Source organism: Halomicrococcus gelatinilyticus, assembly GCA_024227995.1.
GTDB classification, from domain to species: domain Archaea; phylum Halobacteriota; class Halobacteria; order Halobacteriales; family Haladaptataceae; genus Halomicrococcus; species Halomicrococcus gelatinilyticus.
Map to the genome: position 1 here is coordinate 1,481,351 of CP100465.1, position 56,692 is coordinate 1,538,042.

The 56,692-nt window shown below is 69.6% G+C and carries 51 protein-coding genes and 1 tRNA gene (2 of these 52 cut by a window edge); 19 read left to right on the forward strand and 33 right to left on the reverse strand.

Going from position 1 to position 56,692, the window contains the following annotated elements:
• The 3 genes from NKT36_RS07900 to NKT36_RS07910 all read right to left on the reverse strand — a co-directional run.
• Window positions 1-274: the 5' portion of a DUF7091 family protein gene (locus NKT36_RS07900; protein WP_327050502.1), read on the reverse strand. 38 nt of this gene lie to the left of the window's left edge; the window shows 274 of its 312 coding nt (coding positions 1-274); the start codon lies at window positions 272-274; its stop codon lies beyond the left edge, outside the window.
• 45 nt (window positions 275-319) lie between these two features.
• Window positions 320-1,669: an MFS transporter gene (locus tag NKT36_RS07905; protein ID WP_327050503.1), complete on the reverse strand. Its 1,350-nt coding sequence runs from the start codon at window positions 1,667-1,669 to the stop codon at window positions 320-322.
• 81 nt (window positions 1,670-1,750) lie between these two features.
• Window positions 1,751-2,653, reverse strand: coding sequence for a winged helix-turn-helix domain-containing protein (locus NKT36_RS07910; protein ID WP_327050504.1), 903 nt, complete (start codon window positions 2,651-2,653; stop codon window positions 1,751-1,753).
• Between the two features lie 294 nt (window positions 2,654-2,947).
• Here NKT36_RS07910 and NKT36_RS07915 point away from each other — a divergent pair, with 294 nt between their 5' ends.
• On the forward strand, window positions 2,948-3,880 hold the full coding sequence (locus NKT36_RS07915) for a replication factor A (RefSeq protein ID WP_327050505.1): 933 nt from the start codon (window positions 2,948-2,950) through the stop codon (window positions 3,878-3,880).
• 1 nt (window position 3,881) lies between these two features.
• Window positions 3,882-4,496: an RPA family protein gene (locus NKT36_RS07920; RefSeq protein WP_327050506.1), complete on the forward strand. Its 615-nt coding sequence runs from the start codon at window positions 3,882-3,884 to the stop codon at window positions 4,494-4,496.
• Between the two features lie 632 nt (window positions 4,497-5,128).
• On the opposite strand, the gene hutH is transcribed toward NKT36_RS07920, so the two are convergent.
• Genes hutH through hutU form a run of 4 tightly spaced genes read right to left on the reverse strand, consistent with a single transcriptional unit; the run spans window position 5,129 to window position 10,654 of the window.
• Window positions 5,129-6,727 carry a histidine ammonia-lyase gene (gene hutH / locus NKT36_RS07925; RefSeq protein ID WP_327050507.1) on the reverse strand — a complete coding sequence of 533 codons (1,599 nt, stop codon included), beginning with the start codon at window positions 6,725-6,727 and terminating at the stop codon, window positions 5,129-5,131.
• Entirely contained in the window at window positions 6,724-7,980 is a 1,257-nt protein-coding gene (gene hutI / locus NKT36_RS07930; RefSeq protein ID WP_327050508.1) for an imidazolonepropionase, read from the reverse strand. The genes hutH and hutI overlap by 4 nt, the downstream gene beginning before the upstream one ends.
• Window positions 7,977-8,921 (reverse strand): formimidoylglutamase, encoded by a 945-nt coding sequence (hutG, locus tag NKT36_RS07935; protein WP_327050509.1) that lies wholly within the window; start codon window positions 8,919-8,921, stop codon window positions 7,977-7,979. Before hutG ends, hutI begins: the two co-directional genes overlap by 4 nt.
• Entirely contained in the window at window positions 8,918-10,654 is a 1,737-nt protein-coding gene (gene hutU / locus NKT36_RS07940) for a urocanate hydratase (RefSeq protein ID WP_327050510.1), read from the reverse strand. Before hutU ends, hutG begins: the two co-directional genes overlap by 4 nt.
• Before the next feature lie 90 nt (window positions 10,655-10,744).
• On the opposite strand from hutU, the gene NKT36_RS07945 reads away from it, so the two are divergent.
• The 3 genes from NKT36_RS07945 to NKT36_RS07955 all read left to right on the forward strand — a co-directional run bounded on the left by NKT36_RS07945 (window position 10,745) and on the right by NKT36_RS07955 (window position 13,089).
• Entirely contained in the window at window positions 10,745-11,389 is a 645-nt protein-coding gene (locus NKT36_RS07945; RefSeq protein WP_327050511.1) for a helix-turn-helix domain-containing protein, read from the forward strand.
• Window positions 11,390-11,629: 240 nt separating this feature from the next.
• A complete protein-coding gene (locus tag NKT36_RS07950; protein ID WP_327050512.1) occupies window positions 11,630-11,821 on the forward strand; it encodes a hypothetical protein in 192 nt (63 codons plus the stop codon).
• A 128-nt stretch (window positions 11,822-11,949) separates the two neighbouring features.
• Window positions 11,950-13,089 (forward strand): acyl-CoA dehydrogenase family protein, encoded by a 1,140-nt coding sequence (locus NKT36_RS07955; protein WP_327050513.1) that lies wholly within the window; start codon window positions 11,950-11,952, stop codon window positions 13,087-13,089.
• Between the two features lie 54 nt (window positions 13,090-13,143).
• On the opposite strand, the gene NKT36_RS07960 is transcribed toward NKT36_RS07955, so the two are convergent.
• From NKT36_RS07960 to NKT36_RS07980, 5 genes are all read right to left on the reverse strand, one after another.
• Window positions 13,144-13,518, reverse strand: coding sequence for a cupin domain-containing protein (locus tag NKT36_RS07960; protein WP_327050514.1), 375 nt, complete (start codon window positions 13,516-13,518; stop codon window positions 13,144-13,146).
• 24 nt (window positions 13,519-13,542) lie between these two features.
• Window positions 13,543-14,763 (reverse strand): RNA-guided endonuclease InsQ/TnpB family protein, encoded by a 1,221-nt coding sequence (locus NKT36_RS07965; RefSeq protein WP_327050515.1) that lies wholly within the window; start codon window positions 14,761-14,763, stop codon window positions 13,543-13,545.
• A 92-nt stretch (window positions 14,764-14,855) separates the two neighbouring features.
• The gene (locus tag NKT36_RS07970) at window positions 14,856-15,614 is read right to left on the reverse strand and encodes a ParA family protein (protein WP_327050516.1); all 759 of its coding nucleotides are present in this window, start codon (window positions 15,612-15,614) and stop codon (window positions 14,856-14,858) included.
• A 121-nt stretch (window positions 15,615-15,735) separates the two neighbouring features.
• Complete coding sequence (locus NKT36_RS07975; RefSeq protein ID WP_327050517.1) at window positions 15,736-16,158, reverse strand: HIT family protein; 423 nt, start codon at window positions 16,156-16,158, stop codon at window positions 15,736-15,738.
• Between the two features lie 116 nt (window positions 16,159-16,274).
• Window positions 16,275-16,670 (reverse strand): SHOCT domain-containing protein, encoded by a 396-nt coding sequence (locus NKT36_RS07980; RefSeq protein ID WP_327050518.1) that lies wholly within the window; start codon window positions 16,668-16,670, stop codon window positions 16,275-16,277.
• 109 nt (window positions 16,671-16,779) lie between these two features.
• Here NKT36_RS07980 and ileS point away from each other — a divergent pair, with 109 nt between their 5' ends.
• Entirely contained in the window at window positions 16,780-20,031 is a 3,252-nt protein-coding gene (gene ileS, locus NKT36_RS07985) for an isoleucine--tRNA ligase (protein WP_327050519.1), read from the forward strand.
• A gap of 42 nt (window positions 20,032-20,073) precedes the next feature.
• Here the strand turns inward: ileS and NKT36_RS07990 are convergent, their stop codons facing one another.
• The 4 genes from NKT36_RS07990 to NKT36_RS08005 form a co-directional block, all read right to left on the reverse strand.
• Window positions 20,074-20,352, reverse strand: a complete 279-nt coding sequence (locus tag NKT36_RS07990; protein ID WP_327050520.1) for a HalOD1 output domain-containing protein — start codon at window positions 20,350-20,352, stop codon at window positions 20,074-20,076.
• A gap of 166 nt (window positions 20,353-20,518) precedes the next feature.
• Entirely contained in the window at window positions 20,519-21,400 is an 882-nt protein-coding gene (gene prs, locus NKT36_RS07995) for a ribose-phosphate diphosphokinase (protein WP_327050521.1), read from the reverse strand.
• A gap of 223 nt (window positions 21,401-21,623) precedes the next feature.
• Window positions 21,624-22,418 carry an HVO_0234 family beta-propeller protein gene (locus NKT36_RS08000; RefSeq protein ID WP_327050522.1) on the reverse strand — a complete coding sequence of 265 codons (795 nt, stop codon included), beginning with the start codon at window positions 22,416-22,418 and terminating at the stop codon, window positions 21,624-21,626.
• A 174-nt stretch (window positions 22,419-22,592) separates the two neighbouring features.
• Window positions 22,593-23,471, reverse strand: a complete 879-nt coding sequence (locus NKT36_RS08005) for a DUF7351 domain-containing protein (protein ID WP_327050523.1) — start codon at window positions 23,469-23,471, stop codon at window positions 22,593-22,595.
• A gap of 134 nt (window positions 23,472-23,605) precedes the next feature.
• On the opposite strand from NKT36_RS08005, the gene NKT36_RS08010 reads away from it, so the two are divergent.
• Both NKT36_RS08010 and glmM read left to right on the forward strand, forming a co-directional pair.
• On the forward strand, window positions 23,606-24,829 hold the full coding sequence (locus tag NKT36_RS08010; RefSeq protein WP_327050524.1) for an MFS transporter: 1,224 nt from the start codon (window positions 23,606-23,608) through the stop codon (window positions 24,827-24,829).
• A 67-nt stretch (window positions 24,830-24,896) separates the two neighbouring features.
• Window positions 24,897-26,261, forward strand: coding sequence for a phosphoglucosamine mutase (gene glmM / locus NKT36_RS08015; RefSeq protein WP_327050525.1), 1,365 nt, complete (start codon window positions 24,897-24,899; stop codon window positions 26,259-26,261).
• A 30-nt stretch (window positions 26,262-26,291) separates the two neighbouring features.
• On the opposite strand, the gene NKT36_RS08020 is transcribed toward glmM, so the two are convergent.
• On the reverse strand, window positions 26,292-28,040 hold the full coding sequence (locus NKT36_RS08020) for a tryptophan--tRNA ligase (RefSeq protein WP_327050526.1): 1,749 nt from the start codon (window positions 28,038-28,040) through the stop codon (window positions 26,292-26,294).
• A gap of 104 nt (window positions 28,041-28,144) precedes the next feature.
• Entirely contained in the window at window positions 28,145-29,170 is a 1,026-nt protein-coding gene (endA, locus tag NKT36_RS08025) for a tRNA-intron lyase (RefSeq protein ID WP_327050527.1), read from the reverse strand.
• Between the two features lie 103 nt (window positions 29,171-29,273).
• Between endA and NKT36_RS08030 the strand changes: the two genes are divergently transcribed.
• The 3 genes from NKT36_RS08030 (at window position 29,274) to NKT36_RS08040 (ending at window position 31,567) form a co-directional block, all read left to right on the forward strand.
• The gene (locus tag NKT36_RS08030) at window positions 29,274-30,008 is read left to right on the forward strand and encodes a phosphatase PAP2 family protein (RefSeq protein ID WP_327050528.1); all 735 of its coding nucleotides are present in this window, start codon (window positions 29,274-29,276) and stop codon (window positions 30,006-30,008) included.
• A gap of 70 nt (window positions 30,009-30,078) precedes the next feature.
• Window positions 30,079-30,831: a topoisomerase DNA-binding C4 zinc finger domain-containing protein gene (locus NKT36_RS08035; RefSeq protein ID WP_327050529.1), complete on the forward strand. Its 753-nt coding sequence runs from the start codon at window positions 30,079-30,081 to the stop codon at window positions 30,829-30,831.
• A 103-nt stretch (window positions 30,832-30,934) separates the two neighbouring features.
• Entirely contained in the window at window positions 30,935-31,567 is a 633-nt protein-coding gene (locus tag NKT36_RS08040) for an HAD family hydrolase (RefSeq protein WP_407652211.1), read from the forward strand.
• Here NKT36_RS08040 and NKT36_RS08045 read toward each other — a convergent pair.
• Complete coding sequence (locus tag NKT36_RS08045) at window positions 31,536-33,923, reverse strand: DEAD/DEAH box helicase (RefSeq protein WP_327050531.1); 2,388 nt, start codon at window positions 33,921-33,923, stop codon at window positions 31,536-31,538. The genes NKT36_RS08040 and NKT36_RS08045 overlap by 32 nt on opposite strands.
• A gap of 171 nt (window positions 33,924-34,094) precedes the next feature.
• On the opposite strand from NKT36_RS08045, the gene ilvA reads away from it, so the two are divergent.
• From ilvA to NKT36_RS08065, 4 genes are all read left to right on the forward strand, one after another.
• A complete protein-coding gene (gene ilvA / locus NKT36_RS08050) occupies window positions 34,095-35,306 on the forward strand; it encodes a threonine ammonia-lyase (RefSeq protein ID WP_327050532.1) in 1,212 nt (403 codons plus the stop codon).
• 85 nt (window positions 35,307-35,391) lie between these two features.
• Entirely contained in the window at window positions 35,392-35,772 is a 381-nt protein-coding gene (locus tag NKT36_RS08055; protein WP_327050533.1) for a RidA family protein, read from the forward strand.
• A gap of 2 nt (window positions 35,773-35,774) precedes the next feature.
• Window positions 35,775-35,963: a hypothetical protein gene (locus tag NKT36_RS08060; RefSeq protein ID WP_327050534.1), complete on the forward strand. Its 189-nt coding sequence runs from the start codon at window positions 35,775-35,777 to the stop codon at window positions 35,961-35,963.
• 42 nt (window positions 35,964-36,005) lie between these two features.
• Window positions 36,006-36,087: transfer RNA gene (locus tag NKT36_RS08065), tRNA-Ser, on the forward strand.
• A gap of 31 nt (window positions 36,088-36,118) precedes the next feature.
• Here NKT36_RS08065 and NKT36_RS08070 read toward each other — a convergent pair.
• The 11 genes from NKT36_RS08070 to NKT36_RS08120 all read right to left on the reverse strand — a co-directional run bounded on the left by NKT36_RS08070 (window position 36,119) and on the right by NKT36_RS08120 (window position 47,507).
• Entirely contained in the window at window positions 36,119-36,268 is a 150-nt protein-coding gene (locus NKT36_RS08070) for a hypothetical protein (protein WP_327050535.1), read from the reverse strand.
• Window positions 36,269-36,310: 42 nt separating this feature from the next.
• Complete coding sequence (minD, locus tag NKT36_RS08075) at window positions 36,311-38,119, reverse strand: cell division ATPase MinD (RefSeq protein ID WP_327050536.1); 1,809 nt, start codon at window positions 38,117-38,119, stop codon at window positions 36,311-36,313.
• A 191-nt stretch (window positions 38,120-38,310) separates the two neighbouring features.
• Complete coding sequence (argF, locus tag NKT36_RS08080; RefSeq protein ID WP_407652159.1) at window positions 38,311-39,294, reverse strand: ornithine carbamoyltransferase; 984 nt, start codon at window positions 39,292-39,294, stop codon at window positions 38,311-38,313.
• Window positions 39,291-40,400, reverse strand: a complete 1,110-nt coding sequence (locus NKT36_RS08085) for a [LysW]-lysine hydrolase (protein WP_327050537.1) — start codon at window positions 40,398-40,400, stop codon at window positions 39,291-39,293. The genes argF and NKT36_RS08085 overlap by 4 nt, the downstream gene beginning before the upstream one ends.
• The gene (locus tag NKT36_RS08090; RefSeq protein WP_327050538.1) at window positions 40,397-41,530 is read right to left on the reverse strand and encodes an aspartate aminotransferase family protein; all 1,134 of its coding nucleotides are present in this window, start codon (window positions 41,528-41,530) and stop codon (window positions 40,397-40,399) included. The genes NKT36_RS08085 and NKT36_RS08090 overlap by 4 nt, the downstream gene beginning before the upstream one ends.
• On the reverse strand, window positions 41,527-42,591 hold the full coding sequence (locus tag NKT36_RS08095) for an acetylglutamate/acetylaminoadipate kinase (protein ID WP_407652160.1): 1,065 nt from the start codon (window positions 42,589-42,591) through the stop codon (window positions 41,527-41,529). Before NKT36_RS08095 ends, NKT36_RS08090 begins: the two co-directional genes overlap by 4 nt.
• A complete protein-coding gene (argC, locus tag NKT36_RS08100) occupies window positions 42,588-43,664 on the reverse strand; it encodes an N-acetyl-gamma-glutamyl-phosphate reductase (protein WP_327050539.1) in 1,077 nt (358 codons plus the stop codon). Before argC ends, NKT36_RS08095 begins: the two co-directional genes overlap by 4 nt.
• Window positions 43,664-44,524 (reverse strand): lysine biosynthesis protein LysX, encoded by an 861-nt coding sequence (gene lysX, locus NKT36_RS08105; RefSeq protein ID WP_327050540.1) that lies wholly within the window; start codon window positions 44,522-44,524, stop codon window positions 43,664-43,666. Before lysX ends, argC begins: the two co-directional genes overlap by 1 nt.
• Before the next feature lies 1 nt (window position 44,525).
• Window positions 44,526-44,690, reverse strand: coding sequence for a lysine biosynthesis protein LysW (gene lysW / locus NKT36_RS08110; RefSeq protein ID WP_327050541.1), 165 nt, complete (start codon window positions 44,688-44,690; stop codon window positions 44,526-44,528).
• A gap of 149 nt (window positions 44,691-44,839) precedes the next feature.
• Window positions 44,840-46,285: an argininosuccinate lyase gene (argH, locus tag NKT36_RS08115; RefSeq protein ID WP_327050542.1), complete on the reverse strand. Its 1,446-nt coding sequence runs from the start codon at window positions 46,283-46,285 to the stop codon at window positions 44,840-44,842.
• Complete coding sequence (locus NKT36_RS08120; RefSeq protein WP_327050543.1) at window positions 46,278-47,507, reverse strand: argininosuccinate synthase; 1,230 nt, start codon at window positions 47,505-47,507, stop codon at window positions 46,278-46,280. The genes argH and NKT36_RS08120 overlap by 8 nt, the downstream gene beginning before the upstream one ends.
• 391 nt (window positions 47,508-47,898) lie before the next feature.
• Between NKT36_RS08120 and NKT36_RS08125 the strand changes: the two genes are divergently transcribed.
• The gene (locus NKT36_RS08125; protein WP_327050544.1) at window positions 47,899-48,396 is read left to right on the forward strand and encodes a 2'-5' RNA ligase family protein; all 498 of its coding nucleotides are present in this window, start codon (window positions 47,899-47,901) and stop codon (window positions 48,394-48,396) included.
• A 15-nt stretch (window positions 48,397-48,411) separates the two neighbouring features.
• Here NKT36_RS08125 and NKT36_RS08130 read toward each other — a convergent pair whose 3' ends face one another.
• Together NKT36_RS08130 and NKT36_RS08135 are read right to left on the reverse strand one after the other, a co-directional pair.
• Window positions 48,412-50,571, reverse strand: a complete 2,160-nt coding sequence (locus NKT36_RS08130; protein WP_407652212.1) for an ATP-dependent DNA helicase — start codon at window positions 50,569-50,571, stop codon at window positions 48,412-48,414.
• Window positions 50,572-50,730: 159 nt separating this feature from the next.
• Window positions 50,731-51,699, reverse strand: coding sequence for a cation diffusion facilitator family transporter (locus NKT36_RS08135; RefSeq protein ID WP_327050545.1), 969 nt, complete (start codon window positions 51,697-51,699; stop codon window positions 50,731-50,733).
• 77 nt (window positions 51,700-51,776) lie between these two features.
• Here NKT36_RS08135 and NKT36_RS08140 point away from each other — a divergent pair, with 77 nt between their 5' ends.
• Window positions 51,777-52,286: a metallophosphoesterase gene (locus NKT36_RS08140; RefSeq protein ID WP_327050546.1), complete on the forward strand. Its 510-nt coding sequence runs from the start codon at window positions 51,777-51,779 to the stop codon at window positions 52,284-52,286.
• 352 nt (window positions 52,287-52,638) lie between these two features.
• On the opposite strand, the gene NKT36_RS08145 is transcribed toward NKT36_RS08140, so the two are convergent.
• Window positions 52,639-53,319: an ArsR/SmtB family transcription factor gene (locus tag NKT36_RS08145; protein WP_327050547.1), complete on the reverse strand. Its 681-nt coding sequence runs from the start codon at window positions 53,317-53,319 to the stop codon at window positions 52,639-52,641.
• Window positions 53,320-53,600: 281 nt separating this feature from the next.
• Between NKT36_RS08145 and NKT36_RS08150 the strand changes: the two genes are divergently transcribed.
• Together NKT36_RS08150 and NKT36_RS08155 are read left to right on the forward strand one after the other, a co-directional pair.
• Entirely contained in the window at window positions 53,601-55,697 is a 2,097-nt protein-coding gene (locus NKT36_RS08150; RefSeq protein WP_327050548.1) for a minichromosome maintenance protein MCM, read from the forward strand.
• Window positions 55,698-56,529: 832 nt separating this feature from the next.
• Window positions 56,530-56,692, forward strand: partial view of a hypothetical protein gene (locus NKT36_RS08155; protein WP_327050549.1) — the 5' portion only. Its footprint extends 20 nt past the window's final position; the window shows 163 of its 183 coding nt (coding positions 1-163); the start codon lies at window positions 56,530-56,532; its stop codon lies beyond the right edge, outside the window.

Consider the following 56,692-nt stretch of genomic DNA (forward strand, 5'->3'; position numbering starts at 1 on the left):
CGCACCCCTGACAGTCGGGGTGGTCGGCGTCGAAGCAGGCCGGTCGCCCCTCGGGGTCCAGGCGGGCGGCCCGGCGCTCGACGTACCGGCGACAGACGATCTTCGCGCGCCCCTCGTCGTCGGTCGGCAGGTCGACCAGCGCGGCGTCGCGGGCGTTCCGGTAGGCGTCCCTCGCCTCCGAGAGCTGGTCGGATGCCGCGTTGCGCTGCTCCTCGACCCGTTTGCCCGCCTCCCGGAGCGTCGAACGGAGGAAGCGTTCGAGTCGGTCGTCCATACGTCGGCATGGACCGGCAGGGTGAAAGTTCGAACGGTGCGCCGGCTACGAGTCGGACGCCGACGGCAGGCCGAGCGTGGTCTCGTCTGCCTCCGACACCGACGGCAGCGACCGGATGCGCGGGTGGACGAGGAAGTAGACCGCGAGCAGCAGCGTCGTCCCCGCCAGCAGGTACAGCACCGCTCCGGGAGCGATCGCCTCGCCAACGGCCCCGCCGATGAGGTTGCCGACCGGAATCATGACCGCGGTGAGACTCGACACGACGGCGCTGACCCGGCCGAGCAGCGCCTCGTCGACCGACGACTGGAGCATCGACGAGAACATCACGTTGAACGCCCCGATCGGTGTGAGTGAGACGGCTATCAGGATGGCGGTGCTCAGGGGACCGGGCGCGAACGGGACCGTAAAGAGGGCGACGCTGGAGAACGTGAATCCGACGATAGAGAACGGGCCGTACGGCGTGTCCTCGACCAGCGACGCGGCGGCCGCGCCGACCAGACTCCCGCCAGCGGTGGCGGCCATCAACAGGCCGTACGTCTCCGGACCGCCCAGCGTGTCGGCGAACGCGGGCAGGACGGCCATCATCGCGCCGCCGCCGACGTTCGAGACCATCGCGCCGAGCACCATGGACAGGACGACCGACCCGCGGAGGTAGTCGATGCCCTCCCGGAGGTCGGCAAGGTAGCCGTCGTCGGCGTCGGTCACGTCCTCCGCGCTATCTGCGGCGTCCGCATCTTCCGAGTCGGTCCCCCCGTCCGCCTCGCTGGCGGCGGTCGCATCGTTGGCGTCTTCCACCTCGTCGTCCACCGCGTCCTCTGCGTCCGCGGTGGGGATGGTCAGGCCGACGAACAGGAAGGCCGCGACGGCGAAGGTGACCGAGTCGACGACGAACAGGGTGGTCGCGCCGACGACCGCGAGGATCGCGCCGCCCGCGGCGTTGAACACCACGTCGGCGCCCTGGTAAGCGGTCGAGAACAGCGAGTTCGCGCGGACGAGGTTCTCGTCGTCGACGATGCGGGGGAGCACCGCGGTCTGGGCCGGGTAGACGAACTGGTTGATCAGCGAGAGGACCGGCATGACGACCAGCACGACCCACACCGAGAGGTGGCCCGTCGCCGCGGCGAGCGGCACCGCCAGGACGAAGACGCCCTGGACGACCTGGGTCCCGACGAGGACGCGCCGCAGTTCCCAGCGGTCGACGAGCGGGCCGAACAGGAACTGGACGCTGGTGGGCAACTGGACCAGGAAGCCGGCGATGCCCGTGTACAGCGACGAACCGGTCAGGTGGTAGACGAGCCACATCGCGCCGATGAAGTAGAGGCTGTCCCCGGCGTTGGTGGCGAGTCTGCCGAGGAACAGTCGGACGAACGAGGCGTTCCGTCGTAGCGACGACATGAACGGACGCAGGGTCCACCACCCGTTAAGTGTTCGTAGAAATACATTTCTGTGGGCCGGATTGCAGAAACGAACTTCTGTCTAGCTGTTTTCACGTTCGCCGGCGTCGACGCGGCGCTCGTCGACGACGTCGAGGTCGGCGTCGAACGTGAACGTGCACGTCACGCCACCGATGCTGACGGGGACCTCGAAGCGGAGTGGGTCGTCGTTAGCGAGCGTGGCGACGCCCGACCGGAACCAGTCGAGTTCCCACACCGGCGTCTTCCGGAGGTCGACGCCGCGCTCGTGGTGGAATCCGACGACGGCCGGGTGGGCGAGGACGGCGAACGGGACCAGCGAGTCCACGCGGTGGTGGCACCGCCGGCAGCGGTGGACGACCCGGACGTCGAACCGTTCGCCGTCGAACCAGTCCGCGGCGAGGTCGTCGCCGGGACGGACCACCGCCGTCTCGATGGGGCCGTCGCAGTAGGGGCAGAAACCGTACGTCTGCACGTGGAGGTAGGCCTTCGTCCAGCGGTCGACGACGGCGGGCGCCTCATCGCGGGAATGCGCCTCCAGCACGCCCGGCGGAATCTCGGGGTTGCTGAAGATCATGTCGCAGTCGTCGCAGTCGATGGTGATGCCGTCGTCGCGGAACCGCGCCGACATCGGCGCGCCACAGTTCAGGCAGGGGACGTCCATCTCCACCGGCTCTGCGTCCAGCACGCTGGTGTAGCCGCCCGAGAACACGGCCCCGACGAGCCGTCGGCCGGCACCGGTGAGGCGGTACCCCTCGTCGCCGTCCCGGACGAACCGGCCGACGAGTTTGCCGAGGTGGTAGTTGAACTGGCCCGGGTCCTCGACGCCGACGCGCGACTGGAGTCCGGTGAACGCGAGCGGTTCGTCCGCCTCGTTGAGTTCCCGGAGGATGCGGAACCGCAGCTCGTGGGCCACGAGTTCGAACGCCTCGTCGGGGGAGAGCCGTTCGTCGACTACGTCGCTCATGCCGGACTATCTGTCGGGACGCGACAAGGAATTTCGGGTGGAGTCGGGAGCGGTCGCCACATCCTCCCGTTCGACGCCACCGCGAGTTGGTCGAATCCGACCCGCCCCCGCGACGAACCCGTCAGCGCGGCCGGAGCGGCCGAAATCCGACCCCAGGAAACGCCCGTATTTTCCCAAAACACGACCTCTCTCCCCCGTTTTCACTTCCGCCCCGGTCACGTAACCTTTTATACCATGCCGAACCAATCCCGACGCGTCTCCCGTGGAAACCAAAGCGGAGACGTGGAGCAAACCATGACCGATGTGCGACAGCACGCAACCGAGATACAGGAACAGTTCTCCGACCATCTGGACGTGACGGTCGACGACGTAGCCTCGCGGCTCGACAGCCTCGTCAACGAGTACAAGGTGCCGATGGAGGAGGCGCGCCGTAGCGTCGTCAGCCACTACCTCGACGAGGCGGGCCTCGAACGGGACGAGATCCGCAGCGGCGGCGGCACCGAAGACGCCCAGCTCGCGGACATCGACACCGACGAGGAGTGGCTGAACGTCACCGCGAAGGTCGTCGACCTCTGGGAGCCGCGCAGCGACGCCGTCGGGCAGGTCGGCCTGCTCGGCGACGAGAGCGGCACCATCAAGTTCACCAAGTGGGCCAAGTCCGACCTCCCCGAACTGGAGGAGGGCAAGGTGTACAGCCTCGGGAACGTCGTCACCGACGAGTACCAGGGCAACTACTCGGTGAAGCTCAACCGCACGACGACCGTCGAGGAACTCGACCAGGAGATGGAGGTCGGCGACGACAGCGAGGAGGTCGAGGGCGCGCTGGTCGACATCCAGTCCGGCAGCGGCCTCATCAAGCGCTGCCCGCACGAGGACTGCACGCGCGTCCTCCAGAACGGGCGCTGCTCCGAGCACGGCGAGGTCGAGGGCGAGTTCGACCTCCGCATCAAGGGCGTCGTCGACGACGGCGTCGACGTGCACGAGGTCATCTTCGACGAGGAGGCGACCGAGGAACTGACCGGCATCTCGCTCGACGAGGCGAAGCAGATGGCGATGGACGCGCTCGACACGACCGTCGTCGCCGACGAGATGCGCGAGAAGACGCTCGGACACTACTACCGCGTCGCGGGACCGACGATGGGTCGGTACCTGCTCGTCGACGAGATGGAGACGCTGTCCGGGCCAGTGGACGTCGAAGAGGCGCTCATCAAAGCGAGGTCGATCTGACATGAGTGGTGCACCAACCCGAGAGGTCGCGCGGCGCGCGTTCGCCGCGGAGTTCAACGACGCGAGTCACACGTTCAAGGAGTCGGAGGACGAGCGCGCACCGGTCTACCTGCTCCTCCCCACGGGCGAGCGGGCGAACCGCGTGTTCGTCGTCGGCACGCTGACCGAGAAGGAGGACGTCGGCGAGGACAGCGAGTACTGGCGCGGCCGGGTCGTCGACCCGACCGGGACGTTCTTCGTCTACGCCGGCCAGTACCAGCCCGACGCCGCGGGGATGCTCCGCGAACTCGAACCGCCGGCCTACGTCGCCATCGCCGGCAAGCCGCGGACGTACGAGACGGACGACGGGACGGTCAACGTCTCCGTCCGTCCGGAGTCCATCACCGTCGTCGACGCGGCGACGCGCGACCGCTGGGTCGTCGAGACGGCCGAGCGGACGCTCGAACGCGTCGAGGCGTTCGACGAGGACGTGAACCAGTACGCCGCGATGGCCGACCAGGAGTACGACCTCCCGGTCGAGCAGTACCGCGAGAGCGCCATCAACGCGTTAGAGAGCCTCGACTCGGACGGCGAGAGCGACCCCGAGGCCGGGGAGTCCGAGCCGCCGGCGCAGTAGCCGGCGCTGCCCTCCGCCGCAGACGGGGCGTTTTCGACGACGGTGTGGACGACGGGTAGCACGACCAGCGACGAGACCGGGTAGCGACGGGACCACGCGTCGACGCGCCGGAAGGGACGGATAGCAGCGGGACCCGGCAGCGACGCGAGTGGACAGATGGGGGGTAGAGTGCAGTGAACGCCGTCCGGGTGCGACGGGCACACCGGACCGCAGACGACAGACCAGATGTGCATCCGAACGACACCAGCACACGATAGTTCCGACGCGAACGCGATAACGGGGCCGCACGAGGGGGTCGACGCGGAGGGACGCCTCGACCACCACTACTGGCGGTGCGAGCGGTGCGGCCTGGAGAGTACGGATTCCCGACTGACGGATGGGTGCTTCCGCTGTGGCGCCGGAGGAGGCGATGGTTGACGAGCGGGCCTCGCCCAGCGGCGGGTGGGAGAAGGTGTACGACGCGATGGGGGCGGACACCGACGCCGAGGGGCCGGCGCGGCCGTGTCCGGACTGCGACGCGGCGTCCGAGCGCGTCTTCGACGGCGTGTTCCGCTGTCCGGAGCACGGGTTCTGGGCGCTCGACCGCGAGCAAGAGGTGCGGGGGGCGACCGGGGCGGGACGCGGGCGTAGGGCTACTCCAGCGACCCGTCGAGGTCGTCCTCGACGCGCGATTCGAGTAGGCCGGAGCGGACCATCGTCTCGGCCGCCGAGATCTCCTCGTGGACGGGGCGGTCCTCGACGAGCGGCGGGACGACCTCGCGCACCGCGTCGTAGGCGGCACCCGTGCCGACGCCGTGCCGGAGGTCGTCGTCGACGAACTCGGCGGCCTGGGCGGCACAGAGGAGTTCGATACCGACGACGGTGACGGCGTTTGCGACCGCGTCGCGGGCGTCGTAGGCGCTCTGGGCGCTCATGCTCACGTGGTCCTCCTGATTGCCGCTGACGGGCGTGTTGTCCATCGACGGCCGGCCGGTCGCGCGGTTCTCGTTGACCAGCGCGGCCGCCGTGTACTGGGCGATCATGTAGCCCGAGCGCAGGCCGGAGTGCTCGGTGAGGAAGGGCGGGAGGTGTGGCTCCTGCACGTTGGGGTTGAGCATGCGGTCGACGCGGCGCTCGGCGATGGCGGCCAGTTCCGTGACCGCGTTCGTCAGGTAGTCGAGGGGGAGCGCGAGCGGGTCGCCGTGGAAGTTGCCGCCGGAGAGGACGGCGGCGTCGCCGGTGCCGCTGGCGCGGTCGTCGACGTCGTCGGCGGGGAAGATGAGCGGGTTGTCGGTGGCGCTGTTGAGTTCCGTCGCCACCGCGTCGCGGAGGTGGGCGACGGCGTCGCGGACCGCACCGTGGACCTGCGGGAGACAGCGGATGGAGTAGGCGTCCTGCACGCGGTCGCAGTTGCGGTGGGACTCGACGACCTCGGAGTCGGCGGTGAGTCGCTTCACGTTGCGCGCGCTGGCGGCGTGGCCGGCGTGCTGGCGCACGTCCGCGATGGCGGGGTCAGCGGAGGCGGTCGTCGACATCGTCACCTCGGTCGTGAGCGCGCCGGCGACGTCGGCCGCTCGGACCGCGCGCTCGGCGTCGCGCACCGCGAGCGCCGAGAGCCCCACCGTCAGTTGGGTGCCGTTGATGAGCGCCAGCCCCTCCTTCGCGCGGAGCGTCAGCGGTTCGAGGTCGGCGGTCGCCAGCGCGGCGTCGCCGTCCAGCGGCCCGTCGACCGCCGCCGGGTCGCTCGCGGGTTCCTCGACGCGCGCCTCCCCTTCGCCGACGAGGACGAGCGCGAGGTGGGCCAGCGGTGCGAGGTCGCCGCTCGCGCCGAGGCTGCCGCGCGACCTGACGACCGGGTGGACGCCCTCGTTCAGCATCGTCACGAGGTGGTCAACGACGACCTCGCGGACGCCGGAGTACCCCTTGACGAGGGCGTTGACGCGGCCGACCATCATCGCCCGGACCTCCTCGCGGGTGAGGTCGCGGCCCGCCCCGGCGGCGTGGCTCCGGACGAGGTTGGTCTGCAGCGTCTCTATCTCGTCGGCCGGGATGCGCTCGTCGACGAGTTCGCCGAAACCGGTGTTGACGCCGTAGACGGCCTGGCCGCTCTCGACGACCTCCTCGACGCGGTCGCGGGCGGCCCGGACCCGCTCGCGGGCGTCCTCGGGGACGACGACCCGGGCGTCGTCGCGGGCCACGCGCTCGACGTCGGCAGGCGTGAGCGACTCGCCGTCGACGCGGACCGCGGTCACGCTCGCACCCCCTCGTCGTGCGCGGCAGCACCTTCTCTCGCGACCACCTCGCCGCCCTTCAGCACGGTGTCGACGGCGTTCACGCCGAAGTTGTAGGGGACGTGGACGTACGTCAGCGCGTCGAGCACGGCGAGGTCGCCCGGCGTCCCCTCCCGCAGCGTGCCGGTGCCGTCGCGGCGGTCGACGGCCAGCGCGGCGTTGCGCGTCGCCGCGACCAGCGCCTCGGCAGGGGTCATCCCCATCTCGACGCAGGCGAGCGACTGGGCGAAGCCCATGCTCTGTGAGTAGCAGTTCGGGTTGAAGTCGGTCGCCACGGCGACCGGCGCACCGGCGTCAAGGAACGCCCGCGCGTCGGCGTAGTCCGCGCCGAGGCTGAACGCCGTCCCGGGGAGGAGCACCGGCGAGACGCCCGTCCCGGCGACGGCCGCGACGTCCTCCTCGGTGGCGTGGAGCAGGTGGTCGGCGCTCGTCGCCCCCATCCCGGCGGCGAGTTGCGTCCCGCCGAGGTGGGCGAGTTCCTCGGCGTGGACCTTCGGCTTCAGGCCGACCGCCTCGCCGGCCTCCAGGACGCGCCGGGACTGCTCGACGTCGAAGACGCCCTCCTCGCAGAAGACGTCGCAGAACTCCGCGATGTCCTGGTCGGCGACCGCGGGGAGCTGCTCGTCGACCACCTCGTCGACGTAGTCGTCGGCCTCGCGACCCTCCGGGACGGCGTGGGCGCCCATGAACGTCGGCACCACGTCGACCGGGTGGACCTCGTCGGCGCGGGCCATGACGTCGAGCATCCGTAGTTCCGTCTCGGTGTCGAGGCCGTACCCCGACTTCACCTCGACGGTGGTCGTGCCGTGCGCGAGCATCACGTCGAGGTGGGAGAGCAGGTTGTCGAGCAGCGTCCCGTCGCTCGCGTTCCGGGTCGCCCGGACGGTGCGAAGGATGCCGCCGCCTTCCTCCAGTAGCTCCTGGTAGGTGGCGCCCTGGAGCTTCGCCTCGAACTCGTCGGAGCGGTCGCCCGCGAACAGCGCGTGGGTGTGCGGGTCGACGAACCCTGGGACGACTGCGGCCCCGTCGGCGTCGACGTCGTGGTCGGCGTTCGCCGGCGGGAACTCGCGCTTTACGGGGCCAGAAGGGCCGACGCGGGCCACCTCGCCGTCCACCACCGCGACGGCGGCGTCCTCGTAGATGCCGAGTTCGCCCTCGTCGTCGACGGTGACGACCTCGTTCGCGCCGTGGACGACGGCGTCGAGGTCGCTCATCGGCCACCTCCCAGCGCGGCGAGGAAGTGCGCGATAGCGCGCGCACCGGCCCGCGCCGTCCGGTCGCCTTCGTCCAGCGGGGGCGCACACTCGACCACCTCGAACCCCACAATCTGGGGGCCACCGCGTTCGCGGCGCGCGCTGCTCGCCACGAGGCGCAGTGCACGGAACAGTTCCCGGGTCGTCAGGCCGCCGGGCGTCGGCGCGCTCACGCCGGGTGCCGCGGCGGCGTCCAGCACGTCGAGGTCGACGCTGACGTAGAGGGCGTCGACGTCCATCCCCGCCAGCGCGCTGTCGACGGCCGAGACGACGTCGTCGCCCACCTCCTCGCTCGTGACGACCTCGCCGTCCCGCTCGCGGAGGTAGTCCGCGTACGCCGTCGACGTCTCGAAGTGACGCGCGCCGACCACGCTGTAGGCGTCGAGGCCCGCCTCGTGCAACTGGCGGTACGGCGTGCCGCTGGTCGGGCCGTCGCGCAGCTCGCGGCAGTCGAGGTGGGCGTCGAAGTTGACGATCCCCAGCGACCCCGCGTCGAGCAGCGGCGCGGCGTTCGGCACGGTCAGGGAGTTGTCGCCGCCGAGGAAGACGGGGACGGCGTCGCTCTCGTGGACGTCTTCCGTGGCGGACTGCACTGCGTCCTGGACCGCCGCGACGCCCTCGTCCGCCGGGACGTCGACGTCGCCGAGGTCCGCCACGTCCGCGACCGGGCCAGCGTCGAAGTGGTGGGTCTTGGTGGCGGCGAGCGCGTCGCGGAGCGCGGCGGGTCCCTCGCGCGCGCCGCGGCGGCCGATGACGGCGCCGTCGTACGGTTCGCCGACGAGCACGGCGTCGTAGTCGTCAGCGTCGGCGAGCGACGCGCGCTCGACGACGTCGCCGAACTGCTCGTCGTTCGGGTCCGACGAGGGGACGGTCCACTCGTCGGGATGAGTGAGTCCCGTCATTTTCGGTCACGCATGGGGACGGCGACGTTCGACCGCTCTGCCTCGTCGACGGCGTGCTCGTAGCCTGCGTCGGCGTGGCGGACGACGCCCATGCCGGGGTCGGTCGTGAAGACGGCGCGCGCCTTCTCGGCGGCGAGGTCGGAGCCGTCGAGGACGACGTGGTTGTTGGCGTGGAGCGCGTTGCCGATGCCGACGCCGCCGCCGTCGTGGACGCTGACGATATCCGCGCCCGCCGCGCAGTTCAGCAGGGCGTTCAGGACGGGCCAGTCGGCGACCGCGTCGGTGCCGTCCCGCATCGCCTCCGTCTCGCGGTTGGGGCTGGCGACGCTGCCGGCGTCGAGGTGGTCCCGGGTGACGACGACCGGCGCGGCGATCTCGCCCGCCGCGACGAGGTCGTTGATGCGGAGCGCGAAGCGCGCGCGCTCGGTGAGGCCGTCGGCGTCGGCGTCGTAGCCCAGCCAGCAGACCCGGGAGGGGAGCCCCTGGAACTCGACCTGCTCCTGGGCGAGGTCGATCCAGCGGTGCAGTTGCTCTTTCTCGGGGAACAGTTCCTTGACCGCCTCGTCGGTGCGGTGGATGTCCGCGGGGTCGCCGGAGAGCGCCGCCCAGCGGAACGGTCCCTTCCCCTCGCAGAACAGCGGGCGAATGTAGGCGGGGACGAAGCCTGGGTAGTCGAACGCAGTCTCCATCCCGCGGTGCTCCTCGACCTGGCCGCGGATGTTGTTGCCGTACTCGAAGGCGACGCTGCCGGCGTCCTGGAGGTCGAGGATGGCGCGGACGTGGCGCTCCATCGTGTCGAGGCTCACCTCGACGTACGCATCCGGGTCCTCCTCCCGGAGAGCGTCGGCCTCGTCGACGGTGTAGCCCGAGGGGTAGTACCCCTCAAGTTCGTCGTGGGCGCTCGTCTGGTCGGTGACGACGTCGGGGACGAACCCACGGTCGAGCATCCCCTCCAGCACGTCGGCGGCGTTGACGTGCACGCCGACGGAGTAGGGTTCGCCGGCTTCGGCGGCTTCCTTCGCGCGCTCGATGGCCTCGTCCAGGTCGTCGGTCTTCTCCTGGCAGTAGCCCGTCTCGATGCGGCGGTCGATGCGGTCCTCGTCCACCTCCGCGGCGATGCAGACGCCGTGGTTCATCGTGACCGCCAGCGGCTGTGCGCCGCCCATGCCGCCGAGGCCGCCCGTGACGACGACCTTGCCGCGCAGACCGTCGTTGTCGGGGTAGTGCTCGTCGGCGAGCGCCGCCAGCGTCTCGTAGGTGCCCTGGATGATGCCCTGGGTGCCGATGTACGCCCAGGACCCGGCCGTCATCTGGCCGTACATGATCAGTCCCTTCGCTTCGAGTTCGTGGAAGTGCTCCCAGTCGTCCCACTTGCCGACGAGGTTGGAGTTGGCGATGAGGACCCGCGGCGCGCGCTCGTGGGTCTCGAACCGCCCCACGGGCTTGCCCGACTGGACGAGCAGCGTCTCCGTCTCGCCCAATTCGCGCAGTTCCGCGAGGATCGCGTCGTAGGCGTCCCACGACCGCGCCGCGCGGCCGGTGCCGCCGTAGACGACCAGGTCCTCGGGGCGCTCGCCCACCTCGGGGTCGAGGTTGTTGTTCAGCATGCGGAGCGCGGCCTCCGCCCGCCAGTGCTCGCACTCGATGTCGGTGCCGGTGGGCGCGCCCCGGTACTCGCGCCACTGCTCGCTGGGCTCGCCCACGTCGTGCCCGGACTCGGCTTGTTCGCTCATCTCTCCCGTGTTCTACGTGCGCGAGGCGCAAATATCACGGCCCCCGCGAACGGAGGGGTGTTCAAGTACCGGTGGCGACAACCTCGACGCGTGTACGAGACGGTGCTGCGCGTCGGCCAGCCGGGCGTCTACGCCTCGGCGACCGACGGGACCGACACGACGGTCGAGTTGTGGTGCAACGACCACTGCGACCTCCTGCAGGTCACCGGCCCGGGCGGCGACGCCGTCGTCGACCACGTCCGGTCGCTGGTCGGGGTCCGGCGGGCGCTCGTGGAGGGCGACGAGCGACTGCTCGTCACCGACGCGTGCCTCAAGGACCACGAGGACGACCGCATCGAACCGTTGCTCGCGCGCCACGACTGCCTGCTCGTGCCGCCGCTGCGGTACGCCGACGGCGAGAAGTGGTGTCGCGTCCTCGCGCTCGACCCGGCGAACCTCGCCGCGCTCTACCGTGACCTCGCCGACGCGTTCCCGGTCACCGTCGAGTCGAAGCGCGAGGTCGAATCGGTGGCCGCCGACCGACCGCTGTACGCGCCCGAGACCGCGCTCCCGGACCTCTCGCCCCGTCAGCGGGAGGCGCTGTCTTCCGCCCGCGAGGCGGGCTACTACCGCATCCCGCGCGAGACGACGACCGCCGAGCTGGCGAGCGAGATGGGCGTCGACCGCCGGACGTTCGAGGAGCACCTCCGACGCGCGGAGAACAAACTGGTCGACGGGTTCGCCGAGTTCTACTGACAGACTGGAACGCCGCGACGAGCGGCGCGCATCCCGGAGCGCCGAATCGCAAGAGGGAGAGCCGCGTCAGCGGTCGTCTAGCGGCGGATTACCGTGGCGAAACCCTCCGTTGCAGTAGTTCAGGGGAACGATAACACGACGGGTCGAATCGTATCCCGACGATACCGAACTGCAACCGGCTCATAACAAAGCTGGTCCGGCCGTGACGTGGGGACATCGCACGGTGCGACGGTACCTAACATGAGCGGCACGCAAGAGAGCGGACGACACGACGAACAGCTTCCCGACCGGTTCGACGAGCGGGTGGAACTCGAGATCGAAGACGGAGCGGACAGGGAACGACCGGTGGTGCGGATGCGCGACGCCGTCGAGAACGACGCGTGGGTGACGGCGGAGATCGACGCGGTCGTCTCGCTCTCCGAACACCGCTGAGAGCCCCGGCCGGGACGACGGCGCTCGCCCGTTCCGTCGCCCCCCAGCGCCGGCGACCTCGTTCGACGCGCGGGCGAGCCTGCTGTAGCTGGCCCCCATTTTAAACCCGCCAGGAGAGACGTCAACGTATGAACTTCGAGATGACGGCGGACCAGCGCGAACTCAGGGCGGACGTCCGGACGTTCGCGCAGGAGGAGATCAGACCCCGAGCGATCGACCTCGACCGGAACGAGGAGTACCCGGCCGACATCCTCGACGAGCTCGGCGACCGGCGGCTCACCGGGCTGACGCTCCCGGAGGCGTACGGGGGTCGCGGCGAGGGGCTCGTCGAACTGGCGCTGGTGACCGAGGAGCTTTCGGCGGCGCTCATGCCGGTCGCCAGCGCGCTCGCCCTGCACCTGGGCGTCGCGACCGTCGTCGAGCGCTTCGGCACCGACGAACGACGCGAGGAGCTGCTCCCCGAGATGGCGACGTACGACACCGTCGGCGCGCTCGGGCTGAGCGAGGAAGACGCTGGGAGCAACAAGCTGGAGATGGAGACGACCGCCGAACGCGACGGCGACGAGTGGGTGCTGAACGGCCACAAGCAGTGGGTGACGAACTTCCGCCACGCCGACGTCGTCCTCACGTACGCCAGGACCGGTCCCGACGACCAGGCGCCGCACAACGTCAGCGCTTTTCTCGTCCCGACCGAGGCGTTCGACGTCGAGGAGGTGTGGGAGACGCTGGGCGCGAACAGCGTGAAGTCGCCCCGCGTGTCGCTCTCGGACGTCCGCGTCCCCGCCGACCGACTCGTCGGCGAGGAAGGGGAGGGGTACGTCCAGCGCGGGCAGGTCCACACCGGCGTGAACGTCCCTGCCCGCGGCGTCGGCATCGCCCGCGCGGCGCTGGCGGACACGGTCGAGTACACGGGTTCCCGGGAGCAGTACGACCAGCACATCGCCGACTTCCAGGGCGTCCGCTGGGAGGTCGCGGAGATGGCCGAGCGGGTCGACACCGCGCGCCTGCTCACCCTTCGGGCGGCCGACCGCGCCGACCGCGGCCGCGACGTCACTCGCGAGTTCAGCATGGCGAAGATTCACGCGACGCAGGCCGCGGTGGACAACGCGAACGACGCCATCCAGTTCCACGGCGGCGTCGGCTACACCACGGAACGCCACGTCGAGCGGTACCTCCGGGACGCGAAACTTCTCACGCTGGCGGGCGGACCGAACGAGGGCCACCGGGACGCGCTCGCGGAGTCGGTGTTCGAGCGGTACGGGGAGTAGACGCGACCGATAGCCGAGAACGGACGGTGGTGCGTCGCCGGGCGAGAAGTGTCGCTAGACGAGGTCGATCTCGTCGTCGCCGTTCGGGACGGCACAGAGGAACGCGCCGGGGTCGTCGCCCTCGTTGCGGTACCAGTGGACGGTGCCGGCGGGGATGAGCAGCGAGTCGCCCGCGCTCACCTCGTGCTCGGTCTCCTCGCCGTCCTCCTCGATGCCGACCACGTACTCCCCGGAGAGCACGTACTGCTCGTGTTCGACCTCGTTGGTGTGCTTCGGGACCTCCGCGCCCGGGTCGAGGGTGAATCGGCGGACGGCGAAGTTCGGTGCGTCCTGGTCCTCGCCGATGAGCACGCCTTTCGACATGCCCTCGGCGGCGCCGACGTCCTCGTATTCGACGTCCGATGCGCGGCGAACGACTGGGTCTGGCATGGGCAAGCGTAGGAGCGCGGTCGGCTAAGTCTTTGGCACTTCGGCGAGTTCCTCGTTCGGCACGAAGTCGCCGTCGGGCGTCACCCGCCCCGACGAGAGCGCGCAGTAGGTCGCCCCGACGCCGCGGGAGGAGAGCGGGCCGCGCCGGATGCAGCGGAAGGCCACGTTCTTCGCGGCGTTGTAGTCGTCGTTGGCCTCGTTGCCGCACTTCAGGCACTCGAAGTGGGTGCGCTCGACGTCGCGGTTCTGCGGATGGGTGAACCCGCAGGCCGTGCACCGCTGGCTCGTGTACTCGGGGTTGACCTGCACCACGGTGACGTCGCGCTCGGCGGCGCGGTAGGCGACGAACTCGAACAGGCGCTCGAACGCCCACTCGTGGAACTCGCCGGCGTCGGGGAGCAGGTCGTGGACGTCGCCGAGTTCGCCGAACGCGATGACGTCGCAACCGTGGCGTTCGGCCTCCTCGACGATACCGCCGGCGACCTCGTGGAGGTAGTCGCGGGCGTACCGGTCCGCGTGCTCACCCGCACGGCGGAGGGTTCGACGGGCACTCCGGGTGTCCGTCGTCCGGAGGTCCGCTCGGAGGTCGGCGAACTCCCGCTGGCGGTGGTCGAGTTCGCCGCCCGGGAAGAAGCGGGCCGTGCTCGTGACGGCGAGGTTGTCGACGCCGAGGTCGACGCCGAGGACGGTCGCGTCCTCACCGGGCGGGTCAGGGTCGGAACGTGGCGTCCGGAATCCGAGGTGGAGGACGAAGTCGCCGTCGCGGTAGTGGAGCGTGCTCTTGGACGGCTCCCACCGGTCGTCGTCGAGATACTGCGACTGGTAGCCGGCGTCCGGGACGACGAGGTCGCAGTGGACCCGCTCGCCGGTCGTCGTCAGGCTGACCGTACGGTCGTCGAAGACGGTCATGGTCCGCGTGTCGTAGACAACGGTCGGCGCGGTGAACTCGGGGCGCGCGTCGGGGTCGCCGTCCTCGTCGCGGGCGCGAGCGCGCTTGACCGCCTCGGCCGCCCGGTGGGTGGCCAGGACCGCGTGCTGGCTGCCGAGGTCGGTGCGCTCGCGGAGTTCGTCGTACGCGAGCTGCTGTACCTCGTTGCGGGTGTGACACTGCCCCCACGCGCTGTTGACCGCGATCTGGCAGCCGCGTTTCCACTCGCCGACCATCGTCAGCAACCGCTCGCGGTCGGCGGGGTCGACCGCGAGACGGGTTACAGCCGTCCGCTTGCAGTAGTCGGACTCCGTCACGCTCTTTTCTCGCCGGAGGGGTACCTTGAATACTTCGAGACGTCGCTGAGCGGAACCGGGTCGACCGGCGAACGCTGGCGAGGTCAGACCGACTACCGGAGCGCGTCCGGCACGTACTCCGCCGCGTCGACGTCCAGCAACCCCTCCTCGGGGAACTCCACGTCGAGGACCGTCTCGAACACGGTCGTCGCGGCGCGGGCGACGGCGGGCGAGAACTCGCCGTCGAGGTCCGGCGCGCTCGCCGGTGCCGCCGAGTCGGTCCGTAGCACCGTCGCGTCGGCCGCCGCCACCGGATGGTCGCCGGCGGCACGGGTTGCGACCACGGCGTCCGGTGGCGAGCCGACGTCCGCCAGGCGACCGCGCATCCGCTGGACGGCGTCCGCGCCGCGCTCGGTGGCCGGCGCGACGAGCGTGACGCGGTCGGCGGCGTCGACGGCCGCGACCGACTGGTTGGCGGCGACCGGCGGCGTGTCGACGAGGACGTGGTCGAACTCTCGACCGGCCGTCGCGATCAGGTCCTCGAACCGGTCGGCCGCCGCCGGAGTCTTCGCGCGGGCGAGTCGCTCGAACGGCGCGTACGCCGGACAGAGCGCGAGACGGCCCGCGAGTTCTGCGGGGTGGTCGACGAGTGCGTCGGCGAGCGTCGCGTCGTCGCCGGCGTCGGTCAGGAGCGCGGTCAGGTCGGTCTCGATGCGGCCGGGTGCGTGACGGGCCAGCCCCTGCGTGGCGACGGCAGCGTCGAGCACGGCGACGCTCCGCCCGGCGTGGGCGAGCAGCGCGCCCACCTCGACGCAGAGACGGGTCGTGCCGGCTCCACCGGTCACGCCGACGAGTGCAGCAGTTCGTTTCACGGTTCTACTCGGAAATCCTATCGCTCTGGCACTAAAAACTTCGGCGGCGAGTCGCGCTTCGTCGTTCGCCTCCGCCGCCGACGCGACAGCCGGCGGCGAGCACCACGACACTCGTCCCCGGTCAGCGTTCCGCTTCGATGTCGGCCGCGATGCCGTCCAGTTCGTCGTCGGAGAGGTCCGGGCGCTGGCCTGCCACCGCGTGGATGGGGTTGCCGCCGTCGTCCTCGAACCGCGGGACGACGTGGCCGTGGACGTGCGGGACCTCCTGGCCGGCGGCCGCGCCGTTGTTGAACGCGACGTTGCTGCCGTCGGCGTCGACCGCGGCCTCGACGGCCGGCGTGAGGTCGTGCAGCGCGGCGAACACCTCCGCGGCGGTGTCGTCGGGGAGGTCGTTCAGCGTCTCGTGGTGGTCCTTCGGGATGACGAGCGTGTGCCCGGGCGCGAGCGGATTGGCGTCGAGGAACGCCATCACGTCGCCATCCTCGTAGACGGTTCGACTCGGGATGTCGCCGTCGACTATCTGGCAGAAGATGCAGTCGTCCATGCGTATCGGTCGGGCGTTCGTGCGCTCGATGTATGAAGGTTGAGGCTCCACGTGGAGTAACGTCATGACATTCGATGACGGCATCTCCGCGTGGACAGTGTTCGAACGAATACGTCCTACTCCCGTTCGCGCTCGGCGCGGACGCGGTCTTCCGCGCTCTCAAGGGAGTCGGTGTCGAGCAGACGCTCCAGCTTCCGCTCGAACTGCTCGTCGGTGAGTTCGCCCTGCGCGTACCGCTGGCGGAGCGTTTCGAGCGCGTCCTGGGTGCTGTCGTCGTCGGTCGCGTCGCGCTGACGGCGGTCGCGCGACCGACCGTCCCGCCGGTCGTCATCGTCGTCTTCGTCGCCGAACAGGATACCCGTTATCGGAACGACGACGACGTAGCCGACGAGCAGGGCGGCGAGCCACCAGTCCTGACCGGTGAACATCGCGGCGAGCCAGGTCCCCGTGACGAGCGTCGCGACGACGCCGCTCGCGTTCTCGCGGAGTCGGTCGCGCGGCGTGGCGGTCATACGCGACGTATCGGCCAGGTGGTAGAAAAAAGGCGCGGACGGGCGTCGACGGTGCAGACGGGTCTGCGTAACCGAACCCGATTTAACTTCGTAGAAGAACAGGGAGCATATGAGCAAGTTCGACGAGGTCGACGACCAGTACGAACCGGGCGCGGTCGAGGACCGCGTGTTCGAGTACTGGGACGACGTCGACGCCTACGAGAAGGCGGTCGAGCACCGCGAGGACGCCGAGCCGTTCTTCTTCGTCGACGGCCCACCGTACACCTCCGGGGCCGCCCACATGGGCACCACGTGGAACAAGACGCTGAAGGACGCCTACATCCGCTACCACCGGATGCGTGGCTACGACGTGACCGACCGGCCAGGCTACGACATGCACGGCCTCCCCATCGAGACGAAGGTGGAGGAGCGGATGGGCTTCGAGAACAAGAAGGACATCGAGGAGTTCGGGATGGAGAACTTCATCGAGGAGTGCAAGGAGTTCGCCGACGAGCAACTCGAGGGGCTCCAGAGCGACTTCAGGTCCTTCGGCGTCTGGATGGACTGGGACAACCCCTACAAGACGGTCAGCCCGGAGTACATGGAGGCCGCCTGGTGGGGCTTCTCGCAGGCGCACGAGCGCGACCTCGTCGAACAGGGCAAGCGCTCCATCAGCCAGTGCCCGCGCTGCGAGACCGCCATCGCCAACAACGAGGTCGAGTACGAGGACGTCGAAGACCCCTCCATCTACGTCAAGTTCCCCTTGCAGGACCGGGAGCGCGAGGACGAGCGAAGCGAGTCCTCGGAGGGTGCGAGCGACGAAGCCGCGAGCAGCGATGCCTACCTCGTCATCTGGACGACGACGCCGTGGACCATCCCGGCGAACACCTTCGTCGCGGTCGACGGGGAGATGACCTACCAGGGCGTCGAGGCCGAGCGCGACGGCGAGACCGAGGTGCTGTACCTCGCCGAACCCTGCGTCGAGGACGTGCTGAAGAAGGGCCGATACGAGGACTACGAGGTCGTCGACGAGGTCACCGGCGAGGAGATGGTCGGCTGGGAGTACGACCACCCGCTCGCCTCGGAGGTGCCGGCCCACCCCGACTCCGAGGACGCACTGCAGGTGTACACCGCCGACTACGTCGAGGCCGACCGCACGGGGCTGGTCCACTCCGCGCCCGGCCACGGTGAGGAGGACTTCCACCGCGGCCGCGAACTCGGCCTCGACGTCTTCTGTCCGGTCGAGGGCGACGGCGTCTACGACGAGTCGGCCGGCGCGTACGCCGGCGAGTTCGTCAAAGACGCCGACGACGACATCATCGCCGACCTCGAAGCGAAGGACCTGATGCTCTCGTCGGGCACCACCACCCACAGCTACGGGCACTGCTGGCGCTGCGACACGGGCATCCTCCAGATCGTCACCGACCAGTGGTTCATCACGGTCACCGACATCAAGGACGAACTGCTGGCGAACATCGAGGACAGCGAGTGGCATCCACAGGAGGCCCGCGACGAGCGCTTCCGCAACTTCGTCGAGAACTCGCCCGACTGGAACGTCTCCCGGCAGCGCTACTGGGGCATCCCCATCCCCATCTGGACCCCTGAAGAGTGGGACGGCGACATGGACGACGCGGTCGTCGTCGGCACGCGCGAGGAGCTCGCCGAGCTTGTCGACCAGGACGTCGACCCCGACGAGGTCGACCTCCACCGGCCGACGGTCGACGAGTTGACCATCACGAAAGACGGCACCACCTACACGCGCGTCCCCGACGTGTTCGACGTCTGGCTGGACTCCTCGGTGGCGTCGTGGGGCACGCTCGACTACCCGAGCGAGCAGGAGGACTTCGAGGAGCTGTGGCCGGCCGACCTCATCATGGAGGCCCACGACCAGACGCGCGGCTGGTTCTGGTCGCAGCTCGGCATGGGAACCGCCGCGCTCGGCGAGATTCCCTACGAGGAGGTGCTGATGCACGGCTACGCCAACATGCCCGACGGGCGCGGCATGTCCAAGTCCAAAAACATCACCATCGAGCCCGACGAGGTCATCGACCAGCACGGCGCGGACCCGATGCGGATGTTCCTCCTGTCGGTGACGCCGCAGGGCGAGGACATGCGCTTCTCGTGGGACGAGACCGAGAACATGCAGCGGGACCTCAACATCCTCTGGAACGTGTTCCGGTTCCCGCTGCCGTACATGCGCCTCGACGGCTTCGACCCCGACGACGTGAGCGTCGCTGACGCCGACCTCGAACTCGTCGACGAGTGGGTGCTCTCGCGTCTGCAGACGGTCACCGCCGAGATGACCGAGCACTGGGAAAACTTCCGCCAGGACAGGGCGCTGCACGCCCTGCTGGAGTTCGTCGTCGAGGACGTCTCGCGGTTCTACATCCAGGTCGTCCGCGAGCGCATGTGGGAGGAGGAGGACAGCGCGAGCAAGCGGGCCGCCTACGCGACGTTCTACCACCTCCTCACGGACCTGGTCGCGCTGCTCGCGCCGTATGCGCCGTTCGTCACCGAGGAGATCTACCAGAACCTCACCGGCGACGCGGGCCACGACACCGTCCACATGCTCGACTGGCCGGAACCGGACGACGGCCTGCAGGACGAACAGCTGGAGACCGACGTGGCAGTCCTGCGCGCCGTCGAGGAAGCCGGGTCGAACGCCCGCCAGCAGGCCGAGCGCAAGCTCCGCTGGCCGGTCCAGCGCATCGTCGTCGACGCGACCGACGAACGCGTCGTCGAAGCGGTCGAGCGCCACGGCGACCTGCTCGCCGACCGGCTGAACGCGCGCGGCGTCGAACTGGTCGGCCCCGACGAGCAGTGGGGCGAACTCAACTACAGCGCCGAGGCGGACATGAGCCTGCTCGGGCCCGCCTTCGGCGACGACGCCGGCCGCGTGATGAACGCGCTCAACGAGGCGCGCGTCGAGGAGGCGTCCGTCCCGGCCGTCGAGGCGGCGGTCGAGGACGCCCTCGGCGAGAGCGTCGACCTCGACGAGGAGATGGTCGAGTTCGTCACCGAGACGCCCGAGGGCGTCAGCGGATCGCCGTTCGCGACGAACGGCGACGAGCGCGGCGTCGTCTACGTCGACACGACGCTCACCGAGGACATCGAGAGCGAGGGCTACGCCCGCGAGGTCATCCGGCGCGTCCAGGAGATGCGCAAGGACCTCGAACTCGACATCGAGGAGCGCATCCGCCTCGACCTCTCGGTCGACGACGACCGCGTCGCCGACCTGGTCGAGCGCCGCATGGACCTCGTTCGCGAGGAGGTTCGCGCCGACGAGGTCGGGACCGTCGACGACGGCCACCGCAAGGAGTGGGACGTCGAGGGCGTCGAGATGGAGATTGCGGTCGCGCCGCTGGCGGAAGCGCAGGCGTAGACGGCCCCGTCGCGTTCCGAGCGCGGACGGGCGGAGCCGACGTTATGCTACCGAGACGACGAACGTCCCGTCGCCGTTGACCGTCACCAGGTAGTCGTCGATGCCGAAGGAGACGCGGCCCCTGTCGCGCGGCGTCCCGTCGGCCTTCGCGCCGAACAGCGCGTCGAGCGCGTCGGGGTCGACCACGTCGTACAGGGTCGGGCAGTCCTCGATCACCGTCGAGAGCGCCTCGGCGACGCACGTGCTGAGCGCCACCGACCCCACGTTCCACGTTCCACTGTACACCACATCGTTCCGGTCGTCGTTCGAATCTTCCCCCATGGTCAGGTTACGGCGGCGAACGTAGCGATCGCCACCAGACAGGTTCCTCTCGCATTGATATCTCCTCCGCGGTCTGTGTCCGGTCGGCGAGTGTAGCGGCCCGACGGATATGAAGGTTTGCGTCGGTTGCGAGACGTTTTCGTCGATTCCGGAACGCTCGCGTCGCTTACGAGTCGATAGCGGCCGCGACGGTGGGCGCGACGGACACCGCGCTCACGACGCGCTCGACGGTGTCGGTGCCGTAGACGGTCTCGACGCCGGCCCGGGCGAGTTTCGTCCGGGCGTTGCTCGCCAGCACGGGGTGGACGGCAGTGACGAACACCCGACCGACGTCGCGCTCCTGCAGCAGCGCGACCGCCTCGCTCATGGTCGACCCGGTGGCGATGATGTCGTCGGTGACGACCACGTCGCGGTCGGTCACGTCGGTGTCGCTGGGGCGCATCTCCACCTCGGTGTCCGAGAGACGGTGCTTCTCGAAGTAGTCCGTCGTCCCGTCGCCGTATGCGTCCCGGACGGTCGCCGCGATGTCGAGTGCGCCCTCGTCGGGCGAGAGGAAGACGGGGTCCGCCAGGTCGGCCGGGAGCGGTTCGGCCAGGCGGCCGGCGGCGTCGACCGGTTCGGCCGGCACGTCGAAGAAGTCACAGACGGCGTTCTCGTGGGGGTTGACGGTGAGCACGCGGTCGGTGCCGGTGCTGACGGCGCGCGCGACGGCCCGTGCCGAGATGGGGTATCCCGGTGCCGACCCCTCCTCGGCGCGACCCGGCGCGAGCGGCTTGTCCTGGCGGGCGTAGCCCATGTACGGCAGGACGGTCACGACCTCCTCGGCACCCCACTCCCGCGCGGCGTCCTGCAACTGGAGCAGTTCGAGGTGGGCGTCGCTGGAGACGGTCGACGCGACGATTATCGCCCGGTCGTCCTCGAAGCCGGGCGCGCTCGCGAGCAGTTCGCCGTCGGGGAACGAGCGGTACTCGACCTGCGCGAGCGGTTCGTTCAGTTCGTCGGCGAGCGAGGCCGAAAGCGACTGCGAGGTGGACGTGCTCAGTATCATACGCGAACGCTGGAGTGCCCCGGTTAAACTCGTTTTCACTCCCGTTCGCTGCCCTGACAGGACGTCACATTTCCGGCGGGAGACGGACGCCGACGGACCGACCGCCGACGGACCGACCGCCGACGGACCGACCGCCGACGGACCGACCGCCGACGGACCGACCGCCGACGGACCGACCGCCGACGGACCGACCGCCGACGGACCGACCGCCGACGGACCGCATCTACGGCACCGCGATGGCCGCGACGTCGCGCAGACCGATGCTGCGGTGGCGCCAGCCGTCGCCGACCGTCACGAGCAGCGTCCCGTCGGCCGTGACGGCGTAGGTGCCGTCGCCGTAGGCGACGTCGACGACGGCGGAACCGGCGGGTAGCGATTCCGCCTCCCACTCGCCGTCGTGGCGGGCGAAGAGGCCGCCAGGGGTCGCGGCGTGGACCCGGTCGCCGTCGGCGGCGACGACGCGGACGTCGCCCTCGTACTCCTGCATCCAGCCGTTGCCGAGACGGTAGACGCCGTCGGCGGTGGCGGCCAGCGGCGTCTCGGCCGCGGCCACGTCGCGCACGTCGTCGAGGCCGGCGTGCTGGACGCCGTCGTCGAGCGCCCGGTCGACGCCCTCGTCGGTCGCCACGAGGTCGCCGTCGATGGCGCGCACCTCGCCGACCGATCCGAGTTCGCGCCAGTCCTCGCTGCCGGCGGGGCGGCGCGCGAGCGTCCCGTCGGGCGACGCCGCCAGCAGGTCGTCGCCGTCGAACCCGACCGCCACCGCCGGCCCGAAGTCGAGCGGTTCGAACGCGTCGTCGAGGACGTCCTCGTCGGTGGCGACGGCGAGTCGCGCCGCGGCGTCGTCTCCGCCTCGTCGAGTCGCCACGTCGAGGGCGGTACAGCGGTGCGTGATGCCGAACTCGCCGACGATGTCGTCGGACACCGCGACGGTCGCCACGCCGATGTCGGCGGCGACGTAGACGGTCGTCGCACCCTCGCGCTCGCCGTACACGCGCTTCTCGTCGATGCTGACCATGCGCGGGCGTAGCCCCTCGGCGCGCTAAGGCGTTCGGGTTCCGGCGCAAGTTCGCGTTCGAATCGGCGTAACGTCGTTCGCTGCAGCGAAGAAGACCCCGAAAGTCCCCCGCTTCGGTTGGTCGGACGAGCTTCGTCGGTGGACGGAACGGTGCGTCGTGAGGGTTTCAGCGGATTACCGCTCCACCACGGCCGTCTCGACGACGGTCGCGGCGGCGTCGACGGTGACGTGGAGTTCCGCGTCGTCCGCCGGGATGCGGAGGCGGAGCCGCACCGGGTCCCCCTCGACGAGGTCGAGGGAGTCCCGGTGGAGCGCCCAGTCGAGGTCCCAGAGCGGGCGGTCGTCGACGTCCGTCGTTCGCGTGGCGAGGAAGTCGACGACCCGCGGGTGGTCGCGGACGAGGCAGCCCGGAGGAAGGTTCGCCCGCGCCCAGCACTCGGTGCAGGCGACGCGGAAGCGGTGGGAGACGTCGCCGGTACACCTTGGCGGCGCGGCGTCGGTCACCGTGGCGGTCATCCGCGACCCGCACTCGGGACAGGTCCCGGCGGCCGCGAGCGCGTTCCAGCGGCGCGTCCAGCCCTCGAACGCCTCCAGGAGGTCGTCGCGCCGCGTCGCCGGCCCGGGCGGAAAGGGGCCGTGGAGCAGTTCCTCCCCGCAGTCCTCGCAGGCGACGTAGACGCGCTCGCGCTCGTACCGGGCCGAGAGCGACGCCGCCCCGCAGGCGTAGCACGTCCCGGGCGCGAGCAGCGACTCGCCGGCCGGCCGGTCGGTGAAGATGCCGGCGGTGAGCGCGCTCGCCACCTTCCGGCCGGCGTAGGTGAGCGCGTAACCGTCCTCGCGCTCGTGGACGAACCGCCCGACGAGCTGCTGGAGGTGGTAGTTGAAGTTGCCACTGTCGCGGAGGCCGACGCGCCGCTTCAGTTCGGCGTAGGGGAGCGCGGCGTCGCCGTCGCGGAACGCCCGCTGGAGTTCGTAGACGATGGCGATGCGGCGCTCGTTGCCGATGGCCGCGAACACGTCCGCGGCGGCGGGGTCGTCCTCCTGCCCGTCCATGCTCGTTCGTTCTCCCCCGGAGGCTTATATCGCCCGGCGAAGCGTTCGGACCCTGCAGAAGTGTCAGCTCGCTATGTGTAGTTCCGTGCGCAGAGCGCCTATCAGGGCCGCACCACTGGTACCGCCTGTCTACCATGCGGCCCCGGACCCGGAGCGTCGGCCTCTACTACGGCTACAAGGCGACGAAGGCGGTCGAGTTCTACCGGCCGATCATGTACCTCTACTTCCTCTCGCAGGGGCTCGACTACACCCAGATCGCCGTTCTGGAGGGCGTCTACAACGCGACGACGGTGCTCGGCGAGGTGCCGACGGGGTACGTCGGCGACCGCATCGGCCGGCGCAACAGCCTCCTCGTCGGGACGACGGTCATCACGGCGACGCTGGTCGGCATCGGGCTCGCGGACTCGTTCCCGGCGCTGACCGCGCTGTACGTCTGCTGGTCGATGGGCTACAACTTCCGCTCGGGCAGCGACGAGGCGTGGCTCTACGACACGCTCTCGGACGAACTCGGCACTGACCAGTTCGCCGACGTCCGGGGCCGCGGCAAGGCCGTGGCGCTGTCGGTGGGCGTCGTCGGGTCCGTCGTCGGCGGCTACCTCGGCGACGTCGACCTCGCGTACCCGTTCTTCGTCGCGGCGGCCATCACCGGCCTGGGCGTGCCCGTCCTGCTGCGCATGGACGAACCGGCGAGCTACGACGAGTCGGGGGCAGCCGAGCTCGGCCTCGGCGAGGCGCTCGGCGTCGTCCGCGAGACGCTCTCGCGGCGGAACGTCCGGGCGTTCGTCGTCTACTACTTCGTGCTCTTCTCGGCGGTGATGTATCTCGTGTTCGTCTACCTCCAGCCGGTCGTCGAGACGGTCGCGCCCCAGCTCGGCGTCCCGGCAGGGCAGGTGACGCCGCTGCTCGGCTGGTTCTACGCCGCCATCAGCCTGGTGTCGGCCGGCCTGAGCTACAAGACCGGGGCGATACGGCGGCGCGTCGGCATCCGGCGCTGGTTCCTCGTCGTCCCGTTCGCGGTCGGCGGGGCGCTCGCCGCGCTCGCCGTCGTTCCGGTGCTCGCCATCGCGACCTTCCTGCTCGCCCGCGGCGTGGCGGAGACGACGCGCTCGCTGGCCTCCCAGTACGTCAACGACCGCATCGAGACGCTCGGGCGGGCGACGGTGCTGTCCGCGCTGGCGATGGTGAGTTCGCTCGCCGTCATCCCCGTGCAGTTCGGCAGCGGCATGCTTTCCGACGCGGCGTCGCCCATCGTCGCCCTCTCCGTCGCGGGCGGGGCGCTGGTCGCCGGGTCGTTTGCCGTCCTCGCGTGGGAGTCACCGGTCAGCGCGGCGACGGGACGACCGACCGAAGCGGAGTAGCGGTCTTCGGATAGCGGACCACCGGTCTTCGGAATCCCTTTGAATACAGGGACCTGACCTGCCGCACATGAAGGTGTTCGGGTCGAGCGGGACTCGGGGGGTCGCGAACGAGGAGTTGACCCCCGAGTTCGTGCTGAAGATCGCCAAGGCGGCGGGGACGGTGTGGCGGTCCGGCCGCATCGCGCTCGCACGGGACACGCGGGCGACCGGGGACATGCTGGCCGACGCCGCCGCAAGCGGTCTCGCGAGCGTCGGTGCCGACGTCGACCGTCTCGGCGTCGTGCCGACGCCGGGCGCACAGGCGTACGCCGAGCGCGAGGGCGTTCCGGCGCTGATGATCACGGCGAGTCACAACCCGCCGAAGTACAACGGCGTGAAGCTCGTCGGCGACGACGGCATCGAACTCACCGTCGACGACCTCGAACGGGTCGAGGAGAAGTTCCTCACGGAGGCGTTCGACGCCGCCCGGTGGAACGAGACGGGACACGGCCACCGAGTCGAGGACGCCCGCGACCGCTACGTCGACCAGTTGCTCGCGGCCGTGGACCGCGAGCGCATCGCCGACGCCGACCTCACCGTCGCGCTCGACCCCGGCCACGGTGCGGGCGCGCTCACGTCGCCGTCGTTCTTCCGGAAACTGGGTTGCGACGTCGTCACCGTCAACAGCCAGCCCGACGGCCACTTCCCCGGCCGCGACCCCGAACCCGTCCCCGAGAACCTCGGCGACCTCGGCCGCCTCGTCAGGGCCAGCGACGCCGACGTCGGCATCGCCCACGACGGCGACGCCGACCGCGCCATCTTCTACGACGAGACCGGCGAGTACGTCGAGGGCGACGCCACGCTCGCCGCGCTGGCCGCCGCGGAACTCGACCCCGGCGACGCCGTCGTCTCCGCGGTCAACGTCTCCCAGCGCCTCGTCGACGTGGCGAACCGGACCGACGCGCGACTCGAACTCACTCCCATCGGGAGCACGAACATCATCACCCGCATCCGCGAACTCCGCCGCCAGGACGTCCACGTCCCGGTCGCCGGCGAGGGCAACGGCGGCATCTTCTTCCCGGACTACCGCGTCACCCGCGACGGCGCCTACACCGCCGCGAAGTTCCTCGAACTGCTGGTCGACGCCCGCGCCAGCGAGGTCGTCGCCGACTACGACGGCTACCACAACGTCCGCGTCAACGTCTCCTACGCCGACGACGCCGAACGGGACGCGCTGCTCGCCGCCGCCGAGCGGACGGCCACCGAAGCCGACGCCGACGTGAACACGAAGGACGGCTACCGCCTCGACTACGGCGATGCCTGGGTGCTCGCCCGCCCCAGCGGCACCGAGCCGATGGTCCGCATCTACGCCGAGGCGCGCGAGCGCGACCGCGCCGAGACGCTCGCCGAGGAGATAGAGTCGACGCTGCTCGCCGCGAAGGCCAGCGTCTGAAGGCGCAGAAAGAGAAGCGGTACGGCTGTTCTACGTCCGCGGCGAGTCGAGTTCGAGGTCCAGGTCGTCGAGCAGCTCCTCGACCTCCGCGCGCTTCTCCTGGTGCTCTTCGAGGAAGTCGCGCATCAGTTCGGCGGCCTGCTCCTTGCAACCGCCGCAGAGGCGCTCGCCGCCGACGCACTCGTCGTAGACCTCCTTCGCGAACTCGTCGTCGTCGCCCGCGAGCAGGTAGGCGTACAGCTCGTAGACGGGGCACTCGTCGGCCTTCCCGCCGAGTTCGCGCTGCTTCTCGGCCGTCTCGCGGCCGCCCGTCGTCGCGGCCTTCACCTTGTCGTAGCCCTCCCCGGGGTCGTCGAGCAGGCTGATGTGGCTCGCCGGAACGGACGAGGACATCTTCCCACCGGTGAGTCCGGTCATGAACCGGTGGTAGATGGACGAGGGCGGGACGAAGCCGTAGCCGCCGTGCTCGACCTCGACCTCGCGGGCGAGGTCGTCGGCGTCCGCGTGGGAGAGGTCGAAGGCGTCGACGTGCTCGTCATAGACTCGTTTTTCTCCGGGGATAGATTCGATGAGCGCGGTAAATGCCTCCTCTGTCGCGTTTCGATCGAGAAATCGCATTCGTTGCCGGAGAGGTTCCTTTCCGGCCTCTTTGAGTTTCTCAATAGCGCTATCGTAAACGTCAAGGTCCAACTCGGGAGGAAATGCTTCTACTGCCAACGGTTCCTCTATCACGCCAGTAAAGTCTATCGGCAGTGTGAACTCACCGTCTTCATAGAATTGTGATCGGTCGAGGAGTGCTACGTCCTCTTCAACTAACTCACCCCTTACTCCATAGGGATGGGCATCCTGAAGGTCTGGCCACATCCCCGCGTACACCTGCAGAAGCTCGGCAGCTAGCCCACATCGAATCGCTCGCCGATCAATATCTAAGGTGTGGCAGGCCTCTTCGAGATTGCGACGTACCGAATCAATAAGCAGACGCTCCTCGTCGTCCACCTCGAAGCTAGCGTATGCCTCGGTCACGCCGAAGTAGCGCGTGCGGGCGGCGAGGTCGCGGGCGAGCCGGACGTGGGGGTCCTGGTCCGGGCCGACGGGGATGACGGTCGGCTTCGGCTCGTCGAGTTGCGGGTAGCAGATGTCGGCCATCTGGGTGACGACCGACTGCATGTGAGAGACGTCCGTCTCGCCGGAGAAGCCGTAGATGTTCTCCAGTTCGGAGAAGTTGGCCTCGATGCCGAGTTCGAAGGCGAGGTCCTGCAGTTCGCGGTTGTCGGACTGGCGGTAGAGCGTCCCCTCCTCGGGGTCGAAGCCGAGCGCGAGCAGCGAGAGCAGGTAGTCGCGGGCGTGCTCGTCGATCTCGTCCCAGGAGAGCCCTCGGGCGCTGTGGGCCTCCAGGTCGGCGATGAGGCCGTAGGTGTCGCCGCCCTGCTGCTGGTGCCAGATGAGCTCGTCGAACACCAGCTTGTGGCCGATGTGTGGGTCGCCGGTCGGCATGAACCCCGAGAGCGCGGCGAACGGCTCGTCGTTGCGCATCGCCTCCGCCACCCGGCGGTAGTCGCGGTGCCCGAAGATGACGCCGCGGCGCATCAGGTAGTGGGGGTTCGGGACGTCCTCGAGGACCTCGTCGAACTCCTCGATGCCGAAGTCCTCGAACAGCTTCCGGTAGTCGGCGACCGTGGCCGACCCCCAGGGGTCCAGCACCACGTCGTCGTCTCCCGCCGCCGTTCCTCCGTCGGGCAACGCCTGCGCCTCGCGCTCGCTATCGGTGTCTCGTGTCATGGTGTGAGTCGGCCGGCCGAAAGCCGCGTCGTTGTGCCCTGAATCGGGGCGGTTCGCGCAAAAATCATTCGGTCGGACGCCACGTCACGCGGCCGGACGCCACGTCACGGCGTCAGGCGACTCGCGCTCACCCAGGATATGGAGTCCGCACCGACCAGCGCGAAGGCGATTCGCTTGCGGACGCCGTGGGCCAGGCGCACGTCGAGCGCGAGGTCCCGCGGCGAGAAGACGTGGTCGGCGGGGAGCACGCGCACGAGGAACTCGGAGTGGCCGAGGTCGTCGACCGACGTCACGTCGGCGTACGTCCGGAAGTCGGCACCGAACTTGAACCCGGTCTTGGGGACGACGTCGCTGTCCCGGAGCGCGCGGTAGACGCGCAGGCGGCGGGCGAACCGTTCGCCTTCGACGTCGCGGCCGCGCTCGACGATGGCCTCGTAACCGCCCTCGACGCCGAGGACGCCCTCGGCCGCGAGGTGCGCGGCTTCGAGCAACGACAACTGGAGGACGTCCACCTCGCCGCGGTCGCCGAGCGGTTGCCCGTAGAAGGCGTCCTCGTGGACCGCTGCCGGCGGGTCCCACAGCAGCACGCGGTCGCCCAGCAGCGCGCCGTCGAGGCGGTCCGGCAGGTCCTCGACGGTCGACCCCGCGACGTCGGGGCAGTTCGTCTCCAGGTAGGTGATCTCGCTCTCCTCGTCGACGACCGCCAGCACGACGTCGCCGAGGTCCCGCGCCGGCACGGGCTCGCGCTCGGCGACGACCCGGACGCGGTACAGCACCTCGTCGTCCCACGGTCCGCTCCCGCGCGGGAAGACGGCGAAGTCCGACCCCGCCGACGGGTCCGCGACCCAGTCCTCGCGGTCGGGCGAGAGGTAGAACCCCCGCTCGCGGAGGTCGGCGTAGACGAGGAACCGCGCGCCGAAGTCGTCGCCGGTCGACTCCCGGAGGAACTCGCGGAAGCCCGCGCCCCCCACCGAGTCGAGGTCCCCCCGGAAGAGGAGGTGGGCCGCCTCGACGCGCGAGAGGGCCACGTCGTTGCCCGAGAGCGGGTGCCCGTACCCCCGCGAGTCGTAGTAGCGCTGGCGGGCGTCGCCCTCCACGACGACCTCGTCGCCCCGTAGACGTCCGTCCATGGTCGCCGTTCCGGTTCCCGGCGTCAAACGGCTTCCGGTGTCCCCTCGTAACTGGAGTCGAGCGTTCAAAACTGATAAGAACCGCACCTGTAATCTTGCAGGTATGTCTCGGGGATTCGGAGCGGTCCAGTTCACGTCTCGCCTTCCGGACGCGGTGACCGCCGTCGCCGGGGTCGTCACGCAACTCGGCGACATGTGGTTCGTCGTGGTCGGCATCTGTGTGCTCTTCGTCCTGGCGTCCCGATACCCCTCGCTCACCGACGCGCCCGCGGGCGACAGCGTCTACCTGCTCGCGCTGGCCGTCGGCGCGTACTCGTTGACGGTCGCACTCAAGCAGGCCTTCGGACTGCCGCGACCGCCGGGCGCCGCGACCGCGACGCCGCCGGCGTGGCTTCCGTCGGTCGGGCACGCCGTCTACGAGTCGATGGTGACCGGCGACGGCTACGGATTCCCCAGCGGCCACGCGCTGAAGACGACCGTCGTGTACGGCGCTGGTGCGCTCGCACTCGACGTCTGGGACCGCGACCGCCGACTCGCCGTCGCAGCCGCGGTCAGCGTCCTCGTTGCTGCCTCGCGGGTCGTCCTCGGAGTCCACTACGCGGTCGACGTCGTCGTCGGAGCAGCCGTCGGCGCGCTGTTCCTGGCCGGTGCCGTTCGTCTCACCGACCAGCGTCCGGCGCGAGCGCTAGCTCTTTCGACGGTTCTGGGTGGGCTCGCGTTCGCGGTCGCCGGAACGACGAAGTCGGGCGTCGCGCTCGCAACCGCCGCGGTCGGACTGGTCGTCTGGGTCGGGGCCGATCGCGTCCGCGGCGCGAAGGCGGGCGCGACGGACAGGTAGTGCTGCCGTTCGATCACCGCCTCGCCGACCGTCCTCAATTTTATACCGGAGAACGGGACCAGACCGGGCCATGTCCGACACACTCCGCGTGTTCGCCGGCGACTGCACCATCACGTTCGACGAGGACTCCCGACGACGACGGCGCGGCGAGGTGGTCGCGCTGCTGAAACCCGACGACACCCTGCTCGTCCACGACGTGGACGGCTACCAGCCGGTGGCCTGGCTCACACGCGCCGAGACCGCCCGCGCCACGGTCGAGGACGGCACCTTCACCCTCACCGCGACCACGAGCGACCGGCGCGTGCGCGTCGAATGCCACACCTGCCACGACGTCTCCCGGTACCCCGGGTCGGTCGCCGGCATCCCGGTCGGCGACTGTCCCGACTGCGAGGGGCCGCTCGTTCGCGCCGACGGCGACGTCACCTGTCTCGGCTGTGCGGCCACCTACCCGATTCCGCGCCGGGCGACAGTCCGCGAGGAGACCTGCGACTGCGACCTTCCGGAGATGCGCGTCGAACGCGGCGACCCGTTCGACGTCTGCGTCGACCGCGACTGCGACCCGCTCGTCGACGCGGTCCGCGAGCGATTCGATCGCGAGTGGGCCTGTCCCGACTGCGGGGCTGACCTCCGGATACTGGAGCGCGGCGGCATCGTCGCGGGTTGCGACCGGTACCCCGACTGCGAGACGGCGCTGGGGATACCGGACGGTCTCGTCGTCGGCGAGTGCGACTGCGGTCTTCCCGTCTTCGAGACGCGGACAGGCCGGCGCTGCCTCGACGCCGACTGCGACGCCGAGCGTCACCAGATACCGGAGCGAGGGTGACAGCGCGCCCGCCGTCGACGGCGAGCCTGCAGCGACGGAAACGATTACAGCGCCGGCGACCGTCGAGGCGACCGTGTCAACCCCCAGTGCTGTACTGTTCGACATGGACGGCGTCGTGGTCGACTCGGAGGACTACTGGGTCGACGTCGAAGCGGACCACATCTTCCCCGCGGTCGTCGAGAGCGAGGTGTCGCCCGAGGAGACGACGGGGATGAACTACCGCGAGATATACGGCTACCTCGACCGGGAGTACGGGACGACCGTCGACGAGGCGGAGTTCGTCACCACCTACGACGAGGCTGCCGAGGAGATATACGGCGAGCGCGTCGCGCTGATGGACGGCTTCCGCGACCTGGTCGCCGACCTCCGTGACGAGGGGACCGACGTTGCGCTCGTCTCCTCGTCGCCGCACCACTGGATCGACGTGGTGCTCGACCGCTTCGACCTGTCGTTCGACGCCGTCGTCAGCGCGGAGGACATCGACGCGCCGGGCAAGCCGGAACCGGGGATCTACGAGCACGCCGCGGACGTGCTCGGTCACCCGCCGGCGAAGTGCGTCGCGGTCGAGGACTCCGAACACGGCGCTGCGGCGGCGACCAGCGCCGGCGCGTACTGCGTCGGCTACCGTCACGGCGCGGCGGAGCTCGACCTCTCGGCGGCCGACGCGGTCGTCTCGAACGCCGAGGAACTCCGCGAGGAACTGTTCACTCGACCCGGACCGTCCGCGAGTCGGTGACCGGGACGAGCGGCAGGTCGGGGAACGTCACCCGGACGACGTACTCCATCTCGTCGTCCGTGCCGCCGAACACGCCGACCGGGACGGTCTCCTCCCCGTCGAGGTAGGTCGTCGTATCGGTCATCTCGACGCCGTTGACCGTGACGTCGACGGCGGCGCTCGCGCCGTCGCCGCGGTTGCGGACGGTCACGTCGCGCATGTCGTTCTCGCCGGCGGCGACGGTGTCGGGGAACGCACCCCACTCGATTTCGACCGCTGGGAGCGAGCGGGCGCTCTCGACGACCCGCTCGGCGACGCCCTCCGAGAGGCCGGCCCGGACCAGGCCGTCGACGCCGGCCTCGCGGACGTCGGCGGGCGTCTCGACGCCCTCGCCGGCGAGCTTGCTCGCACGCCCGGCCCCGACGCCGTCGATGGCCGTGAGTCCGACGGCGTCGGCGGGGACGCCGTTCTCGATGCGCGCCTCGATGCGCCGGGTCCGGTTGGCGGCGACGGGGCGGTCGAACCGCTCGAAGAACGCCCGGAGCGCCGAGAGCAGGCGGACGGCGTTCTGGCGGATGACCCAGGCGTCGCTGCGGAGGTCGGCGGGGGTCGACCCGCTCATGCTCGACCGCAGGATTGCCAGCACCTTCCGGCCGCCGGCCTCGAGATCGCCGGCGTCCTGGCCGACGAGGACGGAGTCGACGGCTTCGCGCTCGCTCTGGCGCGCGCTGACGCTGTCGAACTCCGCGGCCCCGGCGACCGTCCGGAGGATGGCGTCGGCGTCGATGTCCGGCAGGTTCGACAGGTCCGCGAACCGCTCGGCGGTGTCGAGGCGGAGGTAGAACTTCGAGGCGAGCACGCCGAGCGACGTCGCGGTGACGCCGAGGTCCTCGTCCGTCTCGACGAACCCGCGCTCGACGAGGTCTTCGAGGGTGCCCCGGACCCGCTCGCGCAACCCCTCGAAGTCGTACTGCTCGGGTTCGCTCTTGGCGCGGACGTAGTAGTAGGTCGTCTGCAGCCAGTCCATCACGTCGTCGAGGTCGGCGATGGTCCCCATCGCGATCTCGGCGTTGAGGTGGGCGTCGAGGTCGCCGTCCGAGCCAGCGCGGCGCGTGTCGGCAGCCGAGTCGGGGACGCCGGCGAGGCGGGACTCGATCTCCTTGCCCTCCCGGAGGAGGCGACGGTAGCGGTCGGCGTCGGAGTGGTCGCAGACGACCCAGCCGTATCCGACGTCGTCGTAGCCCGGGCGGCCGGCGCGGCCGAGCATCTGGAGCACGTCCAGCGGGCTCATGTCCACCTCGCCTTCCAGGGGGTCGTGGAGCTTCGTGTCCCGGAGGACGACGCAGCGTGCGGGGAGGTTGACGCCCCACGCGAGCGTCGACGTGGAGAACAGGAGCTGTATCTTGCCCTCGCGGAACCACTCCTCGACGAGGTCCTTGTCGTTCTTCGAGAGGCCGGCGTGGTGGAAGGCGACGCCGTCGAGGACCGACTTGCGAAGCGTCTCGTTCTCCAGTTCCTGCGTGTCGGTGTGGAAGTCGTAGTCGCCGCGCGCGCCGACGTCGAGGTCGCGTTCGGCGATCTCGTCGCGGGACTTCTTGGCGGCCTGGACGGTGTCCTGGCGCGAGGAGACGAACACGAGCGCCTGGCCGCCGTCCTCGATGTGGGGTTCGGCGAGGTCGAGCGCGCGGTAGAGCCGCCGGTACTTGTCGGCGAAGGAGTTGTCGCCGTGCGTGTACGTCTTCACGTCGGCGTGGAGGTCGACGGGGCGGTACTCGTCGCCGAACTCGAAGGTGGTCTCCGGCGGGGCGTCCAACCACTCCGCGACGTCCGAGACGTTCGGCATCGTCGCCGAGAGCGCGACGACGCGCGGGTCGGAGAGCCGCCGGAGTCGCGAGACGGTCACCTCCAGGACGCTGCCGCGCTTGGCGGAGTCCAGCAGGTGGACCTCGTCGATGACGCAGACGTCGACGTCGCGGATGAACGAGTAGCGGCGCGTGTCGTGCTTGCGGGTGGCGGAGTCCGTCTTCTCCGGCGTCATCACGAGGATGTCGGCGCGCTCGGCGCGCCGGGGGTTGAGGTCGCGCTCGCCCGTGACGACGTAGACGGAGTGGCCGAGGTCCTCGAAGCGCTCCCACTCGCTCTCCTTCTCGTTGGTGAGCGCGCGCATCGGCGCGATGAAGAGCGCGGTTCCCCCGTCCTGTAGCGCCTTGCAGATGGCCAGTTCCGCGAGCGCGGTCTTCCCGCTCGCGGTGGGGGCGCTGGCGACGACGTTCTCCTCGCTTTCGAGCAGTGCCGGCAGCATCTCCCGCTGCATCTCGTTGAACTCCTCGAACGGGAACGCCTCCGCGAACTCGGGCACCACCTCGGAGACCTGCATCGTTTCCTACCCGGAACGGAGGGTAGAAATGCGTTTCTTTACCGCGGCGAAACCGTTCGGGGCGACGCTCGGCGGGTAGCAAGGCGCACGCGCAGCTCCGGATGTGTGTCGGCGTGACGGACGCAGAACGGTTCCCAAACGATAAAGAGACGCGAGACTTAGCGACCGAGCATGTTGGAATTCGCGGACGTCCTCGAGGCCCGGGAGCGGGTCGCCGAAACGTCCCGGCACACGCCGCTGGACTACTCCCACACGTTCTCGGAGATGACAGGGGCGACGGTCCACCTGAAGCTGGAGACGTTCCAGCGGACGGGGTCGTTCAAGATCCGTGGCGCGACCAACCGCATCGCGACGCTCTCGGAGGCGGAGAAGGCGGCCGGCGTCGTCACCGCCAGCGCGGGCAACCACGCCCAGGGCGTCGCACTCGCCGCGACGCGCGGCGGCGTCGACTCGAAGATCGTCATGCCCGACAACGCGCCCATCGCGAAGATCAAGGCGACGCGCGACTACGGCGCGGAGGTCGTCCTCGACGGCGAGGACTACAACGAGGCGCAAGCCCGCGCCCACGCCATCGAAGCGGAGGAAGGGCGCACCTACGTCCACGCGTTCGACGACCCGGCGGTGATGGCCGGCCAGGGCACCATCGGCCTGGAGATCCTCGACGACCTGCCCGAGGTCGACACCGTGGTCGTCCCCATCGGCGGCGGCGGCCTCATCAGCGGCATCGCCACCGCGCTGAAGGGCCGCGACCCCGACACGCGCGTCGTCGGCGTGCAGGCCGAAGGGGCGTCCAGCGTCGCCACCTCGCTCCAGAAGGGCGAGCGCCACGAACTCGACAGCGTCGACACCGTCGCCGACGGCATCGCCACCCGGAGCGTCGGCGAACACACGTTCGACGTCATCCGCGAGCGCGTCGACGAGGTCGTCACCGTCTCCGACTCGGAGATCGCCGTCGCGCTCACCCACCTGCTGGAGCGCGCCAAGACGCTCGTCGAGGGCGCGGGCGCGGTGGGCCTGGCCGCCACGCTCGGAGGGAAGTTCGACTACGACGACGACGAGGTCATCGTCCCGGTGCTCTCCGGTGGCAACATCGACATGAACACGCTCACGACGGTCATCATGCGCGGCCTCGTCCAGACCGGCCGGTACGTGAAACTCCGGACCGTGCTGATGGACCGGCCGGGCGCGCTGCGCGAACTTCTGGACGTCATCGCGGACGCGCAGGCGAACATCTACGCCATCCAGCACGACCGCACCTCCCGCGACATCGGCATGAACGACACCGAGGTCGAACTCGACCTGGAAACGCGCGGTCCCGACCACGTCGACGAACTGCTCGCCGCGCTGCGCGACAGCGGGTTCGACGTCGAGGTGCTGGTCTGAGCCTGCTCGTCTTCTCCAGTTCACACGGGTTCGCCGTCGAATCGACGTGACGTACGTTTAAGTTCTACGGCGTCGACTCTCCGATATGAAGCGCACCATCAGCACGCCGGACGCTCCCGAGGCGGTCGGCGCGTACAGTCAGGCGACGACGAACGGCGACGTCCTGTTCACCGCCGGCCAGATTCCGATGACCCCCGACGGCGAACTGCTCGACGACGAACCTATCGCCGTCCAGACCCGCCAGAGTCTGGAGAACGTGAAGGGCATCCTCGAGGAGGAGGGACTGACGATGCAGGACGTGCTGAAGGTCACCGTCTTCCTCGACGACATCGACGACTTCGACGAGATGAACGACTCCTACAAGGAGTACTTCCAGGACAACCCGCCGGCTCGCAGCGCCGTCGAGGTGGGGAACCTCCCGAAGGGCGTCGGCGTCGAGATCGAGGCCATCGCCAGCAGCGAGTGAGCGTGAACGACCGCGTCAAGCACAGCCTCCTCTGGGGAGCCATCGGGACGCTCAGCTTCCTCGTGCTCCTGCAGGGGTACGAACTGCTCGCTGACTACCGCTACGACCTCGCGGTGAAGTTCGGCGCGGCGCTCGTGGTCGCCGTCGGTTCGCCGGCGCTCGCCTACGTGGCCGACGGCGTCCTGCGATGAAAGGGAAGGGTTTAAACACCGCTCGCGGTTACGAACGTGTGGGCCGGGATGGCCGAATGGCAAAGCGCACGCCTGGAAAGCGTGTCCCCGTTAGGGGTTCTGGGTTCAAATCCCAGTCCCGGCGTTCTTCGATTACTCGACCGGCGAGCGGTGCGTCACGCGTTCGCCGACGACGCCGCCGTCCCTAAACCGCCCGCGAGCACGGCGAACGGTTGCCCGCCAACGTAGATGATGGCCCCGGCGCCGATGCCGAGGGCGAGCAGGACGAACAGCGCGACCCACCAGAACGGAACTGATTCGGCCATTTCTGGCAAAAGACGCGGCGCTCGAACAAACCGTTTCCGGCGTCAGCGGAACAGCGAGCCGATGCGACCGAACAGGCCGCCCTCGTCGTCGTCATCGTCCTCGTCGTCCGCCGGCCGTGCGCCGAAGTCGGACTGGCGGGACGGGTCGTCGCTGTCGAACGGAACGGCGTCGAGGTCGTCCTCCGTGTCCGCGTCCATGGCCGGGTCCGCGCCGCCTGCCTCCCAGGGTGCCTTCGCCGTGTCGTCGAGCGGTTGCTGCGACGGGTCGAGCGGGCCGTCCGCGTCGTCGGCGAGTTCGTCGTCGACCGCGCCGAGGTCGGGGGTCGACGTGTCGGGGTCGGTCGCAGGAGCGTCGTCGTGCGAGGGGTCTGGCGACGGCTGACCGCCGGACGTCTCGTCGAGTCCGGACGGCGCGTCGGCGAGCGGGTCGCCCGCCGGTGCGTCGGTCGGGTCGTCGCTGGCGTCGCCCGCGAGCGGGTCCGCGGCGGGGGAACCGGCAGTCGGGTCGTCGGCGGTGGGGGAGTCGCCAGCCGAGGCGTCGGCGACCGGGTTCTCGTCGGTCGACTCCTCGACGCGGGTGTCGACCGACCCGGACAGCGGGTCCTTGGCGGGGTCGTCGACGAGCGGGTCGGCGCCGGCCGCGTCCGCGAGCGGGTCGTCCGTCGGCGAGTCGCGCGTCTCGTCGGAGAGTTCGTCGGCGAACGGGTCCTCGCCGAGGGAGTCGTCGGGGTCGTCGGCGAACGGGTCGGGCGCGTCGTCACCGGGCGCGTCGACGGGGGCGTCGGCCGCGCTGTCGGCGTCCGCGAGCGGGTCCTCCGCCGGAGCGTCGTTCGCGGGCGAGGAGTCGGCGACCTGCTCGTCGCTGGACGGACCGCCGGTCCGGTCGGCGGTCGCGTCGGTTCGCGAATCGGCCGGGGCGCGCTCGTCGCCGCTCCCGGACGGTTCGTCGGCCGTCCCGGACGGGTCGTCGGCCGCGTCGAAGTGGTCGCCGGTCGGCGTCTCCTCCGCCGCGTCGACGATGCGCTCGTCGATGAGGTCGTGGACGGGGTCGTCGTCGAAGTCGCCGGCCTCGACCGCCGGTTCGGCGTCGGCGAGGGGCGACCCGACGCCGCTCGTCGCCGATTCGTCGTCGCCAGCCTCGCGCGCGGACTCGCCGGCGAGCAGTTCGGCGAGTTCGCGGTACGCCGCCGCGGCGGGAGCGTTCGGGGCGAAGGCCGCGAGCGGGCGACCGGCGTCGATGCCCATCGGGACCGTCTCGTCCTCCGGGACGACCGCGAGGATCTCGGTCTCCAGCGTCCCCTCCACGTCGTCGGCGTTCAGGATGTCGTTGCTACGCTGGGTGAGCACCGCGCCGCGGACGGTCCCGCCGACGTGCTCGGTCAGTTCGCCGCTCTTGGCGGTGTCGCGCACGGAGGCGACGTCCGGCGTGGTGACGAGCAGGACGGCGTCAGCGAGCGACAGCGGCAGCATCGTGTCGTAGCTGATGCCCGCGCCCGTGTCCAGCAGGACGAAGTCGTACTCCGCGCGGAGTTCGGCGACGACGCCCGGGAGGTTCTCCGTCTCGGACCTGGCGAACGCCTGGATGTCGGTACTGCTCGGGAGGACGTCGATGTCGCCCGGCGCCTCGTAGATGGCCTCTGGGACGCCCGCCTCCCCCGCCAGCACGTCGTGGAGCGTCGCCCCCGTCATCTCGAAGTCGAGGAAGCCGGCGATGTTCGCCATCCCGAGGTCGGTGTCGACGACGACCACGTCGTTGCCCGCCTCGGCGAGCATCGCCCCGAGATTGATGGCGGTGGTCGTCTTTCCCACACCGCCCTTCCCGCTCGCGACGGTGTACACTTGCCCGGTCATGTTCGTTACTTCGAACCCAACGACGACACGTATATAAAGTTAGTCCGTCCGTGGAGGGGAGGCGGCGAGATTTGCGCCGAGACGCGACGGAACGGACGAGTTCGGTCGCGGAGCGACGTCGCCGGAGCGCGGACGCGACGCTGCGCTGGCGAGAATGGTCGGGAGCGTCGACAGGAGCAGGAGGACGCCGATCAGCCGTCGAGCAGCGAGCCGGTCGCGTCTGCCAGGTGCGCGAGCAGCGCCTTCTGGACGTGGAGGCGGTTCTCGGCCTGCTGCCAGGCGAGCGAGCGGTCGCTCTCCAGCACCTCGCCGGTGATCTCCTCGCCGCGGTGGGCGGGGAGGCAGTGCATCGCCGCCGCGTCGGGGGCGTGGTCGAGCAGGTCGGCGTTCAGCTGGAACCCCTCGAAGGCCGCCAGCTTCTCCTCGCGCTCGTCCTCCTCACCCATGCTGATCCAGACGTCGGTGTAGACGGCGTCGGCGCCCTCGACCGCCGACGCGGGGTCGTGGACGACCGTCGGGGCGGGGCCGCGCTCGGCGGCGCGGTCGAGCGCGTCCGCGGCGGGTTCGTATCCCTCCGGCGTCGCCATCGTGACGTCGACGCCCATCGTCGCCGCGGCGACGGCGAACGACGTGGCGACGTTGTTGCCGTCGCCGACCCAGGTGACCGAGAGGTCGTCGAGGTCGCCGAACGCCTGGCGGAGCGAGAGCAGGTCGGCGAGCGCCTGGCAGGGGTGGGCGGCGTCCGAGAGGGCGTTGATGACCGGGACCGACGCGTGCTCGGCCATGGTCTCCAGCGCGCCGTGGTCGAACACCCGTGCGACGACGAAGTCGTTGTAGCTCGACAGCACGCGGGCGGTGTCCGAGACGGGTTCGCCGCGGTCGAGGTGGGTGTCGTTCGGACCGAGGAAGACGGCGTGGCCGCCGAGGTGGGTCATCCCCGTCTCGAAGGAGACGCGCGTCCGGGTGCTCGGCTTCTCGAACAGCATCGCCATCGTCGACTCCGGCAGCACCGCGTGGGGTTCGCCCTCGTCGACCGCTCGTTCGAGCACTCGTGCGACGTCGAGGACGACCTCGATGTCGTCCTCGCTCAGGTCGTCGACGGTCAGGACGTGCTGTGGCGCGTCGTCGGTCTGCGGCCGCGTGGTCGATGTCATGGCGTGGTCTTTCGTGGTCATTCGTCGTCCTCCAGGCAGGTCGTTGCGACCCGTTCGAGCACCGCGATGGCGCGGTCGTACTCGGACAGGGCGAGGCGTTCGTCGGGCGCGTGGTCGAGCGCGGAGTCGCCGGGACCGTACGTGGCGACGGGGCAGTCCCAGGCGTCGGCGTAGAGATTGGCGTCGCTCGTCCCCGTCTTCCGGAGCAGCCCCGGGTCGCCGTCCTCGGCGCGGATGGCGACGCGGAAGGCCCGCGCGAGGTCCGTCCGGGGGCTGGACAGCGTCGGCGGCAGGGGGTCACCCCACGAGATGCTGCCGGCGTCGAGGTGCTCCTCGGCCGTCGCGCGTATCTCCCCGGCGGTCGTCCCCGGCGGGATGCGGAACTGCACGTCGACGGTCGCCGTCGTCGCGAAGCCGTCCTCGGTGAGGCCGCCGTCGAAGGAGACGGGCTTCACCGTCACCGACTCGAAGACGGCCCCCTCGTCGGGGGCGGCGAACGCCGCCTTCACGTCCGCGAGCCACGCCGTCGCCAGTTCGACGGCGTTGGGGTCGGGCCGCGAGGAGTGGACGGAGTCGACGTCGACCGCGTAGGTGCCCGCGAGGTAACCGCGGTAGCCGAGCGCCAGAGCGTCCCAGCCGCTGGGTTCGCCGTTGACGACGGCGTCGGGTTCCGCGCGGTCCTCGACGAGGAAGTGTGCGCCGCGGGAGGTGGTCTCCTCGCCGACGACGCCGGCGAAGCTGGCTCCCGTCTCGACGGCCGCGACGGCCATCGCTGCGAGCGGCCCCTTGGCGTCGACGCTGCCGCGCCCCCAGAGCACCTCGGCGGTGTCGCCGTCGTAGTCCGTCTCCGAGACGTCGGCCTCCTCGACGCGGACCGGAATCTCGCCGGGGACGGTGTCGACGTGGGACGTGAGCAGCACGCCGTCGTCGCCGGGCGCGCGGACGTTGCCGACGTCGTCGAGCCAGACCTCGCGGCCGTGGGACTCGAAGAAGTCGACGAGGCGCTCGGCGCACGCCCGCTCGTCGCCGGAGACCGACGGCGTGTCGACCAGGTCGACGAGCAGGTCGCGGGCGGCCGCCGAAGTGACGTCCACGGCGCTCTTCGTCGCCGCGTCGCTGGCGCTCATCCGCCACCTCCCAGCACGTCGGTCAGCGCGTCGACCACCCTGTCGACGTGTTCGCGCTCGACAGTGAGCGGCGGGAGGAAGCGCAGCGTCGTCCGGCCGGCCGGCAGCGCGAGCACCTGGTGGTCGAGCGCGAGCTGCTTCAGCACGTGGTTCGCGCCGCGTTTCACCTCGACGCCGACCATGAGGCCCTCGCCGCGGACCTCGCGCGCCGACAGGTCGGCCGCGCGCAGTTCCGACCGGAAGTACGCGCCCAGTTCCGCGGCGTGCGCGGGGAGGTCCTCCTCGACGAGGACGGACAGCGTCGCCTCGGCGGCGGCGCTGACGACCGGCCCGCCACTGAACGTCGACCCGTGCGGGCCGGCGTCCTCGGCGATCCAGTCGGCGACCAGCGTCGCGCCCATCGGAAGGCCGCTCGCCAGCCCCTTCGCGGTCGTCAGCACGTCCGGGACGACGCCGGCGGACTCGCAGGCCCACAGGCTCCCCGTCCGGCCGAGCCCGGTCTGTATCTCGTCGAGGACGAAGGCAGCGCCCGCGTCGGCGGTCACCTCGCGGGCCGCCTGGAGGTAGCCCTCCGGCGCGGGGTGGATGCCGCCCTCGCCCTGCACGGGTTCGAGGACGAGCGCCGCGGTCTCCTCGTCGACGGCCTCGGTGAGCGCGTCCTCGTCGCCGTACGCGACGAACTCCACGTCGTCGACGAGCGGTTCGAACGGCTTGCGGTACTTCGACTTCCACGTCGCCGACAGCGCGCCCATGGTGCGCCCGTGGAACCCGCGCTTGGCGGCGACGACCTTCGAGCGCCCGGTGGCGCTCCGGGCGAACTTCAGCGCCGCCTCGTTCGCCTCGGTGCCGGAGTTGCAGAGCCAGACGTTGTCGACGTCGCCGGGCGCGACGGCGGCCAGCTTCTCGTAGACGGCGTCGCGCGCGCCGTTGCCGTAGGACGCCTGGACGTACAGCAGGTCGGCGGCCTGCTCCTGCACCGCCGCAACGACCTCGGGGTGGCAGTGGCCGACCGGCGTCACCGCGTAGCTCGCGCCGAAGTCGAGGTACTCGGTGCCGGCGTCGTCGTAGACGTACGGCCCCTCGCCGCGCTCGATCTGGATGGGCTTCTCGGAGAAGACGAATCCGCTCACGGCGCGTCACCCCCGAGCGCGCCCGGTTCGAAGTGCGTGCCGTGGCCGTCGTACGCCGCGGTCACCGGGTCGCGGTTGTTCGCGTCGGCGACGACGACGGACGCGGCACCGCCGGACAGCGCCTCGGTCGCCGCCATCACCTTCTTCGTCATGAACCCCTCGGCGGCGTCCTCGACGGCCGCCATCTCGGCGGGCGTCGTCACCCGCTCGACGAGCGTCGACTCGTCGTCGGGGTCCTCGAGGACGCCGGGCACGTCGGTCAGGACGACCAGGTCCGCGCCGAGTGCGCCGGCCACCGCGGCCGCGGCCCGGTCGGCGTCGGCGTTGACGGGGAGCACGTCCCCGTCGTCGTCGGCCAGCATCGGCACCGTCACGACCGGCGTGTAGCCCGCGTCCAGCAGGACGCCGAGCAGGTCGTCGTTCACGTCGGTTATCTTGCCGGAGTGGTCGCCGCGGCGGATCTTCTTCCGGCCGTCCTCGACGACCCTGACGGCGGACTTGCGCGGCCCCGTCAGGAGGCCGCCGTCGACGCCCGAGAGACCGACCGCGCGGACGCCCTCGTCCTGGAGCGCGGCCGTCAGGTCGGTGTTGAGCTTGCCGGGCAGCACCATCTCGAAGACGTCCATCGTCGTCTCGTCGGTGAACCGGCCGACGACGCCGCCGGGCGTCTCGACGTACTCCGGGTCCTCGCCGAGGGCCTCGAGGTGGTCGTCGACCGCGGTCGACCCGCCGTGGACGACCACGACGTCCTTGCCGGTCGCGGTCAGGTGTGCCACGTCGGCCAGCGCGCCGGCGGGGTCGACCGCCCGCGCGCCGCCGATCTTCACCACGATTGGCGCGTCGTCGGCGTCGTCGTCGACGACCTCTCCGCCGTCAGCGTAGAGCAGGTCGCTGGCGGCCTCCTCGCCGTCGGCGAAGAGTCGGTCGCTGGCGGCCTCCTCGCCGTCGGCGAAGAGTCGGTCGCTGGCGGCCTCCTCGCCGTCAGCGTAGAGCAGGTCGTCGGCGACCGTCTCGCCGCCGGCGTCGATGAGGTCCTCGTGGGAGGGCGAGTCGTCGGTCATGGGCTTCCCACCGGGTGGAGACCCGAGAACTCCAGGCCGGCCGTCTCCTCCAGGCCGAGCGCGACGTTGGCGGCGTGGACCGCCTGCCCGGCCGAGCCCTTCATCAGGTTGTCGATGGCGCTGAACACGACCACGCGCTCGTTGCCGGGGTCGAGTTCGAACCCGACCTCGGCGTTGTTCGTGCCGGCGACCGCCTTCGGTTCGGGGTAGCGGTAGACGCCGCTGCCGCCCGCGACGAGGCGGACGAACGGTTCGTCCTCGTACGCCTCGCGGTACGCCGTCCAGAGGTCGCCCTTCGAGACGGGCGAGTCGGGGAAGACGTGGCTCGTCGCGGACGCGCCGCGGACCATGTCCACCGCGTGTGCGGTGAACGAGACCGACGTGTCGAGGATGGCCTCGATCTCGGCCTCGTGGCGGTGGCCGGTCGGCGCGTACGGGCGGACGACGCCCGAGCGCTCGGCGTGGCTGGACGCCTTGCTCGCGCTCGCGCCGCCCTCCGAGGAGCCGACCTTCACGTCGACGACGACCTGTTCGCCGCCGTCGAGGACGCCCGCGTCGAACAGCGGCGCCAGGCCGAGGATGGCGGCGGTGGCGTTGCAACCGCCGGCCGCTATCAGGTCGGCGCTGGGCAGGTCCTCGCGGAACAGCTCCGGCAGCGCGTAGACGGCGTCGTCGAGGTACTCGGGGCAGACGTGCCCGTCGTACCACTCGTCGTACTCCGCCTCGGTGTCGAGGCGGAAGTCCGCGCTCAGGTCGACCACGGTGTCGGCGGCCGCCTGGAACGCGTCGACCTGCTCCATCGAGACGCCGTGGGGCGTCGCGGCGAACAGCACGTCGACGGACTCCAGGTCGCCGGGGTCGGAAAAGCGCAGGCCCGCGCCGCGGAGGTTCGGGTGGACCGACCCGACCGTCTTGTTCGCGTACTCGCGGCTGGTCGCCTGCGCCACGTCGACGTTCGGGTGGCCGACGAGCAGGCGGAGCAGTTCCCCGCCAGTGAAGCCGCTCGCACCGACGACGCCCGCGGTAAGCGTCTCGGCGTCCGCCGCCTCGTCGTGGTCGGTAGCGGTGGCCATCAGGCGGGCACCTCCTGGGGCACCTTCGTCTCCAGCCAGTCGACGACCGCAGCGGGCACGTCGACGTCGACCGCGTCGTCGAGCGCCTTGAACTCGACCGTGTGGTTGACCTCGTGGACGGTGTAGGAGTCACCAGTTTCCATCAGGTCGACCCCGAGCAGGCCGCCGCCGACCGCGTCGCTGGCGCGCTCGACGAGCGCTTTGGCCTCGTCGTCGAGGTCGAAGGCGTCGGTCTCGGCGCCCTTCGCGGCGTTCGTCAGCCAGTGGTCCGAGGAGCGGACCATCGCCGCGACGGGGTCGCCGTCGACGGCGACCACGCGGATGTCACGGCCCGGCTTCTCGACGAACTCCTGGACGTAGAACACCTTGTGCTCGTAGTGGCCCAGGGTGGCCTTGTGCTCCAGGACGGCCTCGGCCGCGCTCCTGCTGTCGATCTTGGCCATCAGCCGGCCCCACGACCCGATGACGGGCTTGAGCACGCAGGGGTAGCCGAAGTCCTCGATGCTCTCCATGGCGGCCTCCTTGGTGAACGCGACGTCGGTGTTCGGCGTCGGGACGCCCGCCTCCTCCAGCGCCAGGCTGTTGCGGACCTTGTCGGCGCACACCTCGGCGGTGTCGGGCGCGTTGACGACCGGGATGCCGTACGACTCACAGAACCGCGTGGCGTACAGGCTCCGGCTCGTCGCCAGACAGCGGTCGAGGACGAGGTCGACGTCCTCGAACGTCTCGGGCGCGTGCGCGACGTTGAATTGCTGTTTGCGCACGTCGATCTTCGTCACCTCGTGCCCGCGGTCGCGCAGTTCCGCGAGCAGCAACTTCTCGTCCTTGCGGATCCGGGAGTAGAGCAGTCCAATCTGCAACTTACTCCCCCCAGTCCTCTTCGAGCTCCGGGGCTCGGTCGAGGACCGGCGGGTTGACGTCGACGACTTCGAGCTCGACACCGCAGGTGGGACAGTCGACGATCTCTCCAGCTTCGGGATTCTCGTGCAGGGTCACGTCCGCCCCGCACTCGACGCATTCTGCCATTGTAGCTCACTCTATCCGACCATCGGACATAAATCCATCGTTATTAATTATGAAAGAAAAGGACAGACTGCCGTCTAAGCGCGTGAAAAGGCCGATACAGCGTCCGGATTCAGCGACGAACAGTGCCCCCTCGCGGGGGTCGTGGTCGGTCAGGCATACTCGTTCACCTCCGACTGGAGCGTCTCGCGGGCCGCCGCGAGCGATTCGTGCGCCGCCTCGACGGCCTCGCGGTCGGCGTCGAGGGCGTCCGCGGCGGCCGCGAGCTGGTCGGCCATCGCCTCGGGGGCGGGGCCGCCGGCCGAGTCGCGGCTGGCGACGCTCTCGGCGGGGTCCAGCGCCGCCTCGACCGCCGCGCGGTCGACGTAGGCGTCGAGCGGGTCGCCGAGCACCGACTCCGCCGCCGCGTCGAGGGCGTCGTAGTCCGCGCCCGACTCCGCCGCCGTCGCAACCATCTCGTGGGCCGTCCGGAACGGCACGCCGTGGCTGGCGAGCAGGTCCGCGACGCCGGTCGCGGTCGTGAACCCCTCGCCCGCGGCCGCGGCCAGTTCCGACTCGTTCCACGTCGCCGTGGCGACCGCGCCGCCCGCGACGTCGGCCGCGTCCGTCGCGGCGTCGACCGCGTCCCAGGCGTGGGGCGTCGCGCGCTGCAGGTCGCGGTTGTACGCCCGGGGGAGCCCCTTCAGCGTCGTCAGCAGGCCCGAGAGGCCGGCGTGGGCGTCGCCTGCGACGGCGCGCGCCAGTTCCAGCGTGTCGGGGTTCTTCTTCTGGGGCATGATCGAGGACGTCGAGGCGTAGTCGTCGTCGAGTTCGACGAAGCCGCGGTTCGAGTAGACGACCAGGTCCTCGGCGAGCCCCGAGACGGTGGTCGCCAGGCCCGCCAGCGCGGCGACGGACTCGAACAGGAAGTCGCGCGCCGACACCGCGTCGGTCGCGTTGGCGAGCACGCCGTCGAAGCCGAGCAGGTCGGCGACGCGCTCGCGGTCCACGTCGAACGGCGTGCCGGCGAACGCCGCCGCGCCGAGCGGCGACCGGTTCGTCCGCTCGTAGGCGTCCAGCAGGCGCGCCGTGTCCCGTGCCAGCGCGCGCTCGTAGGAGAGCAGGAAGTGCCCGACCGTCGTCGGCTGGGCGGGTTGCAGGTGGGTGTAGCCGGGCGCGAGCGTCTCGGCGTGCTCCTCGGCGCGGGCGACCAGCGCCTCGCGCAGCGCCAGCGTCGCCTCGATTGCGTCGAGCAGGTCCTCGCGCAGGCGGTAGCGGATGCAGGTCGCCACCTCGTCGTTGCGACTGCGGGCGGTGTGCATGCGACCGCCGTCCGGGCCGACCTCCTCGACGACCGCCGTCTCGATGGCGGCGTGGACGTCCTCGCCGTCCGGCAGGGCCTCGTGGCCGTTCACCTCGACGACGCTCAGCGCGGTGAGTATCTCGCTCGCCGTCTCGTCGTCGACGATGCCCTGCTCGGCGAGCATCACGACGTGCGCGCGGTCGACGGCGACGTCGGCTTCGAAGATGCGCTCGTCCGCGGCGAGCGACGAGAGGAACTCCCGGGCGGGGCCGCCCGAGAAGCGCTCCCGCCGGACGACGTCCTCGCCGTCACTCATCCGTCTCGCCGCCGTCGGTGGCGAGCGCGGCCTCCTTCTCCGCGGCGGCGTCCGCCACCTCGTTCGCCAGGCGGGCCTGGAAGCCGTGGTACTTCGCCACGCCCGTCGCGTCCGCCTGCTCGATGCCCTGGACCGTCTCGGTGTTGAACGACGCGGCGTCCTCGGAGTAGACCGCGTACTCGCTCTCGCGGGCGACCGGACGGGCCTGCCCGCCGTCGAACTTCACCGTCACCGTGCCCGTCACCTTCGTCTGGGTCGCGTCGACGAACCCTTCGAGGGCGTCCATCAGCGGGTGGGCGAGCAGCCCCTCGTAGGCCTTCTCCGACCACTGCTGTTCGACCTGCTGCTTGAAGCTGCGCTCCTCCTTCGTCAGGACGAGGCCTTCGAGCGCCTCGTGGGCCGCGAGCAGCGTCGTCGCGGCAGGGTGCTCGTAGTTCTCGCGCACCTTCAGGCCGAGCATGCGGTCCTCCATCATGTCCGTGCGGCCGACGCCGTGCGCGCCAGCGAGTTCGTTGAGTGCCTCGATTAGCTCGACCGGCTCCATCGCCTCGCCGTCGACGGCGACGGGGTAGCCCTGCTCGAACTCGATCTCGACGAGTTCGGTGTCGCCGCCCGGGGCGTCCGTCCACTCGTAGATGTTCTCCGGCGGGACGTAGCCCGGGTCCTCCAGTTGGCCGCCCTCGATGGAGCGACTCCAGAGGTTGGTGTCGATGCTCCAGACGCCCTCGTTACCGCCCTCGACGGGCAGGTCGTGGTCGTCGGCGTACTCCATCTCCCACTCGCGGGTGAGCCCGAGTTCGCGCACGGGAGCGATGACGTCGAGGTCCGAGCCGCGCCAGACCGCCTCGAAGCGGAGCTGGTCGTTGCCCTTGCCGGTGCAGCCGTGTGCGAGCGCGTCGCAGCCGTGCTCCTGGGCGACGTCGAGGATGGCCTCGGCGATGACGGGGCGCGCGAGCGCGGTGCCGAGGGGGTAGCCCTGGTAGTCGGCGTTCGCCGTCACGGAGTCGAGACAGACCTCGGCGAACTCCGCCTTCGCGTCCACGACGTAGTGGTCCAGATCGAGCGTCTCCGCCGTCTCCGCCGCTTCGTCGAACTCCGCGTCAGGCTGACCGACGTCGACCGTGACGCCGATGACTTCGTCGTATCCGTACTCCTCTTCGAGGAGCGGGACGCATACTGTCGTGTCGAGACCGCCCGAGAAGGCGAGTGCAACGGTTTCCATGTACGACACCACAGTAGCTACGACGCCTTAAATTCTTCCCTGAATTTTTAGAAATAAAATGGCAAACTGGACTAACGACAATTTGTTCGCTTGTGAGTTCGTGATGAACGAACGCCGGGACGAGGGTGAATTGTAATTATGGGGCTAGCGGAGCCCCGGTCGTCGTCGCGGCGCGGAGGAAGAGACGGACCGGTCGCTGGTCGCAGGGGCGACCATCGCGACGGCGGTCCTCGTCATCGTTCACCTGTTCTGCGTCACTCGATATAAAGGCTTTCGGCCGGGCAACGTTTGCCAGCAGCTCGTGGGGCCCGGCGGTCGTCGTCGCGACGCGCGGACCGTCACGTCCGGCATCGCTGGTCTGATACCCCTCTGGCTCCTCGACGGAGGTAGCGTGTACAGCCTCAACGTCCCCGTCCCGGGCGCGGTCGAGCGCATCGCCAGCGACCTCCACCCCGACCTCGTCGCGTTCGACAGCGTCCGCGAGCGCCACACCCTCGTCTGCAAGCGACTCGGCGACGGCAGCGTCGCCCGACTCCAGACGCAGGTCCGGACCGCGCTCGCCGACACGCCGGCGTTCGAGGCTCGCGTCGCCGGCGTCGACTACTTCGAGCGCCCAGCACGTGGCGACGGCCCCGTCTTCTACCTCGCCGTCGAGAGCCCGGGGCTGCGCGACTGCCACCGCCGGCTGTGTTCGACGTTCGACCCCGTCGACGACATCGAGGGCGACGACTACGTCCCCCACGTCACGCTCGCGCGCGGCGGTAGCGTCGACGCGGCCCGGCGGCTGGCCGAACGCGAGGTCGACCCCGTGACCTGGACGGTGTCGCGGCTCGTCCTCTGGGACGCGACCTACGAGGAGCCAGCCGCCGAGTTCCGGCTGCCGGCCTGACTCGAATCTCCCGGTTCAGGGCGTCGGCGGGTCGCCGTCCCAGGCGTCCTGGTCGGTGTAGAAGTTGAGCATCGCGAACTTCAGCTTCTCCGGCGCGATGTCGATCATCTCCTCGCGCTCCTCCGGCGGGAACGTCTCGCGGACGCTGTACTTGCCCATGTCGGCGACGCTCGCGCCAGTGTACCGCTCGTCGAACAGCACGCGAACGCCGAAGTCGTCCGGCGCGCGGATGACGCGACCGAGCGCCTGCCGCGTCTTCCGGATGGTGGGAATCTCGACGGCGTACTCCCAGCCGGAGTCGTGGCCCGAGCGGTCGGCGAACGCGCGGTCGTAGGCGTCCTGGACCGCCTCCGAGCGGTCGTCGAGGTGGGGGTAGGGGACGCCGACGACGACCACGGTCCGGGCGTCGTCGCCGTCGAAGCTGACCCCCTCGGCCAGGGTGCCCCACAGCGAGGTGAACAGGACGGCGTCGTCGTCCGCGGTGAACTCCTCGCGCAGTTCCTTCGCGGACGTCCCCGCCTCGTCGAAGTAGAGCGTCGCGTCGAGCGACGACTCGACCATGTCGCGGTACCGCTCGGCCTCGCCGTAGCTCGGGAAGAAGACGAGCGCGTTGCCGGCCGTGAACCGCACCGCGTCCCGCAGCGCGTCCGCGATGCGCTGCTGGGTCTCGGGGTTCGAACGCTCGCTGGCGAACAGCGCGGGCGACTCGACGGCGAACGTGCGCCGGTTCGCCTCGGGGAACTGGAGGCCGTACGCCAGCGTCACCGGGTCCGAGAGCCCGAGTACGTCCGCGAGGACGTCGAACGGCCGTAGCGTCGCGCTCATGAGGACGGTCGCGTACACCTCGTCGAAGAGCTCCGCCGTCACCTCACGGGGGATGCAGGTGTACAGCTCTGCACGGCCGTACACCTCGTCGGTGCCCTCGTCGCGGCGCACCGAGACCACGGGGTACTGGCCGAGTTCGCCGCCCTCGTCCATGAACGACTGGACGAATCGCGCCGCGTGGAGCGTCTGGCACTCCCGGCGGGTCGTCGCATCGCCCTCGCGGTAGGCCTCCTCGTACTGCTCGTCGAGGTCGCGCCCGAGCGCCAGCGCGTCCTCCAGTTCGCCGCCGAACCCCGGCCCGGTGTACTCCTGGAGGAAGTTCAGCGTGAGGTCGTCGCGCCTGTTCTCGTTGGCGATGGAGACGTCCTGCCAGTTCTCGCCGACCTGCTCGCGGTCGCCGAAGCCGAAGGAGTCCTCGTAGGTCGTTCGCAGCGCGCGCTGGAACGCGGCGAGGACGTTGAACCCGGCCTCGCTGCGGTGGTCGTCGCTCTCCTGCAGTTCGTCGAGCGCGCTGTCGACCGTGTTCTCCGTGAGCGTCCGGGTAGCGTGCTCGCGGGCGACCCCCTCGACGTTGTGCGCCTCGTCGAAGATGGTGATGACGTCCTCGGGGTCGCGGCCCAGCCACCGGAAGAACTGCTCGCGGATGACGGGGTCGAGCAGGTGGTGGTAGTTGCAGACGACGAGATCGACCCCCTCCATGCCGTCCTTCAGCAGTTCGTAGCCACAGAGACCGTGCGCCTCGGCGTACTCGTAGACGTCGTCGGGCATCCGGACGTCGTCGTAGAGCCACTGGTAGAACTCGTCGGTGTCCGCCGTGAGGTTCTCGTAGTAGTACTCGCAGACGTTGGCGTCCTCCTGCTCCTCGATCTCCGCCTCGACGCGTTCGAGTTCGTCCATGACGGCGCTGCGGGCCTCGGCGGCCTCGTCGTCGCCCGCCTGGGCCTGTTCGAGCAGTTCCTCCTGGCGCCGTTCGAGTTCCCGCCTGTCGCGCTCGGAGTCGACGACCTCGTAGGTGCTGTCCCGAAGCACCTGGCACTCCTGATAGTCGACGTCGACGTGGCACATCGACCCCTTGCCGCGGAAGACGACGGCGCGCAAGGGTTCCTGCTCGTTGATGGCGCGCGCCTCGCGGACGAACTGGCGCATCTGCTGGTGGACGTTGGTCGTGATGACGACCGTCTTGTCCTCCTCGCGGGCGTACTCCAGCGCCGGCACGAGCGACGAGAGCGTCTTGCCGGTGCCGCAGGCGCCCTCGAAGACCACGTCCTGACCACGGGTGAGCCCGTTGTAGATGCGGTCCATCGCGTCGCCCTGGTTCTGGTAGGGCTCGTCGTAGGGGAAGAACCGCATGTACTCGTTCGTGGTCGACACGATACGTGATAGGCGGCCGGTGCGTCAAAAACCCTTGCCTGTCCGGGCGCTGACCCGTCTGGCGGTCGGCGTGGCGTTCGACCGTCGAAACGAGCCATCACCAGAACAACAGCTTGACGCCGAGAGGGCGAACGCAGGTCAGGTCGTCGACTCCGGGACCGTCTCCCGCAGTTCCGGTTCGAGGTAGACCTTCTTGACCTGCTCGTTCAACGTCACCATCTCGTCCTCGATGTCGGTGATGCGGTCGTCCATCTCGCCGGTGTCCAGCGAGGGGTCGAAGGCGACGTCCGCGCCGACGATGACGCGGTCCGGCCCGAAGTACACCGTCCGGAAGTCGACGACGTCGGTGACCTCCTCGCGACCGGCCAGCATCGCACGCAGTTCGTCCTCCTCGTTCCGGGGGAGGCTCTCGCCGAGCAGCAGGCGCTTGTTCTCCCACGCGAGCGCGACGGCGAAGCCCATCAGCATCAGGCCGATCAACAGCGCAGCCACCGCGTCGTACATCGGATTGCCGGTCACGCGCGAGAGGTACACGCCGACGAGCGCGATGCCCGCGCCGGAGAGTGCGATGGTGTCCTCGGTGAGCGCGGTCAGCGTCGTCACGTCGCTGGTCTTGCGGAAGGCCTCCCGGAACCCGCTCCAGTCGCGGCGTCGTATCTCCGCGCTCATAGCGTCGTACGCCTTCTTGAACGCGTAGCTCTCGAAGAGGATGGCACCGATGAGCACCGCGTAGTTGACGAAGACCGGGTCGAAGGTGAGCCCGAGCAGCGTCACGTCGCCGAGGTGCTCGGTGTGCGGGTTCGTCAGCGCCTGGTAGCCGTGCTTCGCGCTCTCCCAGCCGGCGATGCCGAAGAGCAGGACGCTCACCAGGAAGCTGTAGAAGAACTGCGCCTTGCCGTACCCGAAGGGATGGCCGCGGGTCGGTTCCCGCTTGCCGTACCGGATACCGATGAGGAGAAACACCTGATTGCCGGTGTCGGAGATGGAGTGATACGTCTCCGAGAGCATCGCCGCGCTCCCCGTGAGCAGGAAGCCGGCGAACTTCAGCACGGCGATGGCCCCGTTGGCGAACAGGGCCGCGAGAACGACGGACTTGCTCTCTGCCATTACGCAGACGACTACGCGCAGGGGGCAAAGATGTTGCGACGGAAAAACTCTCGGCGGTGGGGTTCCTACGTCCGCCCGTGATCACAGTCGTCTCCGACACCCACAGCACGTCCGGCCACGAACTGTCCGGGCGGACCCTCGACGCGGTCCGCGAGGCCGACCTCGTCGTCCACGCCGGCGACTTCACCACCGAGGCGGCGCTCGACGCGTTCGAGGCCGCGAGCGAGCGTCTGGTCGCCGTCAGCGGGAACAACGCCACGGACGGGGTCGAGGACCGACTACCGGGTGCCCGGTCGTTCGAGGTGAACGGGGTCCGGTTCGCGCTCACCCACAGACAGGACGGCGGCAGCGTGGGACTGGAGCTGTTCGGACGCGAGCGCGACGCTGACGTCGTCGTGTTCGGACACTCCCACCGCCACATGGTCAGGGACACCGGGGAGGTGACGCTGCTGAATCCGGGCAGTCACGCCCGACCGCGAGGGAACCTCCCGACGCACGTCGAACTGCAGCCCGACGGCGACGGGCTCGAGGGGCAGGTCCACACCAGGGACGGGGCGCTCGTCGAGGAGTTCCGCATCGAGAAGTAGGAGAGCGGTCGCAGCCGGGCGACGGCTGGAGTGGGGACGGGGAAGACTGGAGGAGAGCAGTGGAGGGCTGAAGCGGGTTTCAGGGGCGGAGGTACGCGACGGGTCGAGCGATCGATGGTGGACGGTGTGGCGCGGGAGTCGGGGGTGTGGAGGGCAGACGCGGCGGGTTCCGTGTCGACGGGGAGCGGCCGTCAGGGCCTGTGTGAGAGTCGGCGGAGAGCCGGCGTCAGCGGAATGGGGCATGTGGGGGAGAGCCGACGTCAGTGGGGTGGAGGGCCGAAGCGGGCGGCCACACTCTACCCTACGAACGACTGTATCAAGTAGGCTGCGTAAGCACAAAAACGCGTTTTAGTTACCGGTTCCGCACGTACCACCAGGCCGCGCCGAGCGCGAGCACCAGCGCGCCGCCGGCGAAGAAGAGCAGGCCCGGCGGCAGCGAACTGAACAGGGCGTCGGCGGCCCCGTCGGCGGCCTGCGCGGTCGTGGTGGTCGTCTCGGCGTCGGTGGACATGATGCCCACCTGGCCGCCGTCCGCGCCGCCGGCGTCGCCCGCGTCCGTCGCCGCCTCCGTCTCGGGACCCAGCGCGAGCAGGCCCGCGTCGAAAGCGTACTGGACCGCGGCGCTGACGGCACCGAGGAGCACGGCGATGCCGAGCACGCGCGAGAGGGCGTCCTTGAGTCCGGTCGTCTCCTCCTCGCGGCCCGCGAAGAGGACGAGCGGCTGGTCGGTCGGCGCGTACACCGTCATCTCGCGCCCCTTCTCGGAGTAGACGGTGTCGACCGACTCGACGAGGTCGGCCTCTTCGAGATTGCCGAGGTGGTACTGGACGTTCTGGAGGGAGGTGTCGACCCGGTCGGAGAGCTGCGACGGGGTGGCGGGGTCGTCGTGGAGTTCCGACAGGAGGGTCCGTGCCGTCCCCGAGGAGAGGGCACCGAGCAGGTCGTCGGCGTCCTCGCTGTCGACGCCGAGGACGCGCGGGTTGCCGTCCTGCGTCGGGTCGGCGTCCGAACTGGAGGGCAGCAGGTCAGCCATGCGCGAACATATACGACCGCTGTTCAATCAACGTTTCTACTGACACGTGTGGATAACGTTACGACGACACTAGTAAGATGTCTGTTATTTCCACGGGCGCTGAACTGGTGCACGACGCGAGCGTCCTCGTGGATCCGTCGCGGGCCCGCGTTCGTCGCGCCGGAGGAGGGTTCCAGCCCGCAATCGGAGCCACACCGCCGACGACGTGGCGCGCGCCGGCGAGAACGAACCGCGGGATTTTTGCGAAACTTCTTACGTAATCGAGCACCAAGGTGGACTGAATGGCCCGCGCCGAGAACACGGAACTCGTCGACCGGTTCGAGCAGTTCTACCGGCGCTACTACAGCGACGAGATCGGGGAGCTCGCCCAGCAGTACCCCAACGAGAAGCGGTCGCTGTACATCGACTGGGACGACCTCTATCGCTACGACGCCGACCTGGCGGACGACTACATCGCCCAGCCACAGCAGCACCAGGAGTACGCCCAGGAGGCGCTGCGCCTCTACGACCTCCCGGTGGACGTGAGCCTCGGGCAGGCCCACGTCCGGATGCGCGGCCTGCCGGAGACGACCGACATCCGCGCCATCCGCGCGCGGCACGTGAACACGCTCGTCAGCGTGCAGGGCATCGTCCGCAAGGCGACGAGCGTCCGTCCGAAGATACAGGAGGCGGCGTTCGAGTGTCAGCGGTGCGGGACGCTCACCTACATCCCCCAGGAGGGCGGCGACTTCCAGGAGCCCCACGAGTGCCAGGGCTGCGAGCGACAGGGACCGTTCCGCATCAACTTCGACCAGTCGGAGTTCATCGACTCCCAGAAGCTCCGCGTCCAGGAGAGCCCGGAGGGGCTGCGCGGCGGCGAGACGCCCGAGAGCATCGACGTCCACATCGAGGACGACATCACCGGCGAGGTGACGCCGGGCGACCACGTCACCGTGACGGGCGAACTCCACCTCGAACAGCAGGGCAGCGGCCAGGAGAAGTCCGCCGTCTTCGACGTGTACATGGACGGCGTCTCGGTCGAGATCGAGGACGAGGAGTTCGAGGACATGGAGATCACCGACGAGGACAAACAGGAGATAATGGAGCTCTCCAACGAGGACGGCATCTACGAGAAGATGGTCGACTCCATCGCGCCGTCCATCTACGGCTACCGCCAGGAGAAGCTGGCGATGATCCTCCAGCTGTTCTCCGGCGTGACGAAACACCTCCCGGACGGCTCGCGCATCCGCGGGGACCTCCACATGCTCCTCATCGGCGACCCGGGTACCGGTAAGTCCGCGATGCTGCAGTACATCCGCAACATCGCGCCGCGGTCGGTGTACACCTCCGGCAAGGGTTCCAGTTCGGCCGGTCTGACCGCGGCGGCCGTCCGCGACGACTTCGGCGACGGCCAGCAGTGGACGCTGGAGGCCGGCGCGCTCGTGCTCGCCGACAAGGGCATCGCCGCGGTGGACGAGCTCGACAAGATGCGCCCCGAGGACCGCAGTGCGATGCACGAGGCGCTCGAACAGCAGTCCATCAGCGTCAGCAAGGCCGGCATCAACGCGACGCTGAAGTCGCGCTGTTCGCTGCTCGGCGCGGCGAACCCGAAGTACGGCCGGTTCGACCAGTACGAGCCCATCGCCGAGCAGATCGAGCTCGAACCGGCGCTCATCTCCCGGTTCGACCTCATCTTCACGGTCACCGACCAGCCGAACGAGGAGGACGACCGCCACCTCGCCGAGCACATCCTCCAGACGAACTTCGCGGGCGAGCTGAACACCCAGCGGACGGAGATGAGTGCGCCGAACGTCTCCGCGGAGGACGTCGACGAGCAGACCGAGGAGGTGGCGCCGGAGATCGAGGCAGACCTCCTGCGGAAGTACATCGCCTACGCGAAGGCGAACGTCTATCCGACGATGACCGAGGAGGCCAAGCAGGCCATCGAGGACTTCTACGTCGACTTGCGCTCGAAAGGCCAGGACGACGACGCTCCCGTGCCCGTCACGGCCCGGAAGCTGGAGGGGCTGGTCCGGCTCTCGGAGGCGAGCGCGCGCGTCCGCCTCTCGGACACCGTCGAGCGCGAGGACGCCGAGCGCGTCATCGACATCGTCCGGTCGACCCTGCAGGACATCGGCGTCGACCCCGAGACGGGGCAGTTCGACGCCGACGTGGTCGAGACGGGGACGTCGAAGTCCCAGCGCGACCGCATCAAGAACATCAAACAGCTCATCGCCGACATCGAGGAGGAGTACGACGAGGGCGCGCCGATCGACGTGGTGCTCGACCGTGCGGACGAGATCGGCATGGACGCCTCGAAGGCCGAACACGAGATCGAGAAGCTCAAACAGAAGGGCGAGGTGTACGAACCCTCGACCGACCACCTGAGGACGACGTAGATGGACCGCATCTAATGCAGAGCGTATAGATTCAGTTTATATCGGTGGGACGATACAGCCCCTCCTCCTCGCACGCCGACGACGAGGCACGCGCGCGTGAGTAAGCTTAATAACCCCTCAGTATCATGAGTGAGACAATGCCAGACCTTCCGGTGCAGTCGGAGGTCAGCTCTTCCCTGGAGCGCCGCGTCCACCAGCAGAGTGGGCGCGGCATAGTTGAATAAGGGCGGGTCATCAAAGACGGGCAACACCCCCCCAGATAAGTTTCTCGGTTGGGCCCAAAGTCGGATTCTCGTAATTGGGCTGTTCACCCACCTCTATACCCTACTATCGTCCGTTTTAGCGACTATTGTCGCACCCGGACTTTGCCATCCTTTAAGTCAAATAGTCAGGTTGAATTACACTTTCGGCCTTTATATGTGTATCCTGCTTTGGGACGCTTGGGTTTTCCCGGTAATCCGGCAATGGAGCCCACAACACGTTGTTCTCGTAGTCATTATTCTCCTCCTCAGCTACCTCCTCGGTCACGATGTCGTGGAACTATTCTTTAGCGCGCTTCTGGGAACATGCATCAGCCTTCTGATTGAAGGCAAATAGCATACCGTATCTCGCCGCATATCTTCCGATACTCTTGGTTTCCCTCCCGACGCATTATTGTCAATAAACTAACCTTATGCTAGTCACGCCCCTTTATTCAATCGAAGATGATTGCGGAAGAACAGCTTCAGAGCGCATCGGTCGAACAAGCAACGCTCCACGAATTCACCGGATGTGATGGGTGCGAGCGCCCGCTTCCGTGCTTCGAGTGCTACCGCGAGGGCAAGTGGCCGCTATGCTGAGCGAGGAGCGCGTGAAACGAGCCATCATCCGGCTCGACAGTTCGCGGGAAGGTCGCCTGGCACGGGAAGAAATCGAGGAGGGCGTCTCCATGCGAGAGGTCATGCACAGTTACGACCTGAGCTTCCAGCAGATTGAGGACCTGCGCGTGGTCCAGC

Coding starts and splice junctions, on each gene's coding strand:
- NKT36_RS07905 (WP_327050503.1), bottom strand. CDS start 1,669: ATGTCGTCGCTACGACGGAACGCCTCGTTCGTCCGACTGTTCCTCGGC.
- NKT36_RS07910 (WP_327050504.1), bottom strand. CDS start 2,653: ATGAGCGACGTAGTCGACGAACGGCTCTCCCCCGACGAGGCGTTCGAA.
- NKT36_RS07915 (WP_327050505.1), top strand. CDS start 2,948: ATGACCGATGTGCGACAGCACGCAACCGAGATACAGGAACAGTTCTCC.
- NKT36_RS07920 (WP_327050506.1), top strand. CDS start 3,882: ATGAGTGGTGCACCAACCCGAGAGGTCGCGCGGCGCGCGTTCGCCGCG.
- hutI (WP_327050508.1), bottom strand. CDS start 7,980: ATGAGCGACCTCGACGCCGTCGTCCACGGCGCGAACGAGGTCGTCACC.
- hutG (WP_327050509.1), bottom strand. CDS start 8,921: ATGACGGGACTCACTCATCCCGACGAGTGGACCGTCCCCTCGTCGGAC.
- hutU (WP_327050510.1), bottom strand. CDS start 10,654: ATGAGCGAACAAGCCGAGTCCGGGCACGACGTGGGCGAGCCCAGCGAG.
- NKT36_RS07950 (WP_327050512.1), top strand. CDS start 11,630: ATGAGCGGCACGCAAGAGAGCGGACGACACGACGAACAGCTTCCCGAC.
- NKT36_RS07955 (WP_327050513.1), top strand. CDS start 11,950: ATGAACTTCGAGATGACGGCGGACCAGCGCGAACTCAGGGCGGACGTC.
- NKT36_RS07960 (WP_327050514.1), bottom strand. CDS start 13,518: ATGCCAGACCCAGTCGTTCGCCGCGCATCGGACGTCGAATACGAGGAC.
- NKT36_RS07975 (WP_327050517.1), bottom strand. CDS start 16,158: ATGGACGACTGCATCTTCTGCCAGATAGTCGACGGCGACATCCCGAGT.
- NKT36_RS07980 (WP_327050518.1), bottom strand. CDS start 16,670: ATGACCGCCACGCCGCGCGACCGACTCCGCGAGAACGCGAGCGGCGTC.
- ileS (WP_327050519.1), top strand. CDS start 16,780: ATGAGCAAGTTCGACGAGGTCGACGACCAGTACGAACCGGGCGCGGTC.
- NKT36_RS07990 (WP_327050520.1), bottom strand. CDS start 20,352: ATGGGGGAAGATTCGAACGACGACCGGAACGATGTGGTGTACAGTGGA.
- prs (WP_327050521.1), bottom strand. CDS start 21,400: ATGATACTGAGCACGTCCACCTCGCAGTCGCTTTCGGCCTCGCTCGCC.
- NKT36_RS08000 (WP_327050522.1), bottom strand. CDS start 22,418: ATGGTCAGCATCGACGAGAAGCGCGTGTACGGCGAGCGCGAGGGTGCG.
- NKT36_RS08005 (WP_327050523.1), bottom strand. CDS start 23,471: ATGGACGGGCAGGAGGACGACCCCGCCGCCGCGGACGTGTTCGCGGCC.
- NKT36_RS08010 (WP_327050524.1), top strand. CDS start 23,606: ATGCGGCCCCGGACCCGGAGCGTCGGCCTCTACTACGGCTACAAGGCG.
- glmM (WP_327050525.1), top strand. CDS start 24,897: ATGAAGGTGTTCGGGTCGAGCGGGACTCGGGGGGTCGCGAACGAGGAG.
- NKT36_RS08020 (WP_327050526.1), bottom strand. CDS start 28,040: ATGACACGAGACACCGATAGCGAGCGCGAGGCGCAGGCGTTGCCCGAC.
- endA (WP_327050527.1), bottom strand. CDS start 29,170: ATGGACGGACGTCTACGGGGCGACGAGGTCGTCGTGGAGGGCGACGCC.
- NKT36_RS08030 (WP_327050528.1), top strand. CDS start 29,274: ATGTCTCGGGGATTCGGAGCGGTCCAGTTCACGTCTCGCCTTCCGGAC.
- NKT36_RS08035 (WP_327050529.1), top strand. CDS start 30,079: ATGTCCGACACACTCCGCGTGTTCGCCGGCGACTGCACCATCACGTTC.
- NKT36_RS08040 (WP_407652211.1), top strand. CDS start 30,935: ATGGACGGCGTCGTGGTCGACTCGGAGGACTACTGGGTCGACGTCGAA.
- NKT36_RS08045 (WP_327050531.1), bottom strand. CDS start 33,923: ATGCAGGTCTCCGAGGTGGTGCCCGAGTTCGCGGAGGCGTTCCCGTTC.
- ilvA (WP_327050532.1), top strand. CDS start 34,095: ATGTTGGAATTCGCGGACGTCCTCGAGGCCCGGGAGCGGGTCGCCGAA.
- NKT36_RS08055 (WP_327050533.1), top strand. CDS start 35,392: ATGAAGCGCACCATCAGCACGCCGGACGCTCCCGAGGCGGTCGGCGCG.
- NKT36_RS08070 (WP_327050535.1), bottom strand. CDS start 36,268: ATGGCCGAATCAGTTCCGTTCTGGTGGGTCGCGCTGTTCGTCCTGCTC.
- minD (WP_327050536.1), bottom strand. CDS start 38,119: ATGACCGGGCAAGTGTACACCGTCGCGAGCGGGAAGGGCGGTGTGGGA.
- argF (WP_407652159.1), bottom strand. CDS start 39,294: ATGACCACGAAAGACCACGCCATGACATCGACCACGCGGCCGCAGACC.
- NKT36_RS08085 (WP_327050537.1), bottom strand. CDS start 40,400: ATGAGCGCCAGCGACGCGGCGACGAAGAGCGCCGTGGACGTCACTTCG.
- NKT36_RS08095 (WP_407652160.1), bottom strand. CDS start 42,591: ATGACCGACGACTCGCCCTCCCACGAGGACCTCATCGACGCCGGCGGC.
- argC (WP_327050539.1), bottom strand. CDS start 43,664: ATGGCCACCGCTACCGACCACGACGAGGCGGCGGACGCCGAGACGCTT.
- lysW (WP_327050541.1), bottom strand. CDS start 44,690: ATGGCAGAATGCGTCGAGTGCGGGGCGGACGTGACCCTGCACGAGAAT.
- argH (WP_327050542.1), bottom strand. CDS start 46,285: ATGAGTGACGGCGAGGACGTCGTCCGGCGGGAGCGCTTCTCGGGCGGC.
- NKT36_RS08120 (WP_327050543.1), bottom strand. CDS start 47,507: ATGGAAACCGTTGCACTCGCCTTCTCGGGCGGTCTCGACACGACAGTA.
- NKT36_RS08130 (WP_407652212.1), bottom strand. CDS start 50,571: ATGCGGTTCTTCCCCTACGACGAGCCCTACCAGAACCAGGGCGACGCG.
- NKT36_RS08135 (WP_327050545.1), bottom strand. CDS start 51,699: ATGGCAGAGAGCAAGTCCGTCGTTCTCGCGGCCCTGTTCGCCAACGGG.
- NKT36_RS08145 (WP_327050547.1), bottom strand. CDS start 53,319: ATGGCTGACCTGCTGCCCTCCAGTTCGGACGCCGACCCGACGCAGGAC.
- NKT36_RS08150 (WP_327050548.1), top strand. CDS start 53,601: ATGGCCCGCGCCGAGAACACGGAACTCGTCGACCGGTTCGAGCAGTTC.